Source organism: Streptomyces sp. NPDC059679 (genome assembly GCF_042734105.1).
GTDB lineage: Bacteria > Actinomycetota > Actinomycetes > Streptomycetales > Streptomycetaceae > Streptomyces.
The window spans coordinates 1-57,671 of record NZ_JBHWES010000042.1 but is presented as its reverse complement, the minus strand read 5'-3'; the positions used below and the strand labels follow the sequence as shown (position 1 = coordinate 57,671).

Here is a 57,671-nt window from a genome sequence, read left to right as displayed (position 1 = left end):
CACTCGTTGTTGGCTTCTTCCGGTTCGGGGAAGAGGAGGGACTTGTCGATCGGCGGGACGGCGGAATCGCCGCGCTTGTCCTGAAGGAAGCCGGGGATCCAGGCAGCGGCGTCGGCGTCGGCTTCATCGGTCTCGATCACCTCCGATTCGCACAGGGCGCGGAAGGAGGTGTCGCCGAGTTTGCAGTTGAAGTAGTCGAGCAGGGTGATCGCGGCGCACTCGGCGAGTGAGAGCTTGTCGCTCTTGGCGAACCAGAAGTCATAGCCGTTCGCCACGAAATGCACACCGCGGAACTGCTTGTGGACGAAGGGCTCGCGGTCGGCGCCGGGGGTGAGGCCGCTCCAGTGCGCGGCGGCTACCTGGTTGTAGTAGGCGTCGGCGTGGCGGGCGAGTTCGGGGGCGAAGACGCTTTCGCCGGTCCAGTAGCAGGCCTTGCTGAACAGCGCGCCGATCTCGGGATCGTGGGTGACCTCGGGCTCGGTGAAGGTGAAGATGAGTTCGCTGCGCAGGAAGACCTTGCGGCCGTCGTCGTAGGGCGCGCCCTCGTGTTCGTACCGCTGGTCGAAGATGACGCAGGTGAAGGGCTCGATCTCAGCGAGCGCCACTCCGCCGGTGAGATCGAGGGCGGGCGTGGCCGAGCCGCCGGTGAGGTAGAGCAGGAGGGTGTAGCGGGAGACGTGGTGGCGCTCGGCGTCGTAGTACGGGGTGTCGCGGTGGCGGTGGAAGTTGGCGTCCCCGGGTTCGAAGCGGTTGCACCGGAAGACCGGGTTCACATGCGAGAAGCCGTCGCGCAGCGGCTGCGGCAGCGCCTTGGCCATCGCCTGGGTGAGGGCTTCGGCGAGCAGCGCGGAGTGGAAGATGAAGCGCTCGCCGCCGCGTGAGCCGGCGTTGAGCGGCGGTACGTAGAGGTTGAGCGCGTCAAGGCGCTCGAGGTGGCCGCGGGCGTCGGCGGGGAGCCGCAGCGAGAACGAGTACGCGCCCTCCGCGAGCTCCGCGCTCCGCGTGAGCTCCAGCGGGGTGTCCGCGAGCAGACGGTCGAGCGGCACGATGTTCTCGAAGGTACGGAACGACAGTTCGCGCGGGTCGACGAAGACAGCGGCCAGGTACGGGGCCTCGTCGCTGGGCCGGGCGAACAGCTCGCGCACATCGGCGTCGATGCGCTCGGCGTCGACGAAGCGCACCGCCTTGTGCCGCACCGTCGGGTGCCAGGAGATCCCGAGCCCGTCGAGCGTCGCGGCGGGCTCGGTGTCGACCGCGTCGACCTCGGCGAGATAGCGGGCGACATCGTCGGCGGGGGCCTGGCCGGTCGACAGGGCGAAGAAACGGTCGCGGAGCTCGGCGCTCACACACTCCTCCAAAAGCTGCGCAGCACGGACGGAAGCTCGGGGGCGAGCGCCAGCTTCTGCGCACCCGCGTCGGAGACATCGGCGCGGTACAGCAGGAGCCGTGTGAGCGAGCCGATGAAGGGCGCCGCGAGCAGGGCGTCCGCCCCCTCCGCGCCGATCGGGTTGTAGCGGAGGTCGAGTTCGGTGAGGTGTACGAAGCGCCGCAGCGAGCGCACGCCCTCGGCGGTGAGCCCGTTGCTCTGGAGGTGCAGACGGCGCAGTTCGCCGAGGCCCGGGGAGGCCGCGAGGGCGGCGAGCCCGGTGTCGCCGACGCCGCAGTACCGCAGGTCGAGCGCCCGGATCCGCCCCGTCCCGGTCGCCGCCGCGAGCGCCTTGGCGCCGGGGTCGCCGATACGGAGGTACGAGAGGTCGAGCGCGACGAGCCGGCTGAGGTCGAGCGACGCGAGAGCCCCGGCCTCGATGGGCGGCGGCGTCAGCTCGTCTTCCTCCTCGTCGTAGTCCCAGTCGTCGCAGTCGTCCTCGTCCGCCTCGGCGGGCGGTGTGATCCGCAGCGCGGTCACGAAGCGCTCCCGCAGGGCCTGCTCGATCAGTCCGGGCGCGTCGTCGGACCATTCGACGGCGACCGTCGTGGCGAAGCCGTACCGGCGCGCCACGACGGTCACCCCCGGCGGCAGCGCCGCGTCCCAGCTCTGCTGGTGCTCGTCCACGAGCGCGGCGATCTCGCGCGCCAGGGGCTCGCGATCGGCGGGGCGGGTACGCGCGCGGCGCTGTTCCAGTTGGATCAGCGTGCCCCGGGCATCGCCCTGCTCCACGAGCCGGTCACCGTAGACACGCCACGCGGCGAGATCGTCGATGTGATCGCGCAGGGTCTGTTCCAGGGCCACGGCTTCCATGCCAGGCACCTTATAGGGGAGGTACGACAACGCCCCCGGGCCTCAAGTGCCCGCCCCATCACCCCATCTGAGCCCCGGTCAGCCCCCGCCCAGCTCCGTATGGCGCGCCGCGAGCCGGCTCGCGCCCGCCTCCGTGAGCGTGCCGTGCAGCCGCAGGCGGGCGACGCCGCCGTCCGGGAAGATGTCGATGCGGACGTGGGTGGCGGGTGGGGCCGCGTCGAGCAGAAAACGGTGGATGGTGTCGGGCTGGAGGCGGGTGCGGGGCAGGAGTTCGGTCCAGCCGGGGGCCGCGTGGTCGGCCGGGTCGGCGCCGGAGGTGGCGTCGAGGACGTACAGCGTGGCCCAGCCCGGCGCGTTGCCCTTGTAGCAGCCGGTGTCGATCTCGACGGCCCGGATCCGGGCCTGTTCGGTGAGCCGGTAGCGGACCCAGTCATGGCCCTGGTCGCGGCGGCGGCGGGTCTCCCAGCCCTCGTCCATTTTGCGGGAGCGGCCGGGCTGGATGGTGTTGGCGGGCGGGGAGTAGAAGCGGTCGGAGGCATCCTCGGCCGCGCCGCCGTTCTCCAGGGCGGCCAGGTCGAAGGTGCCGAGGGCGGTGAGCCAGCCGGGGTCGGGGGCGACCTCGCCGTGCACGCGCAGGCGGGCGATTCCGCCGTCGGGGTGCTGCTTGAGCCTGAGGTGGGTGAAGCGGCGCGCCACCGCGACCGCGAAGCCGTTGGCCGCGTGGCCGCCCACCGGGGTGCGGGGGACGAGCTCCGTCCACTCCACCTCGTCGGCGAGCAGTTCCTCGGGGGATGGGGAGCCGTCCAGCGATGTCGCCTCGACGCTGACCGACTGCGGGTAGTTGCCGCGGAAGTGGGCGGTGTCGACGACGATGCCGTGGATGACGCCGGGCGCGCCGAGGCGGATCAGGGCCCAGTCGTGGTCGTCGTCGGCGGGGTGCGGCTGCTCGGCCGAGGCGCCGCGCCGCCGGCGGGTCTCCCAGCCGTCCATGACCTTGCCCTTGTGGCCGAAGTCCTCGGGGTCGAAGTGCGGGGCCTCGGGCCGCAGCAGGTTCTCGCGTTCGGCGAAGAACTCGTCGTTGGCCGCGATGACGCTACCGCCGAGCCGCCGGTCGGCCAGGTCCGCGAGATGGGTGAAGGGGAGGTCCGCGGTGCGGTAGTCGGCGTACGGGTCGCCGCCGCCGTACGGGCTCGCGTCGCCGGTGAAGCGGGGGATCGGCGCGGTCATGTGCGGTGCTGCCTTTCCAGGAGTCGGCCATGGGGTGTGGGGGATTTGGTGGGTCCAGTGGGGTCGGTGGGGTCAGTGGTGAGTGCGGTGGGGCTGGTCGGGGTGCCGTGGTCGGCGATCTTCCGGCCGCGCAGCCAGGTGGACCGCACGACGCCGTACAAGGTCTTCCCGGCGTAGGCGGTCACCTGATTGCGGTGGTGGAGCGCGGCCGGGTCGACGGTGAAGGTCTCCTCGGGCGCGAGGACCGCGAAGTCGGCGTCGCGGCCGGGCTCGATGGCCCCCTTGTGCTTGAGGCCGACCAGTGCGGCGGGGGCCGTGGACATCCAGCGCGCGAGATCCGGGAGCGTACGGCCGCGCCGCCGCGCCTCGGTCCACACCGCGGGGAGGCCGAGCTGGAGGGAGGCGATGCCGCCCCAGGCCTGCCCGAAGTCGCCGACCTTGAGGTCCGCGGTGCACGGCGAGTGGTCGGAGACGACGCAGTCGATGGTGCCGTCGGCCAGGCCCTGCCACAGCGCGTCCTGGTTGGCGGCCTCGCGGATGGGCGGGCAGCACTTGAACTCGGTGGCGCCGTCGGGGACTTCCTCGGCGCTCAGGGTGAGGAAGTGCGGGCAGGTCTCGACCGTGATCTCAATGCCCTCGCTCCGGGCGGCGGTGATCAGGGGGAGCGCTTCGGCGGACGACAGATGGAGGATGTGCACGCGGGCGGCGTGCTTCCGCGCGAGCTCGATCAGTCCCGCGATGGCCCGGTTCTCGGCCTCGCGCGGGCGTGAGGCGAGGAAGTCGGCGTAGCGCGGGCCGCTGGGGCTGGGGGCCCGGTCGATCAGCTGGGGGTCCTCGGCGTGGACGATGAGCAGGCCGCCGAAGCCCGCGATCTCGCCGAGCGCCGCGTCGAGTTCGGCGGGGGCCAGCTGGGGGAACTCGTCCACGCCGGAGTGGAGCAGAAAGCATTTGAAGCCGAGGACTCCGGCGTCGTGCAGCGGCCTCAGGTCGCGCAGGTTGCCGGGGACGGCGCCGCCCCAGAAGGCGATGTCGACATGGGCGGCGGCGCGGGCGACGGCCCGCTTGATCTCCAGCGCGCGGACGGTGGTGGTCGGCGGGATGCTGTTGAGCGGCATGTCGACGAGGGTGGTGATGCCGCCGGCCGCGGCGGCGCGGGTGGCGGACGCGAACCCCTCCCATTCGGTGCGGCCCGGGTCGTTGACATGGACGTGGGTGTCGACGAGGCCGGGGAGCAGGACGTCGTCCCCGAAGTCCTCCAGGCGGGCCCCGGGCGGGACGGCCGCGTCGTATGGCAGGACGGCCGAGATCGTTCCGTCGGCCATGGAGACGGCGACCGATGCCGCGCGCATCCCCTCCGGGGTCACCACGCGGGTCGAGCGCAACACCAGGTCCAGGTCCGGATCCGCGTCTGACACCCGCGCCCTCCGTTTCTCAGCAGACTCTTCTCGGCAGACTCTTCGGTTCAGCCTTGGGCAGACTCTTCAGATCAGCACGATTTTTCCGCAAAGCGGAAACACTTTTCTGTTCCAGGAGTGTTCACCGAGCCGCCCGCCGGGTCAAGACCCCACCGGCCGCGCCCCCGGCACAAGACGGCCGTCCATAGAATGGAAGGCGATTTTCGGAGCGCAGAACTTGGTCGGCCGGGGGCGGGTAGGCTGCCCGTTGGCCGGTCGGCCGGGGCGAATCAGCCATACGGGGGCCGGTTTCACCTGCCGCGAAAGGAACCGTCGACGTGCCGTCCGCCGAGCCCAAGACCGCCGCTGCCAACTCCGGCGGCGTCCAGTCCCTCGAGCGCGCCTTCGATCTGCTCGAGCGGATGGCCGACGCCGGGGGCGAGGTCGGGCTGAGCGAGCTCTCCGGCAGCAGCGGGCTTCCGCTGCCCACCATCCACCGCCTGATGCGCACCTTGGTCGCCTGCGGCTATGTACGCCAGCAGCCGAACCGCCGCTACGCGCTGGGCCCCCGGCTGATCCGGCTCGGCGAAAGCGCCTCCCGGCTGCTGGGCACCTGGGCCCGGCCTTATCTGGCGCGGCTGGTGGAGGCGACCGGCGAGACCGCGAACATGGCGCTGCTGGACGGCGACGAGGTGGTGTACGTCGCACAGGTGCCCTCGCGCCACTCGATGCGGATGTTCACCGAGGTCGGGCGGCGGGTGCTGCCGCATACGACCGGCGTCGGCAAGGCGCTGCTCGCGGACACGCCCGCCGACGAGGTGCGCGCGCTGCTGGCCCGGACCGGTATGCCGGCCGCCACCCAGAAGACGATCACCTCGCCGGACGCCTTCCTGGAGGCGCTGCGGCAAGTGCGTGAGCTGGGCTACGCGGTAGATGACAACGAGCAGGAGATGGGCGTGCGCTGCCTCGCCGTGTCCGTGCCCGACTCGCCCACGGCGGCCGCCATCTCGATCTCGGGCCCGGCCGGGCGGGTGACGGACGAGGCCACACGGGACATCGTGCCGATCCTCAAGGAGGTCGCGGCCGAGTTGTCCACCGCACTCGCCAGCGCGGGCTCCGCCTGACGGCGGCGGTACGGGCGCGCCGCCGGTGCCGTATCGAGCCGTACCGGCGGCGCCCACTCAAGCCCCGCCCCTCAGTCCCTCCCCCCTGCCTGCGGCACATCGCCGAACAGGTCGATCGCCGCACGCACCCCCCTCAGCGCCGGCGCCAGTGCGCTCACCGAGCCGAGCGCGCCCGCGATGAGCAGCAGGGCGCGGCGCAGCCGGGGCACCTCGGGCACTCCCTCGCACGCCATGGCGTCCAGCGCGGCAAGCTCGTCATCCGCTATGGCCCGGTCCGGCAAGTCGGCCGGGTGGGCGGCGAGTTCGCGCCGCAGCCGGGCGACGGCCCGGCGCAGCTCCGCCGCTCTGGGATCCTCCTCGGTGCCGGCCACTCGCCTGTCTTCCACGACCGCGGCGCCCTCCACTGACCAGGCGCCGGGCATCCCCCGGCGTCTCATGTGATCGTCGGACATGACTGCCCTGCTCGCCCTCGCACCCCTCTGCACGAAGCCTGCCCCCTTCTCCCCATGACCCCTGGACGCGTCGATCGGACGCGAGAGGCCGCGGATCAGTTAACGCCACTCTGTGCGCGACACGCCATACGGAGAGCGAAAATCAGACCGGGTGCGATAGGGGGAGACATAGGGGGATCAAGAAGGGATGAGCGGTAGGCAATGCCGACAGATCACACATCGCACGATAGAGCGCAGGTCGCCGGGTTGCTGCTGGCCGCCGGCGGGGGCAGGCGGCTGGGCGGGCGGCCGAAGGCGCTGCTGGCCCACCGTGGCAGACCGCTGGTCGAGCACGCGGTGCGGGCACTGCGGGAGGGCGGCTGCGAACCGGTGCATATCGTGCTGGGCGCGGCCGCCGAAGCCGTACGGGCCAAGGCCGAACTCCCGGGGTGCACGCTGGTCGACAACCCGGACTGGGCCGAGGGCATGGGCTCCTCGCTGCGGGCCGGGCTCGCCTCGCTGGCCGATACGAGGGCGGGGGCGGGGGTGGGGGTGGGGGCGGCGCTGGTGATGCTCGTGGACCAGCCGGGGATCGGGGCCGCGGCGGTGGCCCGGGTGGCGGCGGCGTACGACGGGCCGTCGTGCCTGGCCGCGGCGGTGTACGACGGGCGACGGGGCCATCCGGCGCTGTTCGGCGCCGAGCGGTGGGCGGAGGTCGCGGCGAGTGCGGTGGGCGATCGCGGGGCACGGGCCTATCTGAAGGAGCATCAGCCGGAGGTCACGCTCGTCGACTGCTCCGACATCGCCCGGCCCGATGACATCGACACCCCCGAGGACCTGAAACGGCTGGAGTGAGTCCAACAGAACGTTGAAGTTCCGCCATGAGGAAATTAGTATCCGCTAAGCAGAAGTCGCAGAAGCCCAGATGTCTCGCCCTGTGTCGCCCGAGGAGTGACCGCCCATGTCCGCACCAGCACCGTCCCCGCTGGCCATCGTCGACGCCGAGCCGCTGGAACGGCAGGGTGAGGTGCTGACCGACTCGGCCCTGGCCTTCCTGGCCGAGCTCCACCACCGCTTCACCCCGCGCCGCGACGAACTGCTCGCCCGCCGTGCCGAACGCCGCGCCGAGATCGCCCGAACCGGCACCCTTGACTTCCTCCCGCAGACCGCCCACATCCGCGAGGACGCCGACTGGCGCGTCGCCCCCGCCCCGGCCGCGCTCGACGACCGCCGGGTGGAGATCACCGGCCCCACCGACCGCAAGATGACCATCAACGCCCTCAACTCGGGCGCCAGGGTCTGGCTCGCCGACTTCGAGGACGCCTCCGCGCCGACCTGGGAGAACGTCGTCCACGGCCAGCTCAACCTGATCGACGCCTACCAGCGCCGCATCGACTTCACCACCCCCGAGGGCAAGGCGTACGCACTGCGCCCCGCCGAAGAGCTCGCCACCGTCGTCGCCCGGCCGCGCGGCTGGCACCTGGACGAGCGCCATCTGCGGGCCGGCGACCGCGCCGTGCCCGGCGCCCTCGTCGACTTCGGGCTCTACTTCTTCCACAACGCCCAGCGCCTGCTCGACCAGGGCAAGGGCCCGTACTTCTACCTCCCCAAGACCGAGTCGCACCTCGAGGCCCGCCTCTGGAACGACATCTTCGTCTTCGCCCAGGATCACCTCGGCATCCCCCAGGGCACCATCCGCGCCACCGTGCTCATCGAGACCATCACCGCCGCGTACGAGATGGACGAGATCCTCTACGAGCTGCGCGACCACGCCTCCGGGCTCAACGCGGGGCGCTGGGACTACCTCTTCTCCATCGTCAAGAACTTCCGTGACGCCGGGCCCGACTTCGTCCTCCCCGACCGCAACGCCGTCACCATGACCGCCCCCTTCATGCGCGCCTACACCGAGCTGCTGGTGCGCACCTGCCACAAGCGCGGCGCCCACGCGATCGGCGGCATGGCGGCCTTCATCCCCTCCCGCCGCGACCCCGAGGTCAACGCCGTCGCGTATCAGAAGGTCAGGGCCGACAAGGACCGCGAGGCGAACGACGGCTTCGACGGCTCGTGGGTCGCCCACCCCGACCTGGTCCCGATCGCCCGCGCTTCGTTCGACGCGGTGCTCGGCGACAAGCCCAATCAGAAGGACCGGCTGCGCGAGGACGTCCAGGTCACCGCGGCCGAACTGATCGACGTCGCCTCCCTGGAAGCCAAGCCCACCTCGGCGGGGCTGCGCAACGCGGTCCAGGTCGGCATCCGCTATATCGAGGCATGGCTGCGCGGCCTGGGCGCGGTCGCCATCTTCAACCTCATGGAGGACGCCGCCACCGCCGAGATCTCCCGCTCCCAGATCTGGCAGTGGATCAACGCGGGTGTCGTCTTCGAGAACGGCGAGAAGGCGACGGCCGGTCTCGTCCGCACCATCGCGGCGGAGGAGCTGACGGCGATCCGCGAGGAGATCGGGGGGGAGGCGTTCGCCGCGGGCAACTGGCAGCAGGCCCACGATCTGCTGCTCAAGGTCGCGCTGGACGAGGACTACGCGGAGTTCCTGACGCTGCCGGCGTACGAGCTGCTGCGCTGAGCCGGAGCCGCGCACCGGGCTGTGTGCCCCACCCGTCGGGCGAATTCCAGGGGTCGGGGCACATCGCCCTGCGGCGTCACGCGTCGCAGTGGGCAGGCGGGAGCCTGCCGTCGTCGCCCGCGACGGTCACCTCTGCGGTGCCGTCGCCGCCCTCCGCATACGCCGCCGTGCAGACCAGCTGGCGCACGGCGGTCTTTCCGAGCCTCCGCACCGCGACCGGGACACGGACCAGCACCTGGTCCGTGCCCGACTCCATCTCGATGTGCCCCGCCGACCGGGGCAGCTCCGTGTGGAGCCCGGCCGCGCGCGCCTTCGCGCTCGGGCCGGCGAGAAGCATCATGAGGGCCGTCTCGCCCGGCACCTTCCCGTCGTACTCCCCCTCCCGGTCCACGAAGACTCCCCCGGCCACCGGAGTGAGGCGGCCTTCCGAGGAGACGAAGAAGAGGATCTGCCGCTGCTCGGCGTCGGGGAAGACCGTGACGGTGGCCGGGCCGCCGGCCTCGATGACATCGCTCTGCCGCAGCCCGCAGCCCGTCAGCAACACGGCCGCCACCACGGGAAGGCCCAGGCGGCTCAGGCGGTCCAGGCGCTTCACACCGTCACCTCCCCAGCCGTGCCCATCAGGGGGATCTCCACAGTGAAGACGGCGCCCCCCTGTGGGCCGTTCGCGGCCCGGATCGTGCCGCCGTGCAGCCATACGTTCTCCTGGGTGATGGCGAGGCCGAGGCCGCTGCCCTCCGACCGAGTGCGGGCCGATTCCGCCTTGTAGAAGCGGTCGAAGATATGCGGCAGCGCCTCCGGGCGGATACCGGGGCCGCTGTCGGCCACCTCGGTGACAAGCCGCGCCCCCTCACCGCCCGCTCCCGATTCCGCCCCCGCCCCCTTCTCCGTTCCCGGCTCCAGCCGCAGCCGTACGACGACCGGCGCGGCGCCGTGCCGCAGCGCGTTGCCGACGAGGTTGGCGACGACGACATCGAAACGGCGGGGGTCGAGCCGGGCCCGGATGCCGTCGGGCAGGTCGGTGACGATCTCGTCGGAATCGGTCCAGTGGCGGCCGGTCAGGGTCTTGCGGATGGTCTGCGCGACGTCGACCTCGTCGGTGTTCAGCTCGGCGGCCCCGGCGTCGAAGCGGGAGATCTCCATCAGGTCCTCGACGAGGACCGCGAGTTTGCCCGTCTCCGCGCTGATCAGCCGGACGGCGGCCGCGGTGTCGGGGGCGAGGCGGGCGGCGTCCTCGTCCAGGACCTCGGTGACCGCGAGCATCCCGGCGAGCGGGGTGCGCAGCTCATGCGAGACATCGGAGGCGAAGCGGCGGGCGCGCGCCTCGGCGTCCTGGAGTTCGCCCACGGATCGCTCCAGGGCGACGGCGGACTCGTTGAAGGTGCGGGCGAGGTCCGCGAGTTCATCGCTGCCCTTGACCTGGATCCGGGTGTCGAGGCGGCCCCGGCCCATGCTCTGTGATGCCTTCCGCAGATCGCGCACCGGGCGCAGCACACTGCGCGCGGCCAGCAGCGCGGGGACGAGCGCCACCGCGAGCCCCGGCAGGGCCCCGTCGCGGGCCGCGGTGACCATGGCCCGGACGTTGGCCTCCTCGTCGGTCAGCGGCATCACCGCGTACAGCACAAGGCCCGTGGGGCGTACGGTCTTCCCGGCCCGGAAGACGGTCGGAACGGCGACGGTCAGCCAGGGGTCGCCATGCTTCTCGACGCGCTGGAAGCTGCCGCTGCGCGGGCTGGCGAGCGCGGCGCGGCGCAGCTGCGGGGTGATGACGGTGGAGACGGGGCTGGTGCCGGAGGAGACCCGGACCGATCCGTACTCGGCGAAGACCACCCAGGGGTGCGGCTTGCCCTGCCGGGCGAGTTGGCGCAGCTGCTCCTGGAGGGACTTGGACTCGACGGGCAGCGGGATGCCCATGTCGCTGACCCGGTCCCGGAAGGAGGAGACGGCGGTGTCCTGGGCCTGTTCGAGGATCGCGGTGCGCGCCTTGCGGTAGGTGAGGGTCGCGGTGGTGCCCGCGCTGACCGCGGCGACCAGCAGGAAGGCGAGCACGAGGCGGGTGCGCAGCCCGATGCGGGCTCTCCAACGGGTCAACGGGAGCTCACAGCGGTCCGAAGCGGTAGCCGAAGCCCCGCAGGGTCTGTATGTAGCGCGGGCTGCCGGCCACGTCCTCGATCTTGTGGCGCAGCCGCCGTACGCAGGCGTCGACCAGGCGGGCGTCGCCGTGGTAGCTGTGCTCCCAGACCTGTTCGAGCAGTTGCTGACGGCTGAAGACCTGCTCGGGCGCGGCGGTCAGATACAGCAGGAGCTTCAGCTCGGAGGGCGCGAGCGCGAGGCGTTCCCCGGCCTTGGACACGGCCAGCCCGGCGCGGTCGATGGCGAGATCGCCGTGGAACTCGACGGCGGGGCGGCCCCCGGGCTCCTCGATCCGGCGCAGCACGGCCCGGATGCGGGCCTCGATGACCTCGGTGCGGGCGGGCTTGACGATGTAGTCGTCGGCCCCGGCCTCCAACCCGACCACGACGTCGAAGTCGTCGCCGCGCGCGGTGAGCATGATGATCGGCAGCTGGCTGGATTCGCGGACCCGGCGGCACACCTGGACTCCGTTGATACCGGGCAGCATCAGGTCCAGGAGCAGCAGATCCGGCCCGAACTCGCGGATGGCGGTGAGCCCGGCCTCCCCGGTGGCGGCGGTGCGCACATCGTGTCCGCGGCGGCGCAGGCCGAGTTCGATCCCTTCGCGGACGGAGGGGTCGTCTTCGATGAGAAGGACGCGTGGCATGTGCGGAGTATTCCATTTCGGCAGGTGAGGCGGCGGCGACTCAGGTCCGGCGGCCGATCAGGTCCGGCGGCTCAGTTTGCGGGGCACGGCCTTGAGCGCGGCGTCCACTTCGGTCAGCCGCAGCGGGCGGGCCAGGATCGCGAAGACCAGCAGAATGGCCACCACACCCACGGTGGTGGCGGCGAGCGGGCCCAGCGGGGCCGTACGGCCGGCCGCGAACTGGCCGAGCGCGGTGGCCGGGACGGCGGCCAGCAACAGCCGGGCCAGCGCGGCCACGGACGACGAGCGCCACAGCCCGCCGCGCCGCGCCCGCCCCCGCTCGCCCGGTGTGGGCGCGAGCCTGCGGTTCAGTACGTACGCGGTGGCCGCCCAGCCCCCGAACAGCGCCGCCGAGTACGCCCCGGCCATACCGGTCACCGCCCAACGCGCGGGCAGCAGCAGATACGTGGCCGCGGACAGCCCCGCGTTGAGCCCGGAGATCACCAGGTTCAGGAAGAAGGGTGTGCGGGTGTCGGAGAGCGCGTAGAAGGCGCGCGAGAGGACGTACTGCCCGGAGAAGGCCACCAGCCCCGGGGCGAACGCCATCAGCGCCCCCGCCATCACCGCGATATCGTCCGCGCCGGTCCTGCCGTACTGGAAGACCACCGCCATCACCGGCTCGGCGAGCGCCAACAGCGCACAGGCGGCCGGTACGACGGCGGCGGCGCTGCTGCGCAGGGCGTACGAGACGTCCCGCCGCACGGCCGCGGTGTCACCGTCGGCCGCCGCCCCGCTCATCCGCGGCATCAGCGCGGTGACCAGCGAGACGGTCACGATCCCGTGCGGCACGGCCCACAGCAGATACGCGTTGTTGTACGCGCTGAATCCGGCGCCGTCGGTCCCCGCGGCCGCCGCGCGCTCCCCGGCCATCGTGGCCAGCCAGGTCACCACCCAGTACGCGAGCTGGTTGGTGAACACCAGCAGCACCAGCCACCCCGCCGAACGCAGCGGCCGGGACAGCCCGCTGCCCCGCCAGTCGAACCGCGGCCGCCAGCGAAAGCGCGCCGCGCGCAGCGACGGCAGCAGCGCCAGCGCCTGGACGGCGATGCCCGCGGTCGTGCCCCAGCCGAGCAGCGCGGTCTCGCCGGGGGTGAGCGTGCCCCCGGTGCCGGCCGTCGCCAGATACAGGCCGAAGACGGCGATGACGACGACGTTGTTGAGGACGGGGGTCCACATCATCGCGCCGAACCGGCCCCGGGCGTTGAGCACTTGGCCCAGGAGAGTGAACAGCCCGAGGAAGAAGATCTGCGGCAGGCAGTAACGGGCGAAGGCGACCGTCATCGTGGCCTGCCCGCCCGTGTAGTCGGTGTACGCCGCGACGATGGCGGGCGCGGCGAACACCGCCCCGACGGTGATCAGCAACAGGGCCGCGGTGCAGACGGTCAGCAGCCGATCGGTATACGCGGCCCCACCGTCCGCGTGCTCCTTGGCGGCCTTGACCAGCTCGGGCACGAACACGGCGTTGAGCGCACCGCCGAGCAGCAGCGTGTAGACGATATTGGGCACGGAATTGCCGACCGCGTACCCATCGGCCGCCAGCCCGACCCCGAGCGCGGCGGCGACGACGGCGGAGCGTACGAATCCGGTGGCGCGCGAGACCAAGGACCCCGCCGCCATGACGGCCCCGCTGCGCAGCACGGAGGCGGGCCGCTCGGCGGGCGGCTCCGTCGAGGTCGCGCCGGCCACCGAGGTCGGCGACGCCGCCGGGCCGGGCGGGCCCGCGGCGCCCACCGGACCCGCCGGGCCCACCGGGTTCGCGGGGGCGCTCATCGACGGGCCAGGTAGAGCTGGAAGGCGCGGTGGAGCGCGTGGTTGGCGGTGCCGCTCAATGGTGTCTCCCACTCCCCCAGCGTCTCGACGACCTGGCCTCCGGTGCCCAGCTTCCAGCGCATCAGCCCGAACGGCCGTTCGTCGGGGTCGAGTGTGGAGGGTACCCCGCGCATGTCGTAGACCTCCGCGCCCTGGGCGTGAGCGTCCAGCATCATCTGCCACTGCAGGGCGTTGGAGGGGCGTACCTCGCGTCGGTGGTCGGCGGAGGCTCCGGTCTGGTACCAGACCCGCCGGCCGACCGTGATCATGGTGTGGGCGGCCAGGATCTCGCCCTCGTACCGGGCGAGGTAGAGCCTCATCCGGCCCGGCGCCTCGGCGTTGAGGGCCGCGTACTGGCGCTCGTAGTACGTCAGTGAGCGGCCGAGGCGGAAGCCGTCGCGCTCCTCGGTGATCCGCAGCAGCCGGTAGAACTCGGGGAGTTCGGCGGGGCCGCCCAGCTCCACCCGTACGCCCGACTTGTGGGCCCGGCGGATGTTCCGCCGCCACTCCTGGTTGAGCCCGCTCCACAGGTCCTCGCGGGTGCGGCCGGCCAGCGGGACGCGGAAGACATAGCGGGGCTGCGCGTCCCCGGCCCCGTCTCCGTCGTCGCCGCAGCGGCGCCAGCCGCGGGCGCGCAGCCGTTCGGTGACGACGGTGCCCAGGGGGTCGACCTGGCAGGTGAGGACGTCGGGCAGATGACGGCCGGGGCCGGTGGCCGCCTTGAGCGCGGCGGCGGTCCAGCTGCGGTGGGCGGGTGCGGGGCCGATGCGGACGGCGAATGCGCCGGAGGCGCGCAGATGGCGCAGCAGCGGGTCGAGCCAGCCGTCGATGTCCGGGTCGGTCCAGTCGGCGACGGGCCCCTCGGGCAGATAGGCGAAGTACTTCCGGGTGCCGGGCAGCTGGCGCAGCAGCACCAGCGCGACACCGTTCAATTCGCGTGGACTCTCCCCCGCCCCGGGGCCGGTATCCGGGCCCCAGCCGAGCAGTTGGGCCTGCCAGCCGTCCTTCACCGCGGCCCAGGACGGGCACTGCAGAAAGCCGGGGCCCAGGGCGGAGCCGGTGCGGGACGCCAGGAAGGCGCGGTACGCCTCGGGGATGACGGGCCCCAGCCGGGCTTGCCGCGGACGCGGGCCCGCCGTCACGAGCAGCGCTGACACTGCGCCTCCTCGGGTGCCGTTGATGGGAACGCGAGGAAGATTCACAGCCGTCCATGACCGCGCCGCTCGGCGAGGGTGACCGGACGATGACCGTTCCTGTGCGGTCACCGTCACACGGCGGCCGATCGCCGTACCTACCCGTACGTACGTCCGCACATGGCGAAAGGCCAGGTCGGACGCGTCGTCCGAGTCGGCCTCGGGAGGCGGGATATGCCATTCCCGAACGATCCGCTTCCCGGTCCGTCGGCCGGACGACATACTGCTCGGTAGCACATTCGATCAGGGGGTATCCGAGTGCCTGGGTCCGGACAGTCCGCCGCGTTACTGTCAGACCCTGGCCGGAGCGAGGCCACCCGGCTGCTCTGCGCGGGGGTGTACTTCGACGGGCAGTTCCGCCGCAACATCATCGAAGAGCTCGTCGAACACGAGGAGCGGACGATCGCGCCCTCGCTCGGCTTCGACGCGCTGCCGGTCCTCGCCCACGCACTGCGGGCCCACCGCCGGGAGACGCAGACCGCGCTGGCGCTGCTCGCCCTCTGGGCGGCGTTCATCGCGCTCGACGTGCTCGAGATCGGCTCGCAGACGACGCTGCCCATCCCCTGGTTCCTGGGGTACGGGCTGATCTGCCTCGCCGCCTGGGCCGCGCGCGGGCGCCGGAGTTCCCTCTTCGCCCTCGGGCGCTCGGTGCTCAAGGAGGCCACCCGCGGCCGGTGGAAGGCGGTGCTGCCGGTCCTGCCCTTCGTGCTCACGGTGTCGTACGCGGTGGCCGTGGCCCTCGCCTGGCAGCGGGGCCACAGGCCCTGGGCCGCCGTGGCGTTCCCGCTTCTGCTGATGCTGCCGGTGTGGGTGCACCGGCTGCACGTCGTCTCCGTCATGCGCCAACAGCTGAGCCGCGACGCCTTCGCACGAGGACCGCATACGCGTTTACCGTCCTCCGACCGGTACCGGCGGATCGGCGCGGCCATCGCGCGTGAGCAGTACTCCCCGCTGGTCATCTACGACCCGTTCCGGCCCTTCGTCGGCGCCGGCACGCCGTACAAACCCTGGTCGGTGGTCATGGAGTTGAAGGGGAGGACCCGGGCGCGGGCAACGCCCGGGGAGCGCGGGGACGCCGACCCCCCGCCACGACCGGAGCCCGCCCCGCCACGAGCTGCGCCCGCCCCGTCCGGGACGCCGGAGGGCGAGGGCGCGCCCCTCGCGCCCCTCACCGGCCGTGAGCTCGTCGAGCTGATCAAACCGCGGCTGGCGGCCCTGCGCACCTCGGCCGCGGCCACCAGCCGGGACCGGCTCCGCTCCCTCCAGGTCGATGAGCTGGTCTATCTGCCGGCCGGGCCGCAGCGGGATCAGCTGGACCGCGATCCCGAGACCGTCCAGGCCCATCTCGACCAGGCGGTCGGCGAGGGCGCCGAGGCCCGCCGGCACTTTCTGCGGGTACGGGTCGGGGCCTGGGACGAGCAGGTCGCCGTATGCATGCTGGTCCGCGTCCACACCCAGGGCAGGATGCTGGTGCTCGAGGTCGCCCCGCATGTCCTGACGCCCGTACGCCCGGAGTACAAGTCGGTCGATGTGATCGCGGCGCAGCGCCAGTACGGCCTGCGCGACGCCGTCCAGGCCCTGCTGAGCAGCCCCTCGGCGGGATTCGCCGCCGGGGTCTGGCTGGTCCAGACGTGCCTGTCCGCCTTCCGGACCTGGCTGACGACACCGCAGTACGCCCCACCGGACGCGCCGGTCGCCTCGGTGCGGGAGCTGGGGAGCGTGGAGGAGGTCTCCCTGTTCCAGGAGATGGACATCAGCCGGTATGTGAAGACCCTGCAGGACCGGATCGCCAACGGGGTGCAGGAGGCGCTGCGGAACAAGGGCTACGAGACCGGCGATTTCGACCACTACATCATCAACGTGGGTGAGGGCGGAGTGTTCATCGGCGATATGAGCGGTGGCGCGGTGGCGACGGGCGAGCGGAGCTCGGCGAAATACCTCAGCACCACGGCGGAGAAAGGCATCAGCACGACATGACGACCGAGGACCAAGAGCCCGAGGAGGGCCGGGGTAACGGCAGCAGCGGCAGCAGCAGCGGTGGCGGTGGCGGTGGCGGTGGCGGGATCAGCATCGGTGTGCTGACCGGTGGCGCGGTCGCGGCCGGGGACAGGGCCACCGCCGAGGACCGCTCGCTACGGGACGGCCCACCGGCACCACCGCTCCCGCAGCCACCCGGGGCCCGAGGCCCCTCCGTACCGCCGAGTCCCCCCGGTGGGATCAGCATCGGCGTCATGGCCGGCGGCGCCGCGGCGGCGGGGGCGGACGCCAGGGCGGTGGACGCCTCGACACAGTCGGCGATCGACGCGCCGCCGGAACTCCGCGCGGCCCTGGGCACCCTGCGCCGGCAGCTGCCCCTGCTCAACCCGACGGACGAGACGTCGGAGATCGATGCTCAGCTGGCCGACGCCGAGGAGGAGATCGACACCACCGGGCAGGTACGGCGGGACCGTCTGCAACGGCTGCGCGACCGCATCGAGCTCGGCACGGCGGGCGTGGCGGGGCTCGCCGCGGCGACCGCAGTCGTCCAGCAGATCCTGCAACTCCTCGGCGGCCAGGGCTGAGGGCGGGGACCGGCATGCCCCAGTGGGACGCGGACCGGCAGGACTGGGTGACACCGCTGCGACCGGCCCTCCCGCCACCGGGGGCCGGACCGCGGCGCCCGCTGATCGTGGTCGTCGCCGTCCTGGTGCTGCTCGTGGGCGTGGTCGTCTTCCTGGGGCAGCAGGACAGCGACGATCAGGCCCACGGCCGGGGCGCCCCGGGCCGTGGCAGCACCCCGTCTGCACCGTCCGCCGCACCCGGCGCGAGCGCGCTCCCCGACCCCTGCGCGGCCCTCGCCGCGCCTGCGGCCGCGACCGCGGACCTGTCCTTGGACCCCTCCGCGGTTTCGACCCCGTTCCCGCCCGGACGCAGGATGTGCGCTTGGACCGACCTCGAATCCCTCACCTTCCTGCTCGACTACAGCACCACCGACATCCCCACCTCGCCGGAGCCCACTCCGACCACCGTGCACGGTCTGCAGTCCGCGTCGGTCAGCGATAGTGGCACGGCTGGGTGCACGGTGCAGTGGCCCACCTCGTTCGGCAAGGCGTACGTGTACGTCTCGTCCGACGACGGATCCTCATCGGATCTGTGCGGGGAGGCCGCCGCCTTCGCCGCCGCAGTGGCCCCGAAGGTGCCGTCCTGACGCCGGGCACCAGACGCCAAGGCGCCGCTCGGCGAACGGCGAATGTGACCGGACCATGACCGTTCCTCTGCAGCTGCTGTCACATGGGCCGCTAAGGCCGATTCCCGGGCTTTTCGCGGCTTAGAGTCCCGAGCGTCCCGTCATCTCCCCGGCTCTCACGGAGGTTTCCGTTGCGCCAGATACGCGTGCGCCCCGCGACCACGACCGCCGCGGCCACGGCCGCCGCCGCCCTGCTGACCGCCGCGCTGACCGGCTGCTCCTCCGGCGGGTCGGCCCCGGCGAAGGCGGACGCGAAGGTCGGCGGCGGGGGCTCGGGCGGCGGCAGGGCGGTGACGGTCACCGTCACGCCCCGGAAGGCGGGCGAGCCGGTCAAGGTCGCCGCGAGCGGCGGCACCCTCGCCTCGGTGACCGTCACCGACGGCCGCGGTGGCAGGCTCGGCGGCACGGTGTCGGACGACCGCCGGACCTGGACCTCGGACCGCAACGCCGCGCCCGGCACCACCTACACCGTCAAGGCGGCCACCCGCGCCGAGGGCGGGGCCGCGGGAAACGCGAAGTCCACCTTCACCACCGCCGCGGCCGGCCTGGTCAACAAGGTGGACTGGCGGCCGGGCGGTGACACCACGGTGGGCGTCGCGCAGCCGATCTCGCTGGTCTTCGACCGCCCGGTGGCGAACAAGGCCGCGGTGGAGAAGCAGCTCAAGGTCACCACCTCCAACCACACCGAGGGTTCCTGGGGCTGGATGAAGGACTGGTCGGGGAAGGACCGGGTGGACTGGCGGCCCAAGGAGTACTGGCGGCCCGGCACCCGGGTCACCCTGGACGCCCGGCTGAACGGCACCGACTCGGGCGCGGGTGGCGGCTGGTTCGTACGCGACTACAAGCTCGGCTTCACCGTCGGCGCCCGGCAGGTGGTCAAGGTCGACCTCGACAGCAAGCAACTCACCCTGGAGCGCGACGGCAAGGTGGTCAAGACCTTCCCGGTCTCCGGCGGCACCCCCGGCGCCGACACCGGCTCCTGGCGGGGCACGGAGGTGCTGATGGCCAAGGAGGGCACCATCCGGATGAACTCCGAGACCGTCGGCCTCGGCAACGCCTATGACGAGACGGTCGACTACTCGATGCGGCTGACCTGGTCGGGTACGTACGCACACGCCGCGCCCTGGAACGCCGCCTACTTCGGCAAGGCCAACAAGAGCCACGGCTGCATCGGCATGAGCGACGCCAACGCCGCATGGCTCTACGAGCACGCTCAGGTCGGCGACCCGTTCGAGGTCAAGGGCGCGGAGACCAAGGGGCGGGTGGCGCTGAACAACGGCTTCGGCGACTGGAACGTCGGCTGGGAGGAGTGGCGGGCCAAGAGCGCCCTGCGCTGACCCGGGCCGGGGCCGACCGCCCTCGGCCCCAGGAAGGTTCAGCCCGGTCAGCTGCTCAGCCGTCAGCCGTCAGCCGCGATACGGGCGAGCCGGCGCGCCTCGTCGCCGGCGCGGCGCGCGATGTCGTCCTCGTCGGCGGTGAGCAGCCGGCCCGACTCCACCACCGGGCGGCCGTCCACGAGCGACAGGGTCACCGGCGCCGGTGGGCCGAGGACCAGCGCCGCGACCGGGTCGGCGATCGTGGAGTGGCCGAGGCCGTCGAGCTTCCACAGCACCAGGTCGGCCAGTTTGCCCGGCTCCAGGGAGCCGATCTGCTCGTGGCGGCCGAGCACCCGCGCCCCGCCGTAGGTGCCGAGGCGCAGCGCCTGACGGGCGTTCAGCGCCGCCTCGCGGTGTGTGCCCAGGCGGTTGATCAGCAGGGCGTTGCGCAGTTCGGTGTGCAGTTCGCCGGACTCGTTGGAGGCGGTGCCGTCCACGCCCAGGCCGACCGGCACGCCGGCGGCCAGCAGGTCCGGGACGCGGGCGATACCGGCGGCCAGGCGGGCGTTGGACGAGGGGCAGTGTGCCACGCCCGTGCCGGTGCGGGCGAAGGCCGCGATGTCGGCGTCGTTCATATGGACGCAGTGCGCCATCCACACGTCCTCGCCCAGCCAGCCGGTCGACTCGAAGTAGTCGGTCGGGCCCATGCCGAACAGCTCGTGGCAGAACTTCTCCTCCTCCACCGTCTCCGAGCCGTGGGTGTGCAGCCGTACGCCCTTGCGGCGGGCCAGGATCGCTGCCTCGCGGAGCAGTTCGGTGGAGACCGAGAAGGGCGAGCAGGGCGCGACCGCGATCTGCAGCATGGAGTCGTACGACGGGTCGTGGTGGGCGTCGATCGCCTTCTCGGTGGCGCGCAGCGCGTCCTCGATGGTCTCGACGGCGAAGTCGGGCGGCAGCCCGCCGTCCGATTCGCCGCGGTCCATGGAGCCGCGCGCGGCCGTGAACCGTACGCCCAGCTCCCTGGCCGCGCGCAGCTCGGCGCCCAGCAGGTCGCCCGCGCCGCGCGGGAAGACGTAGTGGTGGTCCATGGCGCAGGTGACGCCGCCGCGGACCATCATGGCCAGCGAGGCGCGCGCCGACTCGTACACCATGGGTTCGTCGATCCGCGCCCAGATCGGGTAGAGGGCGACCAGCCAGTTGAAGAGGTTGTGGTCCTGGGCCAGGCCGCGGGTGATCCACTGGTAGAAATGGTGGTGGGTGTTGACCAGGCCGGGGGTCGCCAGATGGCCGGTGCCGTCGACCCTGCGGACCACCCCGTCGAGGCCGGCGGGCGCGGGGCCCGCTCCCACCGACTCCAGGCGGTTGCCCGCGACGACGATGTGGCCACTGGTGTACTCGGTGTCGTGGGCGTCCACGGTCGCGATGGCGCAGTTCTCGATGACGATGCGGTTCGGTTCTGCGGTGCGGTTCGGTTCTGCGGTCCGGTTCATGTCTGTCATGGCGCCCTTCAGTCGGTGGCGATCCGGGGCCGGACGCCGTCCCGCAGGATCGTGGCCTCGATGAGGCCGTACGGCCGGTCGGCGGCGAAATAGACCTCGTTGTCGTTCTTCAGGCCGAAGGGTTCCAGGTCGACCAGGAAGTGGTGCTTGTTGGGCAGCGAGAGCCGTATTTCGTCGATCGCGGGCCGGTTTTCGATCACGCGGGCGCCCATCTGGTACAGCGTCTGCTGGAGCGAGAGCGAATACGTCTCGGCGAAGGCGGCCAGCAGGTCGGCTCTGGCCCCGGCGTATCCGAGCTCCCAGTCCGGCGCGGGCTCGCCGCCGCCGCCGTCGCCGTCGCCGCCGCCGTCACCGTCACCGTCATCGGCACACCAGCCGTAGCGCCACCGGGCGTGCACATCGGTGGCGAGGATACGGTCGCGCACCTCCGGCAGCGTGGTGTATTCGTCCTTGACGAAGCCCCAGAACTCCGAGTCGGTGGAGTTCAGCACGGTCAGCCCCGTCAGCCCGGAGATCACCTCCCACCCCTCTCCGTCGAAGGTGACCTGGGCGGTGCGGGTCTCCTGTCCCGTACGGACGAAGGAGTGGCGGGCCGCCCCCTCGGTCTCGATCCGCTCCCAGCCGTACTCCTCGATCCGGATCCGGGCGGTGTGGATGGCGTCCTGGCCGGTGACGAAGTGGCGGGCGAGCAGGATGCCGAACTGCTCGGGCGAGGCGATGCCGTGTTCCTTGGCGAAGGCGTACACGGTGTTCTTGGTGGTGTCCGTCGGCAGGACGTTGGCGTTGCTGCCGGAGAGGTGGACCTCGTCCATGTCGCCGGAGAGCGCCACCGACACGTTCAGGTCCTTGATGTGGTGGACGGCTCCGTCCCGCACGATCCGGACGACGCGGGTTTCCGCCTTGCCGTACTGGTTCTGGCCGAGCGTGGGCATCGGGTGCTAGCTCCCTCGGTATACGGAGTAGCCGAACGGGTTGAGCAGCAGGGGCACGTGGTAGTGCTCCCCGGGCTCGACGGCGAAGACCACCGCCACCTCCGGGAAGAAGGCTCCGTATCCCTGTCCCTCGGCTGATGGGTGTCCCGCGCGCGCGAGGTACGGCTCGACCTCGAACCGCAGCCGTACGTACGCGGTGCCCTCGGGGAGGGCGGGCAGGTCCTTGCAGCGGCCGTCGGCGTCCGTGCTGGAGCCGGCGTGGGCCGCCCAGGGCGCGTCGCCCGCGGGGCGGACGGACAGCTCGACGGCCACTCCGCCGGCCGGGCGGCCGAGGGCGGTGTCCAGGATGTGCGTGGACACGGAGGTGTGCGGGGTGTGCGGGGTGGTGTGCGTACCGGGCGTCTTGGCTGTCACCGCTCCGCTCCCTCCTCGTCCATGGCCATGAGCCGGGCCAGCCGGTTGCGATTGATCTTGCCCAGCTCGGTGCGGACGATCTCGCGTTCGGTGTCGGTGTCGTTGCCGATCCGCTCGTTGAGAGCAGCCAGCATCTCCTCGCCGCCGCGCCCGGTGGCGCAGATGAGGAAGACATGCCCGTGGCGCTCCTGGTAGGCGCGGTTCAGCTCCAGCAGCCGCGCTCGCTCGGCCTCCCCCACCCCGCTCTGCTCGCGCGCCGAGGTGGCGTCGCCGGGCTCCGGCCGCCCTATGGGCGGGTGCCCGGCCATCGCCTCGGCGAGGTCGGCGTCGGTCAGCCCCGCCATGGCCTGCTCGGCGGCCGTCAGCAGCGCGTCGACGCTGCCGTACGGCCGCCCGGCGGCCACCGCCGCCGCCCACGCCCGGCTGGCGCACACCTCGTGCAGCAGGGCGGCGACGCCCGGGTCGTCGGCTGCGTTGAACCGGGCCAGTCCCGGCGGAGCGCTGGTAGTCACACTCGCAAGCTAGGAGCCGCCCCCGTAAGACGTCAACAGTTTGTTGAAAACTTCGGGTGACGGTGCGCGGGCGCACAGTGGCACCTCGGGCCGCGCCGCCCGCCACACAAACGTCGGCGGCACACTGGAGACGACGGGGCGACCGGCGGGCGGCCTCCGGCGGCCGAGGGCCGCGACCTCCAGGCAGCCTTCCGGCCGGTCGGCCGGTCGGTCGGTGGTGGATCAGTACGGCGGGAGCGGAGATGCCCGAGGCTTTCGGCGCGGCCGCGCGGGACGGACCTGCGAGCGTGGCCTGCCAGATGGACGAGACCGGGTTGCGCCGCCTGCTCGACGGTCTCACCGCGGTCCGGGACGGCGATTTCCGCACCCGGATCCCTGAAGACGGCGACGGGCTGCTCGGTGAGATCGCCACCGTCTTCAACGGCATGCTGGACCAGCTGTCACGGTTCACCTCCGAGGTGACCCGGGTGGCCCGCGAGGTCGGCAGCGAGGGCCGCCTCGGCGGACAGGCCCGGGTGCCGGACGTGTCGGGGTCGTGGAAGGACCTCACCGAGTCGGTGAACGCCATGGCGGGGAACCTCACCACTCAGGTGCGGAACATCGCGCAGGTGGCCACCGCCGTGGCCTGCGGCGATCTCTCCCAGAAGATCACCGTGGACGCTCGCGGGGAGATCCTGGAGCTCAAGGAGACCCTCAACACGATGGTCGACCAGCTTTCGGCGTTCGCCGACGAGGTGACCCGGGTGGCCCGCGAGGTGGGCACCGAGGGCAACCTCGGCGGCCAGGCCACCGTCCGCGGGGTCTCCGGCACCTGGAAGGACCTCACCGACAACGTCAATGTCATGGCGTCCAATCTCACCGGCCAGGTTCGGAACATCGCGCAGGTGGCCACCGCGGTCGCCCGGGGCGACCTCTCCCAGCGGATCGTCGTCGAGGCCAAGGGGGAGGTCGCCGCCCTCGCCGGGGTCATCAACACCATGGTCGACACGCTGTCCGCGTTCGCCGACGAGGTGACCAGGGTGGCCTCCGAGGTGGGCACCGACGGCATCCTCGGCGGCCAGGCCCGGGTGCCGCATGTGGCGGGCACCTGGAAGGACCTCACGGACAGCGTCAACTCCATGGCGAACAACCTGACCGGCCAGGTCCGCAATATCGCCCAGGTCACCACCGCCGTCGCGGGCGGCGACCTGCACCGCAAGATAGACGTGGACGCCCGCGGGGAGATCCTGGAGCTCAAGACCACCATCAACACCATGGTCGACCAGCTGTCCTCCTTCGCCGCGGAGGTGACCCGGGTGGCCCGCGAGGTCGGCAGCGAGGGCCGCCTCGGCGGGCAGGCCGAAGTGGAGGGCGTCTCGGGCACCTGGAAGCGGCTCACGGAGAACGTCAACGAGCTGGCCGGCAACCTCACCCGGCAGGTCCGCGCGATCGCCGAGGTCACCAGTGCGGTGGCCGAGGGCGACCTCACCCGCTCCATCACCGTGGACGCCTCCGGAGAGGTCGCCGAGCTCAAGGACAACATCAACGCCATGGTGAAGTCGCTGCGCCAGACCACCCGGGCCAACCAGGAGCAGGACTGGCTCAAGACCAACCTGGCCCGGATCTCCGGCCTGATACAGGGCCGCCGCGATCTCGCCGACGTCGCCGGGCTGATCATGGACGAGCTGGTACCGCTGGTCTCCGCCCAGTACGGCGCCTTCTTCCTCGCCGAGGACACCCACGACGGCGTGCGGCTGTGCCTCATCGACTCCTACGGCCGTCCCGAGGGCTCCCGCCGCCCCACGCGGTTCCGGCTAGGCGAGTCGCTGGTGGGTCAGGCCGCCCGCAGTCGGCGCACCATCGCGGTGGACGACGTCCCGGCCGATTACGTCATCTCCTCCGGGCTCGGCGGCGCGGCCCCCGCCAGCCTGGTCGTACTGCCCGTCATGGCGGAGGAGCAGGTGCTCGGCGTCATCGAGCTGGCCTCCACCGGCCGCTTCACCCCGGTGCAGCGGGACTTCCTGGACCAGCTGATGGAGACCGTCGGCGGCAACGTCAACGCCATCATCGCGGGCGCCCGCACCGACGAGCTCCTGGGCGAGTCCCAGCGCCTCGCGGGCGAGCTTCAGGCACGTTCGGAGGAACTCCAGGTCCGCCAGGAGGAACTGCAGCACTCCAACGCCGAACTGCAGGAGAAGGCCGCGCTGCTGGCCAGCCAGAACCGGGACATCGAGACGAAGAACCAGGAGATCGAGCAGGCACGGCAGGAGCTCGAGGCCCGGGCCCGGGAGCTCGCCCGTGCTTCTCGGTACAAGTCGGAGTTCCTGGCCAACATGAGCCACGAGCTGCGGACCCCGCTCAACAGCCTGCTCATCCTCGCCCAGCTGTTGGCCCAGAACCCCAGCCGCAATCTCACCCCGAAGCAGGTGGAGTACGCGGAAGTCATCCACTCCGCCGGCTCCGACCTGCTCCAGCTGATCAACGACATCCTCGACCTGTCCAAGGTCGAGGCGGGGAAGATGGACATCAGCCCCGAGCGTTTCCGGCTGCGCCGGCTACTGGACTCCCTGGAGGCCGCCTTCCGCCCCCTGACCTCCCAGAAGGGGCTGGAGTTCCAGGTCGTCACGGCGCCCGAAGTCCCGTCCGAACTGGTCACCGACGAGTCCCGGCTGCGCCAGGTGCTCCGGAACCTGCTCTCCAACGCGGTGAAGTTCACCGAGGCAGGCCATGTCGAACTGCGGATCGAACCCGTCGAGGAGGCCGCCGACCTGCCCGACTCCATCCGCCGCTCCGGCCGCCCCGCCCTGGCCTTCCGGGTCACCGACACCGGTGTCGGCATCTCGGAACAGCACCTGGAGGGCATCTTCGGCGCCTTCCAGCAGGCCGATGGCACCACCCGCCGCAAGTACGGTGGAACCGGCCTGGGCCTGTCCATCTGCCGCGAGATCGCCTATCTGCTCGGCGGCTCCGTCCACGCCCGGAGCACCCAGGGCGAGGGCAGCTGCTTCACCTTGTACCTGCCGACCGTGCACCCCACCGTCCAGGACACCGCGACACCGCACCCGCCGGGCACCGCCACCGCGGCCCCCGCAGCGGATGTGCCCGGCGCCGCGCCCCGCCACCGCCACGGCAGCGCACCCGGCGGCCCGGGACGCCCCGGCGAAGCCGGCCACGCCGCGGACCGCCACGGCGTGCCACCCGCGGGGCGCCGCGTGCTGGTCGTCGAGGCCAGGCCGCGGGGGCTGCTGTCCCTGCTGGCCGAGAGCGCTGTCGCCGACCTGCCCGGGGTCCCCTCGCCCGTCCGGGTGGACACCGCCGCGGATCCCGGGGAGGCGGCGGCCGCACTGGCCGGCCGGACACACCACTGTGCGGTGGTGGACTGCGGTCTGCCCCGCGAGGGCGCGGGCGAACTGCTGCGTCTCCTCGACGCCGGGGCCGACGCCGACCCGGCCCTGCGCCACGTCCCCGTCCTGGTCCACTGCGGCCACCAGGCGCCCTCGGCCGAGGAGGAGCACCGGCTCCGGGCCAGGGCCGGCGCCCAACCGCTGGAAGTGCTCACGAGTCTGGACGAGCTACGGATGCGCATCGTGCTGCACCTGACCGCCGAGCGCCCCGGCGAGGCCCTGCCGCTGGTCCACGCCCCGAAGACCAGGCCGGAGCCCGCACCCCCGGAGGCCGACCCGCTGGCCGGCCGCACCGTACTGATCGTCGACGACGATGCCCGGAACGTCTTCGCCGTCACCGGCATCCTGGAGCTGCACGGCATGCGCGTCGTGCACGCCGAGAACGGCCGTGAAGGCGTGGAGGCGCTGGCCGACGAGGACATCGACCTGGTCCTGATGGACGTGATGATGCCGCAGATGGACGGGTACGCCGCCACCGCGGCGATCCGTGTCATGCCCGGGCGTCGCCGTGTGCCGGTCATCGCGGTCACTGCCAAGGCCATGTCCGGTGACCGGGAGAAGTGCCTGGCCGCCGGGGCGGACGACTACGTGCCCAAGCCCGTCGACGCACAGCAGCTGGTCCACTGCATGCGCCGCTGGCTCGACCTGTGATGTGCTTGGGGTGGGCACCCGGCGAGCAGGGCAACCGCCCGCCGGATCCCCGGGCCGAGGAGCAACGCCATGGTGGAGCAGCAGCCCGAGCCCACGCGGCAGCGGCCCCCTTCCGAACCCGCCGCTTCCGAACCCGCCGTGCGTCCCGCACCACACGATGACGCCGGAACGGCCGGGCTGGCGGCCACGGTCGACCGGCTGAGTACCGAGATTCACGCCCTGTGGGAGGACCGCGAAGCCCGGGTTCTGGTGGAACTCGCCGAGGGCGTCCTCGTGGAACGGCTGAACTGCGCTCCGGCCGAAGCCGCGCGGCAACTGCGGACGCTCGCCTCCGACGCCCGGATGCCCCTGCCCGAACTGGCCGCCGACATCATCAACCAGGCCGCCTCGGACGCCACCGCAAGCGCGGTCGCGGAAGCCCGTACCGCGCAGGCCGCCACGCCCGGCACCGGCCGGACGGCAGAGGAACCCGCGGGGAAAGCCGCGGGCCCGCGGCGCGAAGGGCCCGCCCTGCGGCTGCGTACGGCGGAGGCCGCCGCCATCCTGGCCGGTGACGACACCCAGGCGCTCGCCCGCGGCCTGCTCGACCGGGCCCTGAGACCATTGGGCGCCACCGCCGCCGCCGTGTGGTCGGCCGCCCCCGACGGCTCCCTCACGCTGGCCGGAGAGGCAGGGTTCGGCCCCGCCGAGGCCGCCCGCTGGCGCTATGTCCCGCCGGGGCTCGGCACCCCGGCCCAGCAGGCCATCGCCGAGGACCGAACGCTGTGGATCAACGAGTCGGGCGACCTTCCGCCGCCCACCATCGGCGGCGGCAGCGGCGGCACACGGGCCGTCGTGCCCGCTCAAGTCGGCGGTCAGCGGGTGGGCGTCCTGGAGGTCCACTGGCCAGGCCCCCACCCCGGGCTCGCCCTCCAACGGCAGCTGGACGCCCTGGCCCAGCTGTGCGCCCTGTCGCTCTCCGACCACGGCGTGGAGTCGGGCAGCCCGCCCGGCGGGGCCGCCGCCTGGCTCGTCGGACTGCTCGACGGCCTGCTGGACTCCGCCGCCCTGCTGCGCCCGCTGCGGGACCGCGACGGCCGGATCACCGACTTCATGATCGAGCACACCAACACGCGCTTCACCGACCCGGCCGGCCGTCCCCGTGGCTCCCTGACCGGGCTCCCGCTGCTGGAGGCGTATCCGCTGTTCGCCGCGGAGGGCGGCCTGTTCGAGCGGATCAAGCGGGTGCACAGCACTGGGGCTCCGTATCGCAGCCGGAGCACGGTGCTCAGGTTCCCGGGCAGCGCGGCGCCACCGGCCGTGGTGACTGCCGTGGGGCTGGCCCGCTTCGGCGATGTGGTGCTGCTCAGCTGGCGGCTCCCGGAGGGCGACACCCGGCTGGCCGAGCTGCTGGGGCACGCCCAGCGGCTCAGCCGGATCGGCGCCTTCGAGGAGAACCTGACCACCGGTGAGATCTCCTGGACCGAGCAGCTGTCCGCCCTGTACGGGCTGGAGCCCGGCGCGGCCCCGGTGCCGCTGCACCAGCTCTCCGGACATGCGCACCCCGACGACACCGGCGCCGTACGGCGCTTCCTGCGCAGCGTGCTGCACCAGCGGAAGGAGAGCGCGATCACCTTCCGGCTTCGGCGCGCCGACGGGGTGGTCCGCCACCTGCGGGTGGTCGCCGAACCCCTCTGCGACGCCTCCGGGCTCCTGGTCGCGGTACGCGGCGCCTACCAGGACATCTCCCCCCACCGCTGGACCGAGGTCGCGCTGGCCGCCACCCGGGACCGGCTTGCCGGTGCCGAGCAGCAGGCCGCGGAGCGTCATCGGCTGACCCGACAGCTGCAGCGGGCGATCATGCCCCCGACGGAACACCCGGTGTACCGGCCGGGGCTGCGGGTCGCCGTGCGCTACCGCCCGGCGGAGGAGGACCAGCGGGTCGGCGGAGACTGGTACGACGCCGTCGAGTTGCCCGACGGCCGGGTGCTGCTCACGGTCGGTGACATCGCCGGCCACGGCATCGCCGCCGCGACGGGCATGGTCGTCCTGCGCAACGCCCTGCGCGGCCTGGCCGTCACCGGTGCGGGGCCGGGCCGGCTGCTCTCCTGGCTCAACACCGTCGCGTGCTGCCTCTCCGAGCAGGTCACCGCGACCGTCGTGTGCGGCCTGTTCGATCCCGCCGCCCGGACCCTGCGCTGGGCCAACGCGGGGCATGTGCCCCCGATCCTCGTCAGCCGCGGGAAGGCCGAAGCGCTCACGCCGCCGGACGGTGTGCTGCTGGGCGCTGTCGCTGCCGCCTCGTACGAGGAGACCCAGCACGAGCTGCGACGGCACGACATCCTGCTGGTGTACACCGACGGCCTGATCGAGCGCCGCGACAGCGGCATCGACCAAGCCCTTGGACAGCTCCTCGCCGCCGCCGGCCGCCCGGTGGACGACCTCGAGAACTATCTGGACGACCTGCTGTCCTGCGACATCGCCGACACCGACGACGACACCTGCCTGATCGCGGTTCAACCGACCTGATCGCCGCGGTGCGCCGGGTCAGTCGTCCTGCCGCGGCCGCTCACCGCCCCCACGCGCCTTGGCCCGCTGCTCATCGGCGTAATTGAGGTAGTTGTAGACGGTGAAGCGGCTGACGCCGAGCGCGGTCGCGACCGTCTCCACGCCGTGGCGCATGGAGAAGGCGCCCCGCTGTTCGAGGAGGCGGACGACCGACTGCTTGGTCTTGCGGTCGAGATCGGCGAGCGGGACGCCGTGGCGGCGGCGGAGCTCGGCGAGGATGTGGTCGAGCGAGTCGGAGAGGTGCGGCAGCCGTACGGCCACGACCTCCCGGCCCTCCCAGGAGAGGACCACATCGTCGCCCTCGGCGCTGTCCGGGGCGATCAGCCGGCCGCCGATGGCATCCACCAGCGGCTTGACCGCCGTGGCGAAGGGGTCGTCGGCGGGACGGGTCACCTGCCGCCCTCCCTCGCCTCGCCCGTGGCCGCGGCCGACTCCGGGATGACGTTGACCTGGAGCGAGATACGGGTCGCCCCCGCCTCCAGGGACTCGCGCAGCAGTTCATGGACGGCGGCCAGGACGTGCTCCGCACCGCCTTCCGCCGTGTTGCCGAACGGGCCGACGTCGACGGAGTCCAGCGGGGCGCCCTGGACGATGTCGCGGGCCACCACGGCGTGCGGCGGCACCTCGTCGAGGTCGAACGGCTCGGTGGTGAACTCAACCCTCAGTCTCACCCCGCCAACGTACTGCCCCCGCACAGGAGACGTCACGAGCGTCCCACGGCGGTCGGTCCGCCGGACGCAGAACCCCCAAGTCGCCGCCCCCGACCCCGCGCTTCATGGAGCATGGGCACAGACCCTCTCTCCCGGAACTCGAACCTCGGAACTCGGAGCTACAGATGACAGAGAGCGTGCCGGTGCGCTGCCCCTCGTGCCGCCGCGAGCAGTCGTTCACTCCGCCCACCTACCCGTGCTCGTGCGGGGCGCCGCTCACCCTCCCCGTGGTGCGCGACGGCGCCCCGCGGAAGATCGAGCACCGCACCTGGGAGGACACCTGGGTGGCGGCCAACTGCGCCATGTGCGGCCGGCAGGGCCACTGGCCCCAGCCGGAGTTCGGCTGCGCGTGCGGGGCGCTGGTCCGCGTCCCCGTGGCGCCGGCGCCCGACCCCGCGGAGCGCGCCCCGGCCACCGCCCGCCCCGGCGGCCCGGCGACGGGGGCCGCCGGACCACCGGGCCGGCCCGTGCTGCGGCCCGCGTTCCGGCCGGTGACGATCCGTACGGCGCGGGACGCGGTGACGGCCGCCGCGCAGTATCTGAAATGGCTCGGCTTCGGCGGTGTGCGGCGGCCGGAGGGCCAGGATGCCTCCGGGGTGGATCTGCGCGGTCCTGGTGTGGTCGCCCAGGTGGACCCGACCACCCGGCCCACGGCGCTGCGCGATATCGAGTGCCTGTGGCTGAACGGGCTCAACGAATCCGCCGCCGGCGTCTTCTTCTCGCTCGCGGGCTACGCGAGGGATGCGCGGGCGCGCGCCGACGCGCTGCAGCTGCCGCTTTTCATCATGGATCTGACCGGGACCCCACAGCCCATCAACGACCCGGCGGACACGCTGATCCGGGTGGGGCCGCCCAAGCGGTGAGCCCCTGTTCTGTGTTGGGGCGCTCTGTGTCGGGGCCTTGTTCATTATGACCCGGCGGAGGGCTCTCGGACCTCCCCTTCGGGGATGATCTTCGGCTCTCCGAACCGCCCTACGGTGGTGGTCAATCCCTTTCCACCACGCCACGGAGCGATGTCCCATGCCCTCATCCGCCCCTGTCTCCCCCACGGAGCTCACCGTCGAGCGCGACGGCGTGCCGCTGGCCGTACGCGACCACGGCGGCGCCGGCACCCCGCTGCTGCTGCTCCACGGGGCCTCCCGCACCCTCGCCGACTGGTCGGTCGCGGCGGCCGACCTCGCCACGGACCACCGCGTCGTCTCGATGGACCTGCGCGCCCACGGCCGCTCCGGCCCCGGCTCCACCCCCTGGACGTTCCCCGCCGTGCTCGACGACATCGAGGCCGTCCTGGATGCCTGCGGCATCGCGGAGGCCATACCGGTCGGCCACTCCCTCGGCGGCATGGCCGCAGCGCTGTACGCGGACGCCCATCCGCGCACCCCCGCCGCGGTGAACCTCGACGGCGTCGGCCACGGCCGCCCCGAGCAGTACGCGGGCCTCGACCGGGACACCGTGGTCCAGGGCCTCGACCGCGCCCATCAGTTCTCCGCCGCCGCGATGGGCCGGACCTTTCCGCCGGAGGAGCTGGAGACCACCGTGCTCGCCCAGCAGGCGACGATGGCCCAGGCACTGGGGATCGCGCCCGACGTGCTCGACGAGGGCATCCGGCGCGCGCTCGGCGAGACCCCGGAGGGGCAGCTGTATATGCGGCCCGAGCGGGAGCGGGGCCTCGAAATGCTCGGCCAGATGAACGCGCTCGACCTCTTCCCCGTCTACCGCCGTCTCACCCGCCCGGTGTTGATCGTCCGCGCGGGGCGGCTGGTGGCTCAGGGCGGCCCGCTGGCGTGGTTCGACGAGCTGATGGCCGCGTACGTCAAGGGCCTCGACCGCGACCTGGGCGAGCTCGCCGCCGCACACCCCCACGTCACCCTCGAAACCCTCGACGCGTCGCATGCGATGCTCCTGGAGCACCCGAACGCGGTCGCCGGGCTGATCCGCTCCTTCACCGCCGGTCTGCGCTTGCGCTCATGACGGACCGGCGGTGTCACCCTCGGTGAGGGTGGCCTCGATGCTGCCGGCCCGCGGCCACCGAGGGTCCTGCCCGGTCAGCCGGGCGTACGTCCGCTGCCAGGCCGCGTCCGGGTCGGCGCTGCCGTCGAGGTGGACCGCGACGAGCTCGGCGATCCGCTCGGTGGCGGCCCGGGCCTGGTGCGGGGCGTCGGGGCGGCGGAGGGCGCTGCCGAGGTAGCCGAGGATGCGCTCGGCGGGGGCGGCGACGGATACCAGGTCGCAGTCCGTCAGCAGACCGTCGGCCAGCAGCCGGTCGGCGCGTGAGGTGATCGCCCGCCAGTCACTGGCTCTGAGGCCATGCCGGATCATGCCGCGGGCGATCTCGGCGTCCCGGGCGGGACGGCGGCGGTAGCTGGCGCGGCGGTCACGCAGGATCGCGTCGGCGTGGCGTGCGGCGACGGCGGAGGGAGTCCTGGCGTGGCCGACCACCACCGGCCAGAAGTCGAACGGCTCGCGGGCGTGCTCGGCCTCCAGATACGCCCAGTCGATGTCCGGGAAGAGGGCGAGGAGCCGGTCGGTGTCGTCGTAGCCGAGGGTGGAGCGGACCCTGCGCAGCCGACTCGCCAGCCTCTGGGTCGTCAGCTCGCGCTTCGCCCGCGCTTCGAGCTTGGCCAGGGGGTCGGCGGAGGCGAGAGCCTGGTGGCACATCTTGGTGACGGCGGCACCCACTCGGCCGGTGGCCAGCAGCGCCGTCAGACGCGGGGGACCGCCGCGCCGCAGCATGTTCAGGCAGCCGACCAGCTGCTCGGGGGTCTTGAACCGCCCGCGGTCGTGCGCGAACGCGGCCTCGATCAGCTCTGGTTCGGCCGCGTGCAGCAAGTCAGGACAGGCGCCGTAGGGGATCCGCTGCGCGTACGGGGCGAGCGGCACCGTGCCGTCCAGCACCCGCCTGGCCTCCTCCGGGCCGAGGTAGAAATGCGTATCGAGCAGGGCGAGGTGGACCTCGGGGTCGCCCTGGGCGAGCAGGGCGCGGTAGGTGGGCGGGTCCAGGTCGACCCACTCCGCCAGCATCACCAGCGTCTCCCGGTCACGGCGCCGCACCAGATGCTCGACGACCGCCTCGGGCGCGGCCTGCCGCTGGGCGATCACGTACAGCGCGAGCAGCCATCCCGTGTGGTCGGGCAGCAGCGGCATGAGGGCGTCCAGGATCTTGGCGTCGGGCGCCCGCCGCAGCACCTCCCCGGCCGGCCAGGTCCATGTGCGCCGCCCCAGCAGCTTCTCCCGGTCCCGGCCGGTGACCTTGGCGTACGGGACGATCCGCTCGGGGTCGGGGGCGGTGTCGGCGGCGTGGGCCAGTAGATCGGGCCAGGTGGCGTCGCGATCCGCGCCGGGGAGTGTGCGCACCTCCTCCACGGCGGTCATCAGCCGCAGCCAGGCATCCGTGTCGGCGCCGAGCGCACCGGCCAGGAAGGTGCGCAGCGTCCGATCCAGCCCGTGCAGGGCCGGGGAGTCCGAGAGATTCCACACCGGCATGGTGTGTCGGGCAGGGATGGTGGCGAGCAGGTCCGGGCCGGTGACCGCGCCCGCGAACCAGGCCGTGTCCAGTTCGCCGCGGAGTGTTTCGCTGAGCCCCAGCTCGTCGCTCCAGACGCGGTCCTCGCGGAGCCTGCTCAGCACCCGACCGGTCTCGGGCGCCGGCGCCGGCCGCAGCGGGTCGGCGATCCCGCGGCCGTCCCAGGCCTCCCATGCCTCGCGCACCCAGTCGGGGAACTCCGCGCCTGGCCAGAAGGAGACATGCGTAGCGCCCAGGACCCTCAGTACGCCTTCGTCCGCGGGCAGCGGAGGCTCGCCCCGCGAAAGCCCGCGCAGTGTGTCGATCCCGGCCAGTGCCGAACGCCGCCCTGTCATCAGTGCCCCCCGTGGTGCCCCGCCATACCGCTTGCCGTACTGATGACAGTCCATCACGCGGCACTGACAGAGCCGCCGCCCGGGCCGAGGGGCGGGGGGGGAGGGAGCAGGGGTGCGGTTTCAATGCCGTGCGGCAGCGGGTGAGGCTGCCGCCGGACATGCTTCTGGCGCCGGGTGTGCGCCTGATGCGTCAGCGCAGGGGGGTGGCCTGGGCCTTCGCTTCCGTCTGTTCCGTCCGGGAGTTCCGCAGCCGGACCGCGTCGGCGATGCCCGCCTGGCGCAGCTCGACCTTGCGGACCTTACCGCTGACGGTCATCGGGAAGGCGTCCATGACCCGCAGATAGCGGGGCGCCTTGTAGTGGGCGAGCCGGCCCCGGCAGAAGCGGGCCAGCTCGTCGCGGGTGAGCGACTTGGCCCCCTCCCGCAGGATGACGCAGGCCAGGATCTCCTCGCCGTACTTCTCGTCCGGTACGCCGACGACCTGCACATCGGCGATCTTGGGATGGGTGTACAGGAACTCCTCGATCTCCCGGGGGTACACCTTCTCCCCACCCCGGATGATCATGTCCTTGATCCGGCCGACGATCCGGACATAGCCGTCCTCGCCCATGATCGCGAGGTCGCCGGTGTGCATCCAGCGGCCCCCGTCGATCACCTCGGCGGTCCGCTCCGGCTCCTCCCAGTAGCCGAGCATCACCGAATAGCCGCGGGTGCACAGCTCACCGCGGGTGCCGCGGGGCACCGTCACCCCGGTCAGCGGGTCCACGACCTTGATCTCGAGGTGCGGCAGCACCCGGCCGACCGTACCGGTGCGATGGCGCAGATCGTCGTCGCGCCGGGTCTGGGTGGACACCGGCGACGTCTCGGTCATGCCGTAGAAGATCGACACCTCGGCCATATGCATCTCGTCCACCACGCGCCGCAGCACCTCCACCGGACAGGTGGATCCGGCGATGATCCCGGTGCGCAGGGAGGAGAGGTCGTACGAGTCGAAGTCGGGCAGCCCCAGTTCGGCGATGAACATCGTCGGGACGCCGTACAGCGAGGTGCACCGCTCCTGCTCGACGGCCCGGAGCGTGGCGGCCGGGTCGAAGGTGGGGGCGGGGATGACGATGCAGGCGCCGTGGCTGGTGGCGCCCAGGTTGCCGGTCACCATGCCGAAGCAGTGGGAGAAGGGGACCGGCAGACAGACGCGGTCCTGCTCGGTGTAGCCGAGGGTCTCCCCGACGGAGTAGCCGTTGTTGAGGATGTTGTGGTGCGAGAGCGTGGCGCCCTTGGGGAAGCCGGTCGTACCGGAGGTGTACTGGATATTGACCGGGTCGTCGCAGGTCAGCCGGGCCTCGCGCTCGATCAGCCGCTCCCGTGACACATCGGCGCCGGCCCGTACGAGACCGTCCCAGGTGCGGTCGCCGATGTAGATGACATCGCGCAGGGCGGAACACTCGGAGCGCACCTGTTCGACCATGCGGCGGTAGTTGCTGGTCTTGTGCTCGGTCGAGGAGATCAGTACGGACACACCGGCCTGCCGCAGCACGAACGTCAGCTCATGGACGCGGGAGGCGGGGTTGATATTGACCATGATCGCGCCGATGCGGGCGGTGGCGTACTGCACCAGCACCCACTCGGCGCAGTTGACGGCCCAGATCCCGACCCGGTCGCCCTTGCCGACGCCCTTGGCCATCAGCCCGAGCGCGACCTCCTCGACGGACCGGCCGAACTCGGCGTAGGTCCAGCGGCGGCCGGTGGGAATGTCGACGAGCGCTTCCCGGTCGGCGAAACGCTCTATGGCGCCGGCCAGGTTGGCGCCGATGGTGTCGCCGAGCAGCGGGACCTCGCCCGCCCCGCTGGCGTACGACAGCGCGGCGGTGGTCGCGGATGAGTCCGGTGGGCCTGATGAGTCCGGTGGGCCTGCTGGGTCGGCCGGGCGGTCGGTCATGAGTGCTCCTCGTGATCGCGTGGTGAGTGCGGGTCGGTCATGAGGTGGTCTCCTCATGAAACTCGACACCATCGCCGCGCAGCGTGCGCTCGCGTAGCTCTATACGGCGGATTTTGCCGGACACGGTCTTGGGAAGTTCTGCGAATTCCAGTCGACGGACACGCTTGTACGGCGCAAGAACCGCCCTGGAGTGAGCAAACAGGACCTTCGCGGTCTCTGGCCCCGGCTCCCACCCCTCGGCCAGCACGACATACGCCTTCGGCACCGCCAGCCGCAGCGGATCGGGCGCCGGCACCACGGCGGCCTCGGCAACCGCCTCGTGCTCCAGAAGGGCGCTCTCCAGCTCGAATGGCGAGATCTTGTAGTCGGATGCCTTGAAGACGTCGTCCGCTCGGCCGATATAGGTGATGTAGCCATCGGCGTCGCGCGATCCGATGTCCCCGGTGCGGTAGTAGCCGCCCGCCGTCGCCTCGGCGGTCCGCTCCTCATCACCCTCGTAACCGGTCATCAGGCCGACGGGCCGGCCCGAGGGACCCGACAGATCGAGACAGATCTCGCCCTCGTCCCCCGGCTGCCCGGTGACCGGGTCGAGCAGGGTGACCGCGAAGCCGGGGCTGGGGCGGCCCATCGAGCCGACCTTGAGCGGCTGGCCCGGGGTGTTGGCCACCTGCACGGAAGTCTCGGTCTGGCCGAAGCCGTCCCTGATGGTCACCCCCCAGGCGCGCCGGACATGCTCGATGACCTCCGGGTTGAGCGGTTCCCCGGCCGCGGCGACCTCGCGGGGCGGAGTGCGCAGCTGGGTCAGATCGGCCTGGATGAGCATCCGCCATACGGTCGGCGGGGCACAGAAGGTGGTCACCTCGCAGCGGTCCATCTCGGCCATGAGGCGGGTGGGGTCGAAGCGCGTGTAGTTGTGCACGAACACGGTCGCCTCGGCGTTCCACGGGGCGAACAGGTTGGACCAGGCGTGCTTGGCCCAGCCCGGGGAGGAGATGTTGAGGTGGACGTCGCCGGGCCGGAGCCCGATCCAGTACATCGTCGACAGATGGCCGATGGGGTACGAGATGTGGGTGTGCTGGACCAGCTTGGGGCGGGCGGTGGTGCCCGAGGTGAAGTAGAGCATGAGGGGGTCGGTGGCCAGGGTCGGACCGTCCGGCACGAAGGGTTCGCCCCCGCCGACGCCCGTACCCGTGCCCGCGTCCGTACCCGTACTCGTGCCCGCGTCCGCGTAGGCCAGCCAGCCGTCGGGAGCGCCGCCGACCGCGATACGGGTGTAGTCCCCGGGCACCTCGGCGAACTTGGCGGCGTCCTCGGCCCGCACGATCACATGCGCGGCGCGCCCGCGCTCCACCCGGTCGACCAGGTCGAGCGGGCCCAGCAGCGGGGTGGCGGGGATGACCACGGCCCGCAGCTTCATGGCCGCCAGCGCGGTCTCCCACAGCTCGGTCTGGTTGCCGAGCATGACCACGATGCGGTCACCGGCCCGCACGCCCCGCGCGCGCAGCCAGTTCGCGACCCGGTCGGAGCGGCGGCGCATGTCCTGGAAGCTGATCCGCGTCTCCAGGCCGTCTTCCTCGACGATATGCAGCGCGGTACGGTCGTTGTCCTGGGCGATCTGGTCGAACCAGTCGAGCGCCCAGTTGAACTCGGCCGGGCGCGGCCAGCTGAAACCCTCGTACGCCGCCGCGTAGTCGTCTCCGTGGGCCAGGAGGAAATCCCGTGCCGCCCGGAAACTCTGAGTCGGGCCGTTTGCTGTCACATCTCCTCCTGATTGCCATGGCGCTCGCTAGCATCGTGCGACGGGTGATCTGAGTCTCACCACCCCCGGACGGGGGTGGTGGTATTTCGGGGAGGTGGCCGTGGCGGAATCGGACCGGACGGTGGATGTGCGGACGGCCCTGCTACGGATGCGGCGGCGCGGCGGGCTGCCCGTGGCCTTCGGCGGGCTGTTCCCGAGCGCGCGGCAGTTCCGTATCTCCGAACTCACCGGCACCACGACCAACTCCCTGCGCGGGCTCGCCGTCACCCCCGGCAACGGTCTCGGCGGCAAGGTCCTCACCATGTCCCGGCCGATCTCGGTGGTCGACTACCCGGTCTCCCGGGTCATCAGCCATGAGTACGACGCGGCGGTCGGCGCCGAGGGCCTGCGCTCGATGCTGGCGGTCCCGGTGGTGGTCCGCGGCCGGGTGCGCGGGGTGCTGTACGGCGCGCTGCGCCAGCCCCTGGCGCTCGGCGACCGGGCGCTGAACGCGGCGATGGAGGCGGCGCGCGAACTGGAGCACTCGCTGGCGGTGCAGGACGAGGCACAGCGGCTGATCACCGTCACGCAGCAGCAGCCCGAGGCGGATCCGGCGCTGTGGGAAGAGGTACGGGAGGCACACGGCGATCTGCGGGCGCTGGCCCAGCAGGTCACCGACCCGCAGCTGCGGGAGCGGATCCTCAGCGCCTGCGGAAGGCTGGCCAAAGCCTCCTCGGGCGGCACGGCGGACACGGCGGCGCGGCCGGGGGTGGAGCTGTCGCCGCGCGAGGTGGATGTGCTGGCGTGCGTGGCGTCGGGCGCGACGAACTCGGTGGCGGCGGACCGGCTGGGGCTGCGGCCGGAGACCGTGAAGAGCTACCTGCGCTCGTCGATGCGGAAGTTGGGGGCGCACACGAGGCTCCACGCGGTGGTGGAGGCCCGGCGCGCCGGGCTGCTGCCGTAGGCCCCGTCGTCAAAGCCCCGGGTCCGGCGCGGCCCGGCGGCGCGTGCGCCCGGTGGGGCAGCCCGACCCGATCCGGGTCATTTGGTACGTATATCCTTCCCTGAGACCCTGAGGTCAGCGCCCCGTGCCGGCGCGCCCAGGCTCAAGGAGGTGAGGTCCGCGATGCACAGCGAAGAGCACCGTCCCCGGTCCCCGCGCTCACCGCGGAAGCCCTCCTGGCTGCGTGCCGCACCGGGCTCCGGCTCGGCGCGGGACACACCGCCGAACCCGCCGAGCGCCGATCCGCACGCCGAGGGCCCGGGTGCCCAGGCCGCGGCGGAGGACGACCGCAGCGTGGTCGACGCCGCGGTGTACCGGAACGGGCGCCGGGTCGGCACGCCCAGCTCCCTGGCCGCCACGTACCGGCGACTGCGCGAGGAGCCCGGGGGTATGGCGTGGATCGGGCTGCTGCGGCCCACCGAGGCGGAGCTGCTGTCGCTCGCGGACGAGTTCGACCTGCACAAGCTGGCCATCGAGGACGCGCTGGAGGCCCATCAGCGGCCGAAGCTGGAGCGCTACGGCGACACGCTGTTCGTGGTGCTGCGCGCGGCCCGCTACCTCGACGCGCCCGAGGAGGTCGACTTCGGCGAGCTGCATGTGTTCGTCGGCCCCGACTTCGTGATCACCGTACGCCACGGCGCCGCCCCCGATCTGTCGGCGGTGCGCCGCCGGATGGAGGCCGCGCCGGAGCTGCTGGCGCTCGGTCCCGAGGCCGTGCTGTACGCCATCCTGGACTCGGTCGTGGACGGCTACGCCCCGGTGGTCGCGGGCGTGCAGAACGACATCGACGAGATCGAGACCGAGGTCTTCCGCGGCCACCCCGAGGTCTCCCGCCGTATCTATGAACTCTCCCGCGAGATGGTCGAGTTCCAGCGCGCGACCCGTCCGCTGGTGGGGATGTTGCACGGCCTGATGGCCGGGTTCGACAAGTACGGCACGGACGAGGAGCTGCGGCGCTATCTGCGGGACGTCGCCGACCACGTCACCCACACCAGCGAGCGCGTGGACGGCTTCCGCTCGGCCCTCACCGACATCCTCGCCGTCAACGCCACCTTGGTCACCCAGCAGCAGAACGCGGAGATGCGGGCGCTGGCCGAGGCGGGCTTCGAGCAGAACGAGGAGGTCAAGAAGATCTCCGCCTGGGCGGCCATCCTCTTCGCCCCCACCCTCGTCGGCACCATTTACGGCATGAACTTCCGCGAGATGCCGGAGCTGCACTGGGCCTTCGGATACCCCTTCGCGATCCTGCTGATGGCGGTGGTCTGTCTGAGCCTGTACGTGGTGTTCAAACGGCGCGGCTGGCTCTGAACCGCCGGACGACGACTCGGTCCGATCCGTCTGATCCGTCTGATCAGACCGTCACCGGCTCGAACCGCACATCCCGCTCCCCCGCCGCCGGGTCGGTCACCGCCAGCAGCCGCGCGCCCTCGGCCTCCAGGGTCTCCCGGTCGGCGGCGCCGAGCCGGACGAACGGGGTCACGCGCAGCACCGCCGCACCGCGGGCGCGCTCGACCTTCCAGATCCCGGCGACGAAGCCGTCCACCAGGATCGTGCCGCGCACGATGCCGTTGACGCCCATCACCGGCACCCGGTACTCATCGGCGAGGATGCGGGCGCGGTCAGCATGCGAGAGCAGCAGGTTGTCGAAGTCCGCTACGAAGCGGGCGGAGACGGGCAGATCGGGGTCCGGGAGCGACGCGTCCGCCGGGTCGTACAGCTCGCGCCCGCTCTCGTCCCGGTACCTCCGCAGACCGGGCCCCAGCCGCTCGACCACCTCGCGCAGCCCGGTCAGCCCGCACCACTTCTGGATGTCCGCGACGGTCGCGGGCCCGAAGGCCGCGAGATAGCGCAGCACCACGGCGTCCAGGGAGGGTTCGGCCTCCATCGGCCGTCCCAGCCAGTCCTCGACGGTCGCGTACCGGGGCCCGCCGCTCTTCCCCCACAGCCCGCGCGGCGGCACCTGCACCAGCGGCGCCCACAGCCGCACCGCGTTGACCAGCGCGTCCGGGTTCGCGTCCGGCCACCGGGGACCGAGCTCGGTGCGCAGCTCGGCCGGGCTCAGGGCACCCCGCGTGAGCAGCTTCCGGCCGGCCGCCACCAACTCCTCCCGCGCCACACCGGTCAGCCCGGGCGCGAAGGGCGTGCCACGGAACTGCTTGTCGAGCATGGGCTGGATGAGCGGACGCAGCCGAAGCGCGTCGGCCGCGGAGACGAGGTGCACGGTGCCGCGCATCAGCACCATCCGCACCACCTCCCGCTCCTGCGTCAGCCGCGCCAGCTCCTCGAAGGCGAAGCCGTCCAGGCGTGTCCACAGACCGATGTACGGGGCGCCGGGCGCCTGGGACTGCATGCCGACAAGCCGCTCGATCACCTCGAGGGCGGTGAGGGACCCCGACCGGTCCAGCAGCAGTTGGCGCTCCAGCAGCGCCCTGTTGAGCGCTCGGGGGCCGAGTACGTCGTTCGTCATGCGCTCCACGCTACGGGGCCTTGCGGTCAGCTTCTGTCCTGGTCTCCGCCTCTTCCCAAGTCCCACGTGCGGTCGGTGAGTTGCTTGGAGGATACGAGGGCGTTCGCGATACTTGCCCGGGTGAAACCACATTCCACGCACAGCCCACGTCAACGCACGGCCGCCCTCGGCGCCATAGCCGCCGCCGGCGCGCTGGCCTTCGCGATGACGTCCTCTGCACCGGCGAGCGCCGCGCCGCGGCACACCGGATCGCTCGACTACGTGGCCCTGGGAGACTCCTACGCCGCGGCCCCCGGCGTCCCCGAGCAGATCGACACCGCGTGCGCCCGCTCCAACGCCAACTACCCGCATCTCGTGGCCGAGCGGAACACGGCACGGCTGACGGACGTCACATGTTCCGGGGCGACCACCGCGGACCTGGCCCTCGCCACGGACACGGCGCCCGCCCAATACGACGCCCTCAAGCGCGACACCGACCTGGTGACCGTGAGCATCGGCGGCAACGACATCGGCTTCTCCGCCGTGCTGGGACGCTGCGCCACGCTGGGCGCGGGGAACCCGTCCGGAAGCCCGTGCCGTGACGCTCTCACCCAGGGCGGCAGCGACCAGGTGGAGCAGAGCATCGCCGCCACGGCGCCGAAGATCTCCCAGGTGATCGCCGAAGTTCACCGTCGCGCCCCGCGCGCCAAGGTGGTCATGGTCGGCTATCCGTCGCTCTTCCCGGACAGCGGAGTCGGCTGCACGAGCCGCAGCGTCCCCTTCGCCGCCGGGGACTTCGGCTATCTGCGGGACAAGACGAAGTCCCTCAACTCCATGATCGCTCACCAGGCCGAGCTCGGCAGGGCCGCGTACGTCGACACATACAAGCCCACCATCGGCCACGACATGTGCCAACCGGTCGGTGAGCGCTGGATCGAGAGCCTCGCTCCCGAGACTCCGGCGGCGCCGGCCCACCCGAACGCACAGGGCGAGCAGGCCATGGCGGCAGCCGTGAACCGCGCGCTGGCCCAGTGCGGTGTCGTTCGCCGGCTCTGATGCTTCAGGTGGGGCCGCGGCAGTATGCCGGGGCCCCACCGCAGCGTGAGAGGTCGAGCGAGCCGATCACAAGTGGTCGCTTGGCACACTATTTTGATCACGAGCAACCACAACTAGCGGTTTCCCAAGCAGACTTGTGGTTCGATGCCGTGCGACACGAGCGGGTGAGCGACGGCGACGGGAGATTGCGCATGGACCGGCGAGTGGACCGGCGAGGGTTCCTCAGGGGCGCGGCCGCGGTGTCCGCCGCGGGACTGGTCTCAGCCATGGGCGGTACGGCCACGGCGACCGCCGCACCGAGGCCGCTGGCGCCCCAGGACTGGCTGTCCGGTATCGCCGACGCCACCCCCGTCCAGCGGCTGACGCTGCCCGGCACCCATGACTCCGGCGCCCGCTACGGCGGCGCCTGGACGGAGTGCCAGAACACCACCATCGGCGACCAGCTGAACAGCGGCATACGCTTCCTCGACATCCGCTGCCGCGCCTTCGAAGGCGCCTTCCCCATCCACCACGGGGCCTTCTACCAGCACCTCAACTTCGACGACGTCCTCACCGCCTGCCGCTCCTTTCTGACCGCGCACCCGTCGGAGACCGTGCTGATGCGGGTCAAGCAGGAGTACTCCGAGGAGAGCGCCGCCGAGTTCCGCCGTATCTTCGACACCTACCTCGACGGGAAGGGCTGGCGGTCACTGTTCCGCCTGGACGCCACGCTGCCGACGCTGGGCCAGGCCCGCGGCAAGGTCGTCCTGCTCGCCGACTCCGACAACATGCCGGGGGTGCGCTACGCCGACGCGGGGCTCTTCGACATCCAGGACGACTACATGGCGGAGCCGTTCGGCAAGTACCCGAAGATCCAGGCCCAGTTCCGCAAGGCCGCGGCCCAGCCCGGCAAGCTCTTCTTCAACTACGTCTCCACCGCCGCCCTGCTCCCGCCCCGCTCCAATGCGGACCGGCTGAACCCGCAGGTCAAGAGCTTCCTGGAGAGCTCCGAGGCCAACGGCTGGACCGGCCTCGGCGTGGTGCCGATGGACTTCCCGAACACCGTCTCCGGCCTCGTCGACACCCTCGTCCGGCACAACCCGGGGGCCTGACAGCTATCCGAACGGAACCGCCCTGGAGATCCTCAGGTTCCGAGAGGGTTCAGTCGGGCTCGGGGACACGGATGACAGGGTCGAAGGGGTGTTGGTTGAAGCCGGTGCGCAGATTGCGGCAGCCCGGTTTCGTGCACATGAAGAACTCTTCGACACTCTTGCGACCCGTGCGGTTCTTGAGCCAGGTCTTTTCTGCGGCGGTGAGGGGGCGGTGCTGTTCGTCAGAGCCGCAGGTGTAGCAGTACATCGAGTGGGGCCGCACGGCACCTCCTGAAACAGGCAGACAGGACAACCTTCAGCGTAAAGAGGCAGGTTGGGCGATGGCAGTTCATATCTGGCCGTCTCCTGGGTGACGGGGCAGGCGCCACCGCCCAGCGCGCAGTCCGTAGCTCACTCTCTGGTGAACCGCGGATCAAGTCTTAGCTCACAAGGTCGTCGAACTCGCCCGCCTTGACGCCCCTCAGCCAGGCGTCCATTTCCGCGCGCGTGAAGAACACAGTGCCCGCTTCGGGGTTCTTGCTGTTACGGACGGCGATCGTGCCGTCCGCCTGCGGGGCGACTTCGACGCAGTTGCCGCCCGCATCGCTGAAGCTGGACTTGCGCCACGGCGCTATGGAGGGGTCAGGCATGTGTGGTGGCCTTTCTGCGGTGCTTCTTCAGTTTGGAGGCCAGCAGTTCGGCCGAGTCCGCCTCCGAGAGGGCCAACTGACGTAGATCGTCGAACATCTTGACCATCGTGGCCACATCGCCCTCGTCGAGCTACGTTCCGCGCAGGACAGAAAACCCACCGCGCTGTCCTTCCTCAGCGGCTCGCTCTGGAATTCGAGTCAGCAGACAACCCCGGGATCAGGGACGAAACGGGGCTCGAACGCCGCGAGGCATCCGGCGCAGAACATGTGCGAGAGGAGACCGCCGAGCGTTCACCTGCGCCCGGCAGCGTCACTCCCAACCCTCAGGTTGGGAAGCAGCCGCGTGAGCGGCACCCGTTTGTGTTCGTGCTCGACAAACATCATCGCCCGTTGCAGCCATGCGCCCCGGCCAGGGCCCGCAAGCTCCTCAAGAAGGGAAGGGCTGTTGTCCACCGGCATACGCCGTTCGTCATCCGCCTCAAAGACCGTACCGCCGCCGTCTCAAAGGTCGACGGGGTAGAGGTCGGCATCGACCCCGGCAGCAAGCACACCGGCATCGCGGTGTTCACCGCCGTTGCGGGCGAACGCCGCGCCCGGTATGCGGTGCAGCTCGACCATCGGGGCGCGACGATCCGCAAGAAGCTGGAGCAGCGCGCCGCATACCGTCGCGGACGCAGGTCGCGCAACCTGCGCTACCGCAAGCCACGCTTCAACAACCGCACCCGGCCCAAGGGCTGGCTGGCGCCCTCTCTCCATCACCGGGTGGCCACCACCATGTCGTGGACGAACCGGCTGGCCAGGTGGGCGCCCGTGAGGGCGGTGCACGTCGAACGCGTGGCGTTCGACACCCACGCCATCAGCGCGGGCAAGCCGCTGGAGGGAGTCGAGTACCAGCACGGCACCCTCCACGGTATGGAGGTCCGCGGATACCTCCTGGCCAAGCTCGGGCGGGCCTGCGTCTACTGCGGCATCACGAACGTGCCGCTGAACATCGACCACATTCAGCCCCGCTCCTGGGGCGGCTCGGACCGCATATCCAACCTCGTGCCGATCTGCATCCCCTGCAACGAAGCCAAGTCCAATCGGCGGGTGGAAGAGTTCGCCCCCAAGCGGGCCGCAGACATCCTGCGGCGAGCCAAGGCCCCGCTCAGGGATGCAGCCGCCGTCAACTCGACCAGGTGGGCACTGTGGCGGGCGCTGGAGGCAATGCTGCCCACCCACACCGCCTCGGGCGGTCGGACGAAGTGGAACCGCACCCGCTGGGGCCTGTCCAAGTCCCACACCCTGGATGCACTGGCGGTGGGCAAGCTCGATTCGATCACCGAAATCGTCACTCGTGTGCTGGTGGCCGGGTGTACGGGGCGCGGCACACACGCCCGCACCCGCACCGACAAGCACGGCTTCCCCCGCCTGCGCATGCCCCGCCACAAAACTTTCTTCGGCTGCACCACCGGCGACCTCGTCCGCGCTGTCGTTCCCACCGGCAAGAAGGCCGGTACCCATACAGGGCGGGTCGCCGTACGGGCGACCGGCAGCTTCAACATCACCACCGCGAACGGAACCGTTCAAGGTATCCGACACACCTACGTCCGCCTCCTCCAACGGGCCGACGGATACGCCTACACCACCCAACCCGAACAGCCCTGCACAGCAGCCGGACAGCGGACGTCGATCCGCCCTGACGGCGAATCGGCTTTCCCTGCCCCGCTCCATAGGCGCTTCGTTTCCTCCCCCGGCTGAAGCCGGGGGTATCCACGAAGGAGAGACCTGATGAACGTCACCACGCGCAAGACGCCCGGCACCCAGTAGCCGACAGTTCCCATGGGCGGTGGCCACCGCAGGGCCCACCTGCGGCGGCCACCGCCCATGGCATGCCATGGACCGTTTCCTCATGAAGGGCTGGTTCAGCCGTGACCGCTGTCCACTGTCGACACCCCGGTGCCCGCCCCGATACCCGCCGCGGTGGGCCGTTCGCCCGTCAAGGGGTGGCTCGCCGTCCTGGCCTGGGCATCTTCTCTCTGATGACCTCCGAACTGCTGCCCATGGGCCTGCTCACCTCCGTCGGCTCCGCGCTGCACGTCTCCGAGGACACCGCGGGACTGATGGTGACCGTTCCCGGCCTGGTCGCCGCAGTCTCCGCGCCCCTGGTCACCATGGCCACCGGCCACATCGACCGCCGTATCGTGCTGGCCGTCCTGATCGGCCTGGTGGGCGCGGCCAACCTCGCCTCCGCCTTCGCGACCGGCTTCGCGGTGGTCCTGGCCGCCCGGTTTCTGATCGGCGTCAGCGTCGGGGGCTTCTGGTCCATCGCCGGTGGCATAGCACTGCGGCTCGTACCGGAGAAGCACGTCCCCCGGGCCACCGCCGTCATCTTCGGCGGTGTGGAGACCGCGTCCGTCCTGGGGGTCCCCACCGGGACGTTCATCGGCGACCTCAGCGACTGGCGCACCGCGTTCGCCGCCGTGGGCGTCCTCGGGCTGACCTCCCTGGTCTGCGTGGTCTTCCTGATGCCGAAGGTGCCGGCGGAGCGGACCATCGCGTTCGCGGACCTGCCGAAGGTCTTCAAAGGGCAACGGCGGCGTAGGGGCCGGGATCGCCCTCACCTTCCTCGTCATCACCGGGCACTTCGTGGCCTATACGTTCACCCGACCGATCCTCCAGGACGGCGGGGTCGACGACAGCGTGATCAGCGCCCTACTGCTGACCTTCGGACTCGCCGGTATCTGCGGCAGCTTCATCGCCGGCGCGCTCATCGCCAAGCGGCTGCGGCAGACCGTCATGGGCATCTGTGTGGTGTTGGCCCTGACCATGCCGCTCCTCGCGCTCGTCGGCGACAGCGCCGTCAGCGCGAGCACGATCCTGATCCTGTGGGGCCTGGGCTACGGCGCCGTGCCGGTCACCTTCCAGACCTGGATCCTCGACGCCGCACCGGACACCAGCGAGGCCGCCTCCTCGCTGTACGTCTCCACAGTCAACCTGTCCATCGCGCTCGGCGCGCTCTTCGGCGGTCTGGCGGTCGACACCATCGCCACCACGAGCGTGCTGTGGATCGGCGCCGCACTCGCCCTCCTGGCGCTGCCCGTGGTGGGGTTGCGTAAGCGACCCGTCAGCTGATCCCCGCCTCGTGGGCGAGCAGCCCGGCCTGGGTGCGGTTCACACAGCCCAGCTTGTCCAGCAGCCGCGACACATACCCCTTGATCGTGGCTTCCGAGAGATACAGCCGCGCCCCTATCTGCGCGTTCGACAGCCCCTCGCCGAGCCCGGCCAACACCTCGACCTCCCGCTCGGTCAGCGACTCCACCAGCCGCCGCGCCCGGTCACGCGCCGAGTGGCCGTCGGAGGAGGCCGCGATCAGCCGGCGGGCGGCGGCCGGGGAGAGCACGGTGTGGCCCTCGGCGGCCACGCGCACCAGTCCGATCAGGTCCTCCGGCGGCGTGGTCTTGATCAGGAAGCCCGTCGCACCGGCCCGCAGTGCGCGCAGTACGTACTGGTCGGCGTCGAAGGTCGTCAGGACCACGATGACCGGCGGGTCGGCGAGCTCCCTGATGCGCTCGATCGCGGTGAGCCCGTCCACGCCCGGCATCCGCAGATCCATGAGCACCACGTCCGGCCGGTGGCGCTCGACCGCCTCGGCGCCGGCCGCGCCGTCGTGTGCCTCGGCCACGACCTCGATGTCCTCGGCCGAGCCGAGGATCGTACGCAGGAACACGCACACCATCGGCTCGTCGTCCACGACCACTACCCGGACCACCGGTCTCACCCCATCGTCTCCTCCGTCGGCCCCGCCCACCCTACGGAAGTCGCACGCGAGGGAGACGTTGTGCCCGCTGCCGGGCCGGGCGCTTGGGCGCGGCGTCTCGCTCGTGGAGATCACCGCCCCCGGCACCCCCGGTCGGAGTGACCGTACCGGGGGTGTCAGCAGCCGCCTGACGATCCGTCACAGGGCGGGCTGGGCGTTGCGGACCAGTTCGAGGGCCTGCTCGGGGAACCACTCGCCCGCCTCCGGGTCGACCATGCCGCGCTCCGGGTCATGGGGCCCCTCCGTACCGCGCAGGCACTGGCCGTCCGACTCGCCGGGGGTCTTCACCCACAGCGCGGCGTCCTGCAGCGGATCGCCGGTCTTGGTGGTGGGACGCATGCCCAGGCCGCGGCCGGGAGGGTTGCACCAGGACTGGGGGTCGGCGTGGCTGCCGGCCCGGGGCAGCCAGGGGCCGCGGCCGTTGCGGCTGGTGTCGGTGACGAAGTGCTTCATCTCCTCGGGCTCGTTGAGCACATTGACCTCCAGCCACCGCTCGGCGCGCAGCCGCGGCCACCGCTGGTCGGGGCACTCCGCCGGGTTGCCGCCGTCGGCCACATAGGCCAGGCAGGAGGAGATGAGCCGGCCGTACCAGGCGTTGTCCTCGTCGGTCTGGTAGTGGGAGACGTTGAGGGCGAAGCCGGTGGCGTTGTCGACACCGGCGTGGAGCAGCCGGCTCACGATGCTGCTGACGGGGTGCCAGTCCGTGTGGCCGCCGTCCAGGTAGACCTTGGTGCCGGGCAGCGGTTCCAGTTTGTCGACCGCGTAGTTGAGCTCGGCGTAGCGGGCGGCGTTGCGGGCCCTTGCCTCGGTGGGGGTGAGGGCGGGTGCCTTCCGGGCGGTGCCCAAGGGGGTGTCCATAGGTGTGTTCGTGAGTGCGCTCGCGGGTTTGCTGACGGGTTCGGGTTCGTCGGTGACGGTGCCGATGGGTTTCTCGGCGGGGTTCTCAGTGAGCTTGTCCGTGGGTCTCTCCGCGGGCGCGTCCGGCTCGGCGTGCACCTCGTCCGGCGTGTCGGCGTGCTCCTCCTCGGGCAGGTCCTTGACCGGGTCGATGTCGGCGGGGGCCGCGGCCCGATGGGCGCCCCGCCTCGCGATCTGCTCCTGAGCCTGCGCATCGGCCTGCGCCTCGGCGCGGGCGAGCTCGCCACCGAGCACCCCCGCCCCGGCGCCGAACAGACGGCTGTCGAAGGCATCGCCCTCGGACGCCTCCTCGGCGTTCTGAGCGCCGTCCGGCCCGCCCTCGAGCTCGTCGGCGAAGTCCTCGCCGCGCCCGGCGCTCACGCCGCGGCCGCAGTCGGAGGGCAACAGGGCGAGCGAGTCGGGCTCCAGGACGATCATCGCCCGCCGGTGGCCGATGCCCCGGGCGACGGCGTCGATCCACTTCCGGTACTCGGCGGTGCCCTGCGCGCCACCCGCCGAGTAACTGCCGCAGTCACGGCCGGGCGTGTTGTAGAGCGCGAGTACGGGCACATGGCCCCGCCGCACGGCGCGCCGGGTGGTCTCGCGGACCAGTTGCTCGACCTCTTCCGGTGTGTCGTCCCCGAACCAGACCGCGTGCGGCGTGCGGACCATCTCGAGCAACGCGGCGGCCGCGCTGCGGTCGCCGTGCCTGACCAGCCGGGTCATCTGATGGAAGGGGCCCGTACCGGCCGGCGGGGTGTACAGCCGGTGCAGGGCCCTGGCCGGGGAGGGTTCCCCCGGCGCCACCGCGTATCCGGCGGCCGCGGTGGACAGGGGCAGCGCGATCGCGGCCAGGATGGCCATCGGCTTGGTGGGGATCGTCCGTCTTCTACGCACGTACGCACTCCTCGAGCGGCGTTTTCGGGGTCGATTTCTGAGGCTCAATCAGAAACCGGGACCTCGCAACGCGTACGTCCGCCGGGTGGCCGAACCGCTCCCCCACCCACGGGTGGCGCTCCGTCAGACGACCGAGCCGATCCACCCCATGCCCACCGACGCCGAAAGGTCGTGGTGGATGGGGATCTGGACGCCCGTCAGGGGCACGCCGCTGCCGCCCCGTCGGGCCGCGACGATTTCGCTCGCGATGGACAAGGCGGTCTCCTCAGGTGTCCGGGCGCCGAGGTCGAGGCCGATCGGGGAGCGCAGCCGCGCCAGCGCCGACTCGCCAAGACCGGCCTCGCGCAGCCGCCGCAGCCGGTCCTCGTGGGTGCGGCGCGAACCCATCGCGCCGACGTACCCGACGGGCAGCCGCAGCGCCCGCTCCAGCAGCGGGATGTCGAACTTGGCGTCGTGGGTGAGCACGCACAGCACCGTACGGGCATCCACCTCGGTGGCGTCCAGATAGCGGTGCGGCCACTCGACGACCACCTCGTCCGCGTCCGGGAAGCGGCGGGCGGTCGCGAAGACGGGCCGGGCGTCGCACACCGTCACGTGGTAGCCGAGGAACTTCCCGATCCGCGCCAGCGCGCCCGCGAAGTCGATCGCGCCGAAGACGATCATCCGGGGCGGGGGCACGGCGGATTCGACGAGGAGAGTGACCGGCTCGCCGCAGCGCCCGCCGTCCGCGCCGACCTCCACGGTGGCGGTGCGCCCGGCCTCCAGCAGCGCGCGGGCCTCGTCCACCGCCGTACGGTCCAGGGCCGCCGTACGGTCCGGGGCCGGGCCGAGGCTGCCCTCGTACGAGCCGTCGGGGCGCACCAGCAGCGCGCGGCCCAGCAGCTCCGGCGGCCCGTCGGCGATCCGTACGAGTGCCGCCGGGCGGCCATCGGATTCGCCGGACAGCGCGGCGGCCGACAGCGCGGCGGCGAGGACCGGGCGCAGCCGGGTGTCGTCGGCGGGCACCGGGGTGACCAGGATGTCGATGGTCCCGCCGCATGTCAGGCCCACGGCGAAGGCGTCCTCGTCGGAGTAGCCGAAGCTCTCCCGTACGGCCTGGCCGGTGCGCAGCGCGTCCTGGCACAGTTCGTAGACCGCGCCCTCCACGCATCCGCCGGACACGCTGCCGATCGCCGTCCCCGCGGCGTCCACGGCCAGCGCCGCGCCCGGCTGCCGGGGCGCGCTGCCGACGGCGGTCACGACCGTGGCGACGGCGAAGTCCCGTCCCTCCTCGCACCAGCGGTGCAGCTCGGCGGCGATGTCCAGCATGGCGCTCAGCTCCTGGGTCCGTCGGGTCCGTTGTCGAAGGGGAGCACGTCCGGCGGCGTGCCGCGACAACGCCACATTTACCCATAACCGTCACGTATCCGTCAGATGTTCCGGGCGGACGGGGACGCGGCCGAGACGCAGCCCCGTCGCCGCCCGGATGGCGGCGACGACGGCCGGGGTGGCGGACAGGGTGGGGGCCTCGCCGACCCCGCGCAGCCCGTACGGGGCATGGTCGTCGGCCAGTTCCAGCACCTCCACCGGGATGCTCGGCGTGTCGAGGATGGTGGGGATCAGATAGTCGGTGAAGGAGGGATTGCGGACCCGCGCGCCGTCCGAGACCACGATCTCCTCCATGACCGCGAGCCCGAGCCCCTGCGTCGTACCTCCCTGGATCTGGCCGACCACGGACAGCGGGTTGAGCGCCTTGCCGACGTCCTGGGCGGCGGCGAGTTCGACGACCTTGACCAGGCCGAGTTCGGTGTCGACGTCGACGACGGCCCGGTGGGCGCAGAAGGAGTACTGGACATGGCCGAAGCCCTGTCCGGTCTCCGGGTGGAAGGGCTGGGTCGGGCGGTGCCGGAACTCCTCCTCGATGTCGATCGCGTCCCCGCCCAGGATCTCGGCGAGGTCGCCGATGACCTCGCCCGCCTCGGTGACCACCTTGCCGCCCGCCAGCAGCAGCCCCGCGCCCGCCCAGCCGGGGTGGTCGGCGCCGAACCGCTCGCGGCCGCGCCGGAACACCTCCTCGCGCACCGCCTCGCAGGTGTGCTTGATCGCGCCGCCGGTCATATACGTCTGCCGGGAGGCGGAGGTGGAGCCCGCCGAGCCGACCTGGGTGTCGGCCGGGTGCAGCACGACCCGCGCCACGCCGAGCTCGGTGCGGGCGATCTGGGTGTGTACGGTCACCCCGCCCTGGCCGACCTCGGCCATGGCCGTGTGCACCTGGGCGACCGGCTCCCCGCCCAGCACCTCGAGCCGCACCCGGGCGGTGGAGTAGTCGTCGAAGCCCTCGGAGAAGCCGACGTTCTTGATGCCGACCGCGTAGCCGACGCCGCGCACCACGCCCTCGCCGTGGCTGGTGTTGGACAGCCCGCCGGGCAGCTCCCGTACGTCGGAGAAGCCGTCGGCGCGCGGCATCGGCCGGGCCTTGACCCGGCGCAGCAGCTCGGCGACCGGGGCCGGGGAGTCGACGCGCTGGCCGGTGGGCATGACCGCGCCCTGCTCCATGGCGTTGCGCTGCCGGAACTCCACCGGGTCCAGGCCCAGCTCCGCCGCCACCGCGTCCATCTGCGCCTCGTACGCGAAGCATGCCTGCACCGCGCCGAAGCCGCGCATCGCGCCGCAGGGCGGGTTGTTGGAGTACAGGGCCAGCGCCTCGATGTCGACGTTGTCCACGGCGTACGGGCCGATGGACAGCGAGGCGGCGTTGCCGACGACGGCCGGGGAGGAGGAGGCGTACGCGCCGCCGTCGAGGACGATGCGGCACTGGACGTAGACCAGCCTGCCGTCGCGCGTCGCGCCGTGCTCGTAGGTGAGCTTGGCAGGGTGGCGGTGGACATGACCGAAGAACGACTCGTACCGGTTGTAGACGATCTTGACGGGCCGGCCGGTGCGCAGCGCCAGCAGGCATGCGTGCGCCTGCATGGACAGGTCCTCGCGGGCGCCGAAGGCCCCGCCGACGCCGGACAGGGTCAGCCGGACCTTGTCGGCGGGCAGCCCCAGGACCGGGGCCAGCTGGTCGCGGTCGACGTGCAGCCACTGGGTGGCGATGTACAGGTCGACGCCACCGTCCTCGGCGGGCACGGCCAGGCCGGACTCCGGGCCGAGGAACGCCTGGTCCTGCATGCCGACCTCGTAGTCCCGGCGCACCACCACGTCGGCGCGGGCCCGGGCGGCGGCGACGTCGCCGCGCCTGATGGGCTGGCGGTGGACGATGTTGGGGTGCGGGGCGTGTGCGGCGTGGCGGTCCGTACGGCCGGGGTGGAGCACGGGCGCGCCGGGCGCGGTGGCGGTGGCCTCGTCGGTGACCAGCGGCAGCTCGGCGTACTCGACCTTGATCCGCGCGGCGGCGCGGCGCGCGGTCTCGGGGTGGTCGGCGGCGACGATCGCGACGGCCTCGCCGTGGTAGCGCACCCGGTCGGCGGCGAGCACGGGCTGGTCGCGGATCTCCAGGCCGTAGTGGGTCTCGGCGGGGAGGTCGGCGTACGTCATGACGGTGTGCACACCGGGCATGGCCAGCGCCTCGCCGACGTCGATGGAGCGGATCTCGGCGTGTGCGTACGGGCTGCGGAGGGTGAAGCCCCACAGCATGTCCTCGTGCCACAGATCGGAGGAGTACGCGAACTCGCCGGTCGCCTTGAGCGTGCCGTCGGGGCGCGGCGTGGACTCGCCGATGGTGCCCGGGGTGGCGGCGCCCTGGCGCGGCTCGGTGGGGGTGAGGGTGGGGGTGGGGGTGGGGGTGGGGGTGGGCGTGCGGCCGGGGCCCATGGGCTACCTCGCCTCCGTGGTGCGCGCGGCCGCCAGGCGGACCGCGTCGAGGATCTTCTCGTAGCCGGTGCAGCGGCACAGATTGCCGGACAGCGCCTCGCGGATGTCGGCGTCGGAGGGGTCGGGTGTGCGCTCCAGCAGTTCATCGGCGGCGATCACCAGACCGGGGGTGCAGAAGCCGCACTGGATGGCACCGGCGTCGATGAACGCCTGCTGGACGGGGGCGAGCGGGGGCGGCGGGGGCGTGGACGCCTTTGTCTCGTCGCCCGTGGCCTCCTCGCCCGTGGCCCGTCGGCTCCGGGCGTCGGCGTACCGCGCAAGGCCCTCGACCGTGACGATCTCGCGGCCCTCGGCCTGACCGGCCGCCACCAGACAGGCGCACACCGGCACACCGTCGAGCCGGACCGTGCAGGATCCGCATTCGCCCTGCTCACAGGCGTTCTTGGAGCCAGGGAGGCCCAGCCGCTCACGCAGTACGTACAGCAGCGACTCGCCCTCCCACACATCGTCGGCCTGCTGTGGCCGCCCGTTGACCGTGAACGTCACGCGCACCGTGCGCCTCCCTCAGTCAATGCCTCCCAGGTCCAGCCGAGCGTGCGGCGGGCCATGACGGACACCGCGTGGCGGCGGTACGCCGCGCTGCCGCGCACATCGTCGATCGGGTCGCAGGCGGCGGCGCACAGTTCGGCGAAGCGGCGGGCGATGGAGGGGCGGATGGTCCGGCCGCCGTCCCAGAAGCCGCCCTCGGCGAGTGCGGCGTTCAGAAAGTCCTCGGCCGCCCGTGCCCGTACCGGGGTGGGCGCGGCCGATCCGATACCGGTCCGCACCGTGCGGGTGTCCGGGTGGAGCGCGATCGCGAAGGCACAGACGGCGATGACCATGGCGTTGCGGGTGCCGACCTTGGAGAACTGCTGCGGCCCCGCGGCCTTGCGGATGTGGATGGCCCTGATCAGCTCGTCGTCCGCCAGCGCGTTGCGCTTCACCCCGGTGTAGAACTCCTCGACCGGGATGCGGCGGCTGCCGCGTACCGAGGCGACCTCCACCTCGGCCCCGGCGGCGAGCAGCGCGGGGTGCGCATCACCGGCGGGCGAGGCAGCGCCGAGGTTGCCGCCGACGCTGCCGCGGTTGCGGATCTGCGGCGAGCCGACGGTGTGCGCGGCGATCGCCAGCCCCGGCAGCTCGGCGGCCAGCCCCTCGATGATCCGCGTGTACGGTACGGAGGCGCCCAGCCGTACGGTCTCCGCGCCGGTCTGCCACTCGTACAGCTCGGCGATCCGGGTGAGGTCGAGCAGCTGGTCGGGGCGGCGGCGGTCGAAGTTGATCTCGACCATGACGTCGGTCCCGCCCGCGATGGGCACGGCCGCGGGATGCTCCGCCTTCGCGGCGAGCGCTTCCTGCCAACTGGCAGGGCGCAGAAATTCCATGGGCGTCCCTTCTCTCCGGGGTCCTCCCCCGAACTCTGCACACGGCTTACCGCCAGTAGACCGAGGTGTGGGCCACCTGGTGCAGTCACCAAAGCCATGAAGCAGTTGGCTGGCCAGCGGCATGGTCTTGTAGATTCGAACGAAAGACGGGGAGTGGAAACCTCGGCGATATTCACCGGAAACGGCGAGGCTTCCACCGGCACCACACGAGGATCGGCTGGCGACGACATGCGGCTGCGCGCACTGCTGGAGACCGACGCCCTGGGCCTGCGGCTGCTCGGTGGCGAGGATGAGCTGGACCGCACCGTGCGCGGCGTGATGACCACCGATCTGCGCGATCCGAGCCGCTATCTCTCCGGCGGCGAGCTGGTCCTGACCGGTCTGGCGTGGCGGCGGGAGCCGGAGGACTCCGAGCGGTTCGTACGGATCCTGGCGGCGGCCCAGGTCGCGGGGCTCGCGGCGGGCGAGGCGGAGCTCGGCTCCGTGCCCGAGGATCTGGTGCTGGCCTGCGCGCGGCACCGGCTGCCGCTGTTCTCGGTGGTGGAGGACGTGTCGTTCGCGTCGATCACCGAGTACGTGGTGCGCCGGGTCTCCGGCGAGCGGGCCGGCGATCTGGCGGCCGTCGTCGACCGGCACCGGCGGCTCATGAGCTCGGGGCCCGCGGGTGGCGGCCCGGAAGTCGTGCTGGATCTGCTCGGCTCCGACCTCGACCTGCCCGCCTGGGTGCTCTCCCCCACCGGCCGCCGGATCGCGGTGCCGAGCGTCGCCGCGGGCGTCGGCTCCCGGGGCGCCGGCTCCGGGGGCATCGGCTCCGGGGGCATCGGCTCCGGGGGCATCGGCTCCGGCGGCGCGCCCGAGTTGCCGGCCGCGGTGCGGGCGCGGCTCGCCGGGGAGCATCTGGCCGCCCAGCGCTCCGGCCGCCGAGGCCCGCACCGGGTGACCGCCGCCGACGGCGCCACGTACTCCCTGTTCCCCATCCGAGGCGGCGGCCGTACGCCGTCGGATACCGGAGCCGTACGCGAGACCGTGCTCTTCGACTGGCTGCTGGTGGTCGGGGCGGACGCGGGCGACTGGCCGGAGGAGCGGCTGGATCTGCTGCACGGCGTCACCCAGCTGATCGCGGTGGAGCGGGACCGCAGGGACGCCGACCGCACGGTACGGCGCCGGCTGGCGCAGGAGGTACTGGAGCTGGTCCAGTCGGGCGCGCCGCCTGCCGAGGTCGCCGCGCGGCTGCGGGTCGCCACCCCCGTACTGCTGCCGGGGCTGGGCACGGCGCCGCACTGGCAGGTGGTGGTGGCCCGGGTGGAGTGGGAGGGCGACGGGGCGCCGGGCGGTCCGGTGGCCCAGTCGCTGCTGGAAGAGGTGCTGGTCGATCCGGAGGCCACCGGGCCCGAGCCCTCGGACCGGATCGCGGTGGCGTACACCGGCGACGAGGCGGTCGCGCTGGTCCCGCTGCCCTCGCCGCCCGAGGCCCCGGCGGCTGATGGCGAGGGCGAGGGCGGCGGGGCGTACGACTTCGAGGCGGGGCTGCAGGCCGACGCGCTGCTGACCGCCGTCCGTGAACCGCTCTCCCGCGGGCTCGACGACGACGGGCGGCTGACGCTCGGCGTCAGCGCCGTCGTCCACTCCGCGGACGGGCTGCGCGGCGCCCTGGAGGAGGCGCGGCACGCGCGGCGGGTCGCCGCCGCCCGGCCCGGCCGGGTGTGTGCGGCGGGTCATCAGGAGCTCGCCTCGCATGTCCTGCTGCTCCCCTTCGTGCCCGACGACGTCCGCCGCGCCTTCACCGCCCGGCTGCTGGACCCGCTGTACGACTACGACCGCCGCCACCGCGCCGAGCTGATCCCCACGCTGGAGGCGTTCTTGGACTGCGACGGCTCCTGGACGCGCTGTGCGACCCGGCTGCATCTGCACGTCAACACGCTGCGGTACCGGGTGGGGCGGATCGAGCAGCTGACGGGGCGCGATCTGGCCCGTCTCGAGGACAAGTTGGACTTCTTCCTTGCGCTGCGGATGAGCTGACCGGCCGGGCGCCGGTCCGTCTGTGTCCCTGCGTGCCTGTCGTTCGCCCGTTCGTCCGTTTGGCCGTTCGCCTGTTGGTCAAGGGATGTTCAGTTTCTCCTGCATCCCCCCTGGTTCCCTGGGGTGTTTGTGAATTCATTCACACCGACCTCTTGGCCGCGCCCACGCATTCATGCTGAGATTCGGATCACAGCTTCCTGCTCGATGGCGCGCTTGGGAGGGCAATGTGGCGGACACCGCCATGTCACCACCTGGATCATCGGATTCCGATTCTGATCTCAGCCCGGGTCTTGTGGACGACCCCCTGGACACGGCGGTGTGGCGGCTACGCTCGCGCGGCTGTTGGCACGACGCCGCCGCCCTGCTCCAACCACGCGCGGCGGGCGACGCCTCGGCCGCGCTCAAGCGCACCGCCGTGCTCACCGAGCGCTGCATGTACACCTCCGAAGGGTGGGATGCGGCCGAGGACTCCCTGAGGGCGGCCGAGGCGCTGGCGCTGACCGATGACGAGCGGGGCGCCACGGCGTGCGAGCGTGGCTATCTCGCGTACGCGGCCACGCTGCTGGGGGTGCGCGACCGGGCCGACGAGGCGCGGACCGCGCTCGGGCGCGCCGCCGCGCTGCTCGGCCCCGGCTCGCGGACCCGCCCGCTGCTGGACTTCCGCCGCGGTCTGATCGCCCAGCATCTGGCGCAGAACCCGACCGGCGCCCAGGCCGCCTTCCAGCGCGCACACGCCGGGGCCGCGAACCACGGCGACGAGCTGCTGCGCTCCTTCACCTGGCGCCATCTGGCCGCGATGGCGGAGCAGGAGGGCGATCTGGCCGAGGCGCGGCGCGGCTTCACCGAGTCGCTGCGCATCCGGGAGGAGCTGGGCTATCTGATCGGCATCGCCCCGGCCCTCGCGGCGCTGGCCGAGGTGGAGGAGGAGCCGGAGGCGACCCGGCTGCGCACGGAGGCGATCCGCCTGGTGCGGCTGCTGGGCGGGGTGCCGGTGTGGCTCGCGGAGCAGTTAGAGCGGGCTCCCTCCGCGACGGCGTAGCGCGCGGAAGCATCCCCGAGAGCCCGCCCGGCGTACGACGC

The 57,671-nt window shown here is 72.0% G+C and carries 48 protein-coding genes and 1 pseudogene (1 of these 49 running past the window's edge); 20 read left to right on the top strand and 29 right to left on the bottom strand.

Translation table 11 applies throughout. From position 1 onward, the window contains the following. The 4 genes from ACFV2X_RS34305 to allB form a co-directional block, all read right to left on the bottom strand. Positions 1-1,346: the 5' portion of a hypothetical protein gene (locus ACFV2X_RS34305; RefSeq protein ID WP_385624175.1), read on the bottom strand. 562 nt of this gene lie to the left of the window's left edge; the window shows 1,346 of its 1,908 coding nt (coding positions 1-1,346); the start codon lies at positions 1,344-1,346; its stop codon lies beyond the left edge, outside the window. After that, positions 1,343-2,239, bottom strand: a complete 897-nt coding sequence (locus tag ACFV2X_RS34300) for a hypothetical protein (RefSeq protein ID WP_385624173.1) — start codon at positions 2,237-2,239, stop codon at positions 1,343-1,345. The genes ACFV2X_RS34305 and ACFV2X_RS34300 overlap by 4 nt, the downstream gene beginning before the upstream one ends. 78 nt (positions 2,240-2,317) lie before the next feature. After that, entirely contained in the window at positions 2,318-3,466 is a 1,149-nt protein-coding gene (gene alc, locus ACFV2X_RS34295; RefSeq protein WP_385624170.1) for an allantoicase, read from the bottom strand. Further along, complete coding sequence (gene allB / locus ACFV2X_RS34290; RefSeq protein ID WP_385624281.1) at positions 3,463-4,815, bottom strand: allantoinase AllB; 1,353 nt, start codon at positions 4,813-4,815, stop codon at positions 3,463-3,465. Before allB ends, alc begins: the two co-directional genes overlap by 4 nt. Before the next feature lie 383 nt (positions 4,816-5,198). Between allB and ACFV2X_RS34285 the strand changes: the two genes are divergently transcribed. Further along, on the top strand, positions 5,199-5,984 hold the full coding sequence (locus ACFV2X_RS34285; RefSeq protein ID WP_385624168.1) for an IclR family transcriptional regulator: 786 nt from the start codon (positions 5,199-5,201) through the stop codon (positions 5,982-5,984). Between the two features lie 71 nt (positions 5,985-6,055). Here ACFV2X_RS34285 and ACFV2X_RS34280 read toward each other — a convergent pair whose 3' ends face one another. Next, positions 6,056-6,406, bottom strand: coding sequence for a DUF5955 family protein (locus tag ACFV2X_RS34280; protein WP_385624278.1), 351 nt, complete (start codon positions 6,404-6,406; stop codon positions 6,056-6,058). A gap of 231 nt (positions 6,407-6,637) precedes the next feature. On the opposite strand from ACFV2X_RS34280, the gene ACFV2X_RS34275 reads away from it, so the two are divergent. Together ACFV2X_RS34275 and aceB are read left to right on the top strand one after the other, a co-directional pair. Beyond that, positions 6,638-7,270, top strand: coding sequence for an NTP transferase domain-containing protein (locus ACFV2X_RS34275; RefSeq protein ID WP_385624166.1), 633 nt, complete (start codon positions 6,638-6,640; stop codon positions 7,268-7,270). Positions 7,271-7,376: 106 nt separating this feature from the next. Next, positions 7,377-8,993: a malate synthase A gene (aceB, locus tag ACFV2X_RS34270; protein WP_385624163.1), complete on the top strand. Its 1,617-nt coding sequence runs from the start codon at positions 7,377-7,379 to the stop codon at positions 8,991-8,993. Between the two features lie 76 nt (positions 8,994-9,069). Here the strand turns inward: aceB and ACFV2X_RS34265 are convergent, their stop codons facing one another. From ACFV2X_RS34265 to ACFV2X_RS34245, 5 genes are read right to left on the bottom strand one after another with little or no spacing between them, the layout of a single operon-like run. Next, positions 9,070-9,588, bottom strand: a complete 519-nt coding sequence (locus ACFV2X_RS34265) for a hypothetical protein (protein ID WP_385624161.1) — start codon at positions 9,586-9,588, stop codon at positions 9,070-9,072. Beyond that, positions 9,585-11,084, bottom strand: coding sequence for an ATP-binding protein (locus tag ACFV2X_RS34260; protein WP_385624158.1), 1,500 nt, complete (start codon positions 11,082-11,084; stop codon positions 9,585-9,587). The genes ACFV2X_RS34265 and ACFV2X_RS34260 overlap by 4 nt, the downstream gene beginning before the upstream one ends. 7 nt (positions 11,085-11,091) lie before the next feature. Then, positions 11,092-11,772 (bottom strand): response regulator transcription factor, encoded by a 681-nt coding sequence (locus ACFV2X_RS34255; protein WP_014175542.1) that lies wholly within the window; start codon positions 11,770-11,772, stop codon positions 11,092-11,094. 57 nt (positions 11,773-11,829) lie between these two features. Next, complete coding sequence (gene murJ / locus ACFV2X_RS34250; protein ID WP_385624156.1) at positions 11,830-13,581, bottom strand: murein biosynthesis integral membrane protein MurJ; 1,752 nt, start codon at positions 13,579-13,581, stop codon at positions 11,830-11,832. Next, complete coding sequence (locus ACFV2X_RS34245; protein WP_385624153.1) at positions 13,578-14,777, bottom strand: lipid II:glycine glycyltransferase FemX; 1,200 nt, start codon at positions 14,775-14,777, stop codon at positions 13,578-13,580. Before ACFV2X_RS34245 ends, murJ begins: the two co-directional genes overlap by 4 nt. A gap of 294 nt (positions 14,778-15,071) precedes the next feature. On the opposite strand from ACFV2X_RS34245, the gene ACFV2X_RS34240 reads away from it, so the two are divergent. The 4 genes from ACFV2X_RS34240 to ACFV2X_RS34225 all read left to right on the top strand — a co-directional run bounded on the left by ACFV2X_RS34240 (position 15,072) and on the right by ACFV2X_RS34225 (position 19,376). After that, a complete protein-coding gene (locus tag ACFV2X_RS34240) occupies positions 15,072-16,790 on the top strand; it encodes a hypothetical protein (RefSeq protein ID WP_385624150.1) in 1,719 nt (572 codons plus the stop codon). Further along, positions 16,787-17,374 carry a hypothetical protein gene (locus tag ACFV2X_RS34235; protein WP_385624148.1) on the top strand — a complete coding sequence of 196 codons (588 nt, stop codon included), beginning with the start codon at positions 16,787-16,789 and terminating at the stop codon, positions 17,372-17,374. Before ACFV2X_RS34240 ends, ACFV2X_RS34235 begins: the two co-directional genes overlap by 4 nt. 14 nt (positions 17,375-17,388) lie before the next feature. Further along, entirely contained in the window at positions 17,389-18,000 is a 612-nt protein-coding gene (locus tag ACFV2X_RS34230; RefSeq protein WP_385624145.1) for a DUF3558 domain-containing protein, read from the top strand. Positions 18,001-18,170: 170 nt separating this feature from the next. Then, positions 18,171-19,376 carry an Ig-like domain-containing protein gene (locus ACFV2X_RS34225; protein WP_385624142.1) on the top strand — a complete coding sequence of 402 codons (1,206 nt, stop codon included), beginning with the start codon at positions 18,171-18,173 and terminating at the stop codon, positions 19,374-19,376. Positions 19,377-19,438: 62 nt separating this feature from the next. Here ACFV2X_RS34225 and ACFV2X_RS34220 read toward each other — a convergent pair whose 3' ends face one another. Genes ACFV2X_RS34220 through uraD form a run of 4 tightly spaced genes read right to left on the bottom strand, consistent with a single transcriptional unit; the run spans position 19,439 to position 22,712 of the window. Continuing rightward, positions 19,439-20,845 carry an 8-oxoguanine deaminase gene (locus ACFV2X_RS34220; RefSeq protein ID WP_385624140.1) on the bottom strand — a complete coding sequence of 469 codons (1,407 nt, stop codon included), beginning with the start codon at positions 20,843-20,845 and terminating at the stop codon, positions 19,439-19,441. A gap of 17 nt (positions 20,846-20,862) precedes the next feature. Beyond that, positions 20,863-21,786, bottom strand: coding sequence for a factor-independent urate hydroxylase (pucL, locus tag ACFV2X_RS34215; RefSeq protein ID WP_385624137.1), 924 nt, complete (start codon positions 21,784-21,786; stop codon positions 20,863-20,865). A 6-nt stretch (positions 21,787-21,792) separates the two neighbouring features. Beyond that, positions 21,793-22,200, bottom strand: coding sequence for a hydroxyisourate hydrolase (uraH, locus tag ACFV2X_RS34210; RefSeq protein ID WP_385624134.1), 408 nt, complete (start codon positions 22,198-22,200; stop codon positions 21,793-21,795). Beyond that, entirely contained in the window at positions 22,197-22,712 is a 516-nt protein-coding gene (uraD, locus tag ACFV2X_RS34205; protein WP_385624132.1) for a 2-oxo-4-hydroxy-4-carboxy-5-ureidoimidazoline decarboxylase, read from the bottom strand. Before uraD ends, uraH begins: the two co-directional genes overlap by 4 nt. 299 nt (positions 22,713-23,011) lie before the next feature. Here uraD and ACFV2X_RS34200 point away from each other — a divergent pair, with 299 nt between their 5' ends. Further along, a complete protein-coding gene (locus ACFV2X_RS34200; protein WP_385624276.1) occupies positions 23,012-26,746 on the top strand; it encodes a HAMP domain-containing protein in 3,735 nt (1,244 codons plus the stop codon). Positions 26,747-26,815: 69 nt separating this feature from the next. Further along, the gene (locus ACFV2X_RS34195; RefSeq protein ID WP_385624131.1) at positions 26,816-29,254 is read left to right on the top strand and encodes a SpoIIE family protein phosphatase; all 2,439 of its coding nucleotides are present in this window, start codon (positions 26,816-26,818) and stop codon (positions 29,252-29,254) included. 18 nt (positions 29,255-29,272) lie between these two features. On the opposite strand, the gene ACFV2X_RS34190 is transcribed toward ACFV2X_RS34195, so the two are convergent. Both ACFV2X_RS34190 and ACFV2X_RS34185 read right to left on the bottom strand, forming a co-directional pair. Beyond that, entirely contained in the window at positions 29,273-29,686 is a 414-nt protein-coding gene (locus tag ACFV2X_RS34190; protein ID WP_385624128.1) for a helix-turn-helix domain-containing protein, read from the bottom strand. After that, positions 29,683-29,964 (bottom strand): hypothetical protein, encoded by a 282-nt coding sequence (locus ACFV2X_RS34185; RefSeq protein WP_385624126.1) that lies wholly within the window; start codon positions 29,962-29,964, stop codon positions 29,683-29,685. The genes ACFV2X_RS34190 and ACFV2X_RS34185 overlap by 4 nt, the downstream gene beginning before the upstream one ends. Positions 29,965-30,128: 164 nt before the next feature. Here ACFV2X_RS34185 and ACFV2X_RS34180 point away from each other — a divergent pair, with 164 nt between their 5' ends. Together ACFV2X_RS34180 and ACFV2X_RS34175 are read left to right on the top strand one after the other, a co-directional pair. Next, positions 30,129-30,866, top strand: a complete 738-nt coding sequence (locus ACFV2X_RS34180; protein ID WP_385624123.1) for a hypothetical protein — start codon at positions 30,129-30,131, stop codon at positions 30,864-30,866. 157 nt (positions 30,867-31,023) lie between these two features. Further along, a complete protein-coding gene (locus ACFV2X_RS34175; RefSeq protein WP_385624121.1) occupies positions 31,024-31,974 on the top strand; it encodes an alpha/beta fold hydrolase in 951 nt (316 codons plus the stop codon). Here ACFV2X_RS34175 and ACFV2X_RS34170 read toward each other — a convergent pair. The 3 genes from ACFV2X_RS34170 to ACFV2X_RS34160 form a co-directional block, all read right to left on the bottom strand. After that, the gene (locus ACFV2X_RS34170) at positions 31,969-33,861 is read right to left on the bottom strand and encodes a hypothetical protein (RefSeq protein WP_385624118.1); all 1,893 of its coding nucleotides are present in this window, start codon (positions 33,859-33,861) and stop codon (positions 31,969-31,971) included. The two genes, ACFV2X_RS34175 and ACFV2X_RS34170, sit on opposite strands and share 6 nt — an antisense overlap. A gap of 190 nt (positions 33,862-34,051) precedes the next feature. Then, on the bottom strand, positions 34,052-35,797 hold the full coding sequence (locus ACFV2X_RS34165; RefSeq protein WP_385624115.1) for an AMP-binding protein: 1,746 nt from the start codon (positions 35,795-35,797) through the stop codon (positions 34,052-34,054). A gap of 37 nt (positions 35,798-35,834) precedes the next feature. Next, a complete protein-coding gene (locus tag ACFV2X_RS34160) occupies positions 35,835-37,556 on the bottom strand; it encodes an AMP-binding protein (RefSeq protein WP_385624113.1) in 1,722 nt (573 codons plus the stop codon). A gap of 100 nt (positions 37,557-37,656) precedes the next feature. Between ACFV2X_RS34160 and ACFV2X_RS34155 the strand changes: the two genes are divergently transcribed. After that, positions 37,657-38,499: a response regulator transcription factor gene (locus tag ACFV2X_RS34155; RefSeq protein ID WP_385624111.1), complete on the top strand. Its 843-nt coding sequence runs from the start codon at positions 37,657-37,659 to the stop codon at positions 38,497-38,499. Positions 38,500-38,661: 162 nt separating this feature from the next. Continuing rightward, on the top strand, positions 38,662-39,846 hold the full coding sequence (locus ACFV2X_RS34150; protein WP_385624109.1) for a CorA family divalent cation transporter: 1,185 nt from the start codon (positions 38,662-38,664) through the stop codon (positions 39,844-39,846). A 43-nt stretch (positions 39,847-39,889) separates the two neighbouring features. Here the strand turns inward: ACFV2X_RS34150 and ACFV2X_RS34145 are convergent, their stop codons facing one another. Continuing rightward, positions 39,890-41,005: a winged helix DNA-binding domain-containing protein gene (locus ACFV2X_RS34145; RefSeq protein ID WP_385624106.1), complete on the bottom strand. Its 1,116-nt coding sequence runs from the start codon at positions 41,003-41,005 to the stop codon at positions 39,890-39,892. A gap of 120 nt (positions 41,006-41,125) precedes the next feature. Here ACFV2X_RS34145 and ACFV2X_RS34140 point away from each other — a divergent pair, with 120 nt between their 5' ends. Beyond that, positions 41,126-42,040, top strand: a complete 915-nt coding sequence (locus tag ACFV2X_RS34140) for an SGNH/GDSL hydrolase family protein (RefSeq protein WP_385624104.1) — start codon at positions 41,126-41,128, stop codon at positions 42,038-42,040. Positions 42,041-42,231: 191 nt separating this feature from the next. Beyond that, the gene (locus ACFV2X_RS34135) at positions 42,232-43,131 is read left to right on the top strand and encodes a phosphatidylinositol-specific phospholipase C domain-containing protein (RefSeq protein WP_385624102.1); all 900 of its coding nucleotides are present in this window, start codon (positions 42,232-42,234) and stop codon (positions 43,129-43,131) included. Between the two features lie 49 nt (positions 43,132-43,180). On the opposite strand, the gene ACFV2X_RS34130 is transcribed toward ACFV2X_RS34135, so the two are convergent. From ACFV2X_RS34130 to ACFV2X_RS34120, 3 genes are all read right to left on the bottom strand, one after another. After that, positions 43,181-43,378, bottom strand: coding sequence for a hypothetical protein (locus ACFV2X_RS34130; RefSeq protein WP_385624274.1), 198 nt, complete (start codon positions 43,376-43,378; stop codon positions 43,181-43,183). Positions 43,379-43,550: 172 nt separating this feature from the next. After that, on the bottom strand, positions 43,551-43,760 hold the full coding sequence (locus ACFV2X_RS34125) for a DUF397 domain-containing protein (RefSeq protein WP_311723494.1): 210 nt from the start codon (positions 43,758-43,760) through the stop codon (positions 43,551-43,553). Further along, positions 43,753-43,875, bottom strand: coding sequence for a hypothetical protein (locus tag ACFV2X_RS34120; protein WP_385624099.1), 123 nt, complete (start codon positions 43,873-43,875; stop codon positions 43,753-43,755). Before ACFV2X_RS34120 ends, ACFV2X_RS34125 begins: the two co-directional genes overlap by 8 nt. A gap of 245 nt (positions 43,876-44,120) precedes the next feature. Between ACFV2X_RS34120 and iscB the strand changes: the two genes are divergently transcribed. The 3 genes and pseudogenes from iscB to ACFV2X_RS34105 all read left to right on the top strand — a co-directional run bounded on the left by iscB (position 44,121) and on the right by ACFV2X_RS34105 (position 46,874). After that, positions 44,121-45,500, top strand: a complete 1,380-nt coding sequence (gene iscB, locus ACFV2X_RS34115; protein ID WP_385624097.1) for an RNA-guided endonuclease IscB — start codon at positions 44,121-44,123, stop codon at positions 45,498-45,500. A gap of 281 nt (positions 45,501-45,781) precedes the next feature. Further along, a pseudogene (locus ACFV2X_RS34110) lies at positions 45,782-46,237 on the top strand (MFS transporter); the annotation flags it as partial. A 151-nt stretch (positions 46,238-46,388) separates the two neighbouring features. Further along, positions 46,389-46,874, top strand: coding sequence for an MFS transporter (locus ACFV2X_RS34105; RefSeq protein ID WP_385624095.1), 486 nt, complete (start codon positions 46,389-46,391; stop codon positions 46,872-46,874). Here ACFV2X_RS34105 and ACFV2X_RS34100 read toward each other — a convergent pair. The 6 genes from ACFV2X_RS34100 to ACFV2X_RS34075 form a co-directional block, all read right to left on the bottom strand. Further along, entirely contained in the window at positions 46,867-47,511 is a 645-nt protein-coding gene (locus ACFV2X_RS34100) for a response regulator (RefSeq protein WP_385624271.1), read from the bottom strand. The two genes, ACFV2X_RS34105 and ACFV2X_RS34100, sit on opposite strands and share 8 nt — an antisense overlap. 186 nt (positions 47,512-47,697) lie before the next feature. Further along, on the bottom strand, positions 47,698-49,353 hold the full coding sequence (locus ACFV2X_RS34095; protein ID WP_385624092.1) for a glycoside hydrolase family 6 protein: 1,656 nt from the start codon (positions 49,351-49,353) through the stop codon (positions 47,698-47,700). A 123-nt stretch (positions 49,354-49,476) separates the two neighbouring features. Continuing rightward, positions 49,477-50,661 (bottom strand): XdhC family protein, encoded by a 1,185-nt coding sequence (locus ACFV2X_RS34090; RefSeq protein WP_385624090.1) that lies wholly within the window; start codon positions 50,659-50,661, stop codon positions 49,477-49,479. Positions 50,662-50,751: 90 nt separating this feature from the next. Continuing rightward, positions 50,752-53,148 carry a xanthine dehydrogenase subunit D gene (pucD, locus tag ACFV2X_RS34085; protein WP_385624087.1) on the bottom strand — a complete coding sequence of 799 codons (2,397 nt, stop codon included), beginning with the start codon at positions 53,146-53,148 and terminating at the stop codon, positions 50,752-50,754. A 3-nt stretch (positions 53,149-53,151) separates the two neighbouring features. Further along, positions 53,152-53,700: a (2Fe-2S)-binding protein gene (locus ACFV2X_RS34080; RefSeq protein WP_385624085.1), complete on the bottom strand. Its 549-nt coding sequence runs from the start codon at positions 53,698-53,700 to the stop codon at positions 53,152-53,154. Next, a complete protein-coding gene (locus ACFV2X_RS34075) occupies positions 53,691-54,572 on the bottom strand; it encodes an FAD binding domain-containing protein (protein WP_385624083.1) in 882 nt (293 codons plus the stop codon). The genes ACFV2X_RS34080 and ACFV2X_RS34075 overlap by 10 nt, the downstream gene beginning before the upstream one ends. A 228-nt stretch (positions 54,573-54,800) precedes the next feature. On the opposite strand from ACFV2X_RS34075, the gene ACFV2X_RS34070 reads away from it, so the two are divergent. Together ACFV2X_RS34070 and ACFV2X_RS34065 are read left to right on the top strand one after the other, a co-directional pair. Further along, entirely contained in the window at positions 54,801-56,591 is a 1,791-nt protein-coding gene (locus ACFV2X_RS34070) for a PucR family transcriptional regulator (RefSeq protein WP_385624081.1), read from the top strand. 241 nt (positions 56,592-56,832) lie between these two features. Further along, positions 56,833-57,630 carry a hypothetical protein gene (locus ACFV2X_RS34065; RefSeq protein WP_385624268.1) on the top strand — a complete coding sequence of 266 codons (798 nt, stop codon included), beginning with the start codon at positions 56,833-56,835 and terminating at the stop codon, positions 57,628-57,630. Positions 57,631-57,671: the final 41 nt, after the last annotated feature.

Coding starts and splice junctions, on each gene's coding strand:
- ACFV2X_RS34145 (WP_385624106.1), bottom strand. CDS start 41,005: ATGACGAACGACGTACTCGGCCCCCGAGCGCTCAACAGGGCGCTGCTG.
- ACFV2X_RS34235 (WP_385624148.1), top strand. CDS start 16,787: ATGACGACCGAGGACCAAGAGCCCGAGGAGGGCCGGGGTAACGGCAGC.
- ACFV2X_RS34180 (WP_385624123.1), top strand. CDS start 30,129: ATGACAGAGAGCGTGCCGGTGCGCTGCCCCTCGTGCCGCCGCGAGCAG.
- ACFV2X_RS34165 (WP_385624115.1), bottom strand. CDS start 35,797: ATGACCGACCGCCCGGCCGACCCAGCAGGCCCACCGGACTCATCAGGC.
- pucL (WP_385624137.1), bottom strand. CDS start 21,786: ATGCCCACGCTCGGCCAGAACCAGTACGGCAAGGCGGAAACCCGCGTC.
- murJ (WP_385624156.1), bottom strand. CDS start 13,581: ATGAGCGCCCCCGCGAACCCGGTGGGCCCGGCGGGTCCGGTGGGCGCC.
- ACFV2X_RS34170 (WP_385624118.1), bottom strand. CDS start 33,861: ATGACAGGGCGGCGTTCGGCACTGGCCGGGATCGACACACTGCGCGGG.
- ACFV2X_RS34220 (WP_385624140.1), bottom strand. CDS start 20,845: ATGAACCGGACCGCAGAACCGAACCGCACCGCAGAACCGAACCGCATC.
- ACFV2X_RS34125 (WP_311723494.1), bottom strand. CDS start 43,760: ATGCCTGACCCCTCCATAGCGCCGTGGCGCAAGTCCAGCTTCAGCGAT.
- ACFV2X_RS34065 (WP_385624268.1), top strand. CDS start 56,833: ATGTCACCACCTGGATCATCGGATTCCGATTCTGATCTCAGCCCGGGT.
- ACFV2X_RS34280 (WP_385624278.1), bottom strand. CDS start 6,406: ATGCCCGGCGCCTGGTCAGTGGAGGGCGCCGCGGTCGTGGAAGACAGG.
- ACFV2X_RS34130 (WP_385624274.1), bottom strand. CDS start 43,378: ATGTACTGCTACACCTGCGGCTCTGACGAACAGCACCGCCCCCTCACC.
- ACFV2X_RS34230 (WP_385624145.1), top strand. CDS start 17,389: ATGCCCCAGTGGGACGCGGACCGGCAGGACTGGGTGACACCGCTGCGA.
- ACFV2X_RS34090 (WP_385624090.1), bottom strand. CDS start 50,661: ATGCTGGACATCGCCGCCGAGCTGCACCGCTGGTGCGAGGAGGGACGG.
- ACFV2X_RS34200 (WP_385624276.1), top strand. CDS start 23,012: ATGGACGAGACCGGGTTGCGCCGCCTGCTCGACGGTCTCACCGCGGTC.
- ACFV2X_RS34275 (WP_385624166.1), top strand. CDS start 6,638: ATGCCGACAGATCACACATCGCACGATAGAGCGCAGGTCGCCGGGTTG.
- pucD (WP_385624087.1), bottom strand. CDS start 53,148: ATGGGCCCCGGCCGCACGCCCACCCCCACCCCCACCCCCACCCCCACC.
- ACFV2X_RS34195 (WP_385624131.1), top strand. CDS start 26,816: ATGGTGGAGCAGCAGCCCGAGCCCACGCGGCAGCGGCCCCCTTCCGAA.
- ACFV2X_RS34150 (WP_385624109.1), top strand. CDS start 38,662: ATGCACAGCGAAGAGCACCGTCCCCGGTCCCCGCGCTCACCGCGGAAG.
- ACFV2X_RS34075 (WP_385624083.1), bottom strand. CDS start 54,572: ATGGAATTTCTGCGCCCTGCCAGTTGGCAGGAAGCGCTCGCCGCGAAG.
- aceB (WP_385624163.1), top strand. CDS start 7,377: ATGTCCGCACCAGCACCGTCCCCGCTGGCCATCGTCGACGCCGAGCCG.
- ACFV2X_RS34070 (WP_385624081.1), top strand. CDS start 54,801: ATGCGGCTGCGCGCACTGCTGGAGACCGACGCCCTGGGCCTGCGGCTG.
- allB (WP_385624281.1), bottom strand. CDS start 4,815: ATGCGCGCGGCATCGGTCGCCGTCTCCATGGCCGACGGAACGATCTCG.
- ACFV2X_RS34300 (WP_385624173.1), bottom strand. CDS start 2,239: ATGGAAGCCGTGGCCCTGGAACAGACCCTGCGCGATCACATCGACGAT.
- ACFV2X_RS34255 (WP_014175542.1), bottom strand. CDS start 11,772: ATGCCACGCGTCCTTCTCATCGAAGACGACCCCTCCGTCCGCGAAGGG.
- alc (WP_385624170.1), bottom strand. CDS start 3,466: ATGACCGCGCCGATCCCCCGCTTCACCGGCGACGCGAGCCCGTACGGC.
- ACFV2X_RS34135 (WP_385624102.1), top strand. CDS start 42,232: ATGGACCGGCGAGTGGACCGGCGAGGGTTCCTCAGGGGCGCGGCCGCG.
- ACFV2X_RS34175 (WP_385624121.1), top strand. CDS start 31,024: ATGCCCTCATCCGCCCCTGTCTCCCCCACGGAGCTCACCGTCGAGCGC.